The organism is Clostridium tagluense (assembly GCF_003865095.1).
Classification (GTDB): domain Bacteria; phylum Bacillota; class Clostridia; order Clostridiales; family Clostridiaceae; genus Clostridium_AD; species Clostridium_AD tagluense.
In genome coordinates this window covers 173,015-230,685 of the sequence record NZ_BHYK01000005.1, presented here as the reverse complement: position 1 = coordinate 230,685, position 57,671 = coordinate 173,015, and the positions used below count along the sequence as shown (strand labels likewise).

The following is a 57,671-nucleotide window of genomic DNA, read 5'->3' as shown; positions in this document are numbered from 1 at the left end:
AAGAGAAATCATATTGCTGATTTTAGCAGTCATCTGATGGGGTGTTTCTGCTCCAAAATACTCTTTTACAAAACCAACTCTTTTCAAATCAACTGTAGCTAATCTACGGCACAGTGTTTGTACCTCTTCATCACAAGCAAGTAGAATTGTTGAAGTCTCGTCTGTCCATTCAGTATAGAAACTAATCATTTTTTCCCAATAAACCCCTTCACTATAATTGTGAAACATTTCATAAAGTCTTGCAGTATGAAGGATTGGATTAGCTGGTGTAAGTGCAACATGAAGATAATTTGCTAGCGGATTACACTTCACATTAAATAAATCCTCTATTACCTTACATACGTCTGTTGTATTGCAAGATGGAATAGCTCCTATAAAAAGTTCTTTTTTCTTACCCAAATCATACACAGATTTTCCGTACTCTTTTATTCTAGCTATACCGTAAACTCTTTGAAATCCAAACAGTGTGCAACCACTTTCAATAAGTTCCTTGCAATAGCATTCGCTGCCACCATTACCTGGCATCATGCCAATCCACACTCCTGCTTTAAGAAAAGGCTTTATTTTCTGCATGGTTCTATTAAACATATAAGATGGAAGCGTGGATATAATGATGTCCGCATCGCTGATTACCTCCTCTGGATTACTTGATATTATATCCACCCTTCCTGAATATTTAAATATTCCATCATTATCACAAACCTCAATTATATGGTTCCAATCATCTGGTCTTGAAGTCAATAATCGGACAGAAATATCTTTTCTTCGTCCGATATCTCCCATTACAAGTGTACCTAAATTTCCACCACCTAATATACATATATTCATATTTTCTCCCCCTAAATTCTATTTATTATTTTGTATTTTCATCTAATCTATTAGATTGCACCTAATTGATACAAAAAATCTTAAAATATTTTTCATAGTTATTATTGATACTATTCCACTATTATATCATATAAGCTCATATAACCCCAGAATAAATAATTATATTAAATCAGCTTAGTTTTTCTCCATTTTACTTAATATTACAACCCATACGGACATTTTTTAAAAATAATTGTAGCAGTTTTCTATGAAAATACTGTAGAATATGACTCCCGTTGTTGTTTTAATTCCTAAGTAATTGCGCTTTTTTATTTCTAAAATTCTATGTATTATTACAAATGGTATTGATATGAAAAAAACCCTTTGACCGTAGCCAAAGAGTTTATCTCACTAATTTTTTTCCATTGAAACATGAAGAAGTTAAGAACCGTTCGGTTAATTGTCCATATAAAAGACATTGGTATTTTTCTTACTTAATCTTTTTAATATATGATATAATCACTTCACTTTATTACCGCTATAACTTTCCCCTCCAAGTATAATGTCGATTTTAATAACTTTACCATTAGAATCTTTACAGAATATAAGCTTATAAGGAAGAAATTTACATAAATATATTGACTTATCATTAGATTCATATGTTTGGTATATTTCACATTTATCAGTTCCTCCAAAATTAGCGAAAATACTATTATTCTCTTTAACAATACTTATACTTTCACCAATAGATTCTATTTTATATTCTCCAGTATAGTTATCATAAATTTTCGGATCTACTATCATCGCTTTAGGCACATCTAATTTCTGATTAAAAATAATTTTTGATAAATCATTATTTAAATCCATTGGACTTGCAAATTCTAGATTACTTAATATAATAATCTGAACATCATCACTTGTATACATACAATTGTATGCTGCAAACCCATTTACGTTACCCCCATGAGAAATAGTGTTTTTCTTTACATCTCCTATTTGCGTATCTCCAACAAAGAGTCCATATCCATAGCTTGTATTAGTACCCATATCTCCAACGTTCACATAGGAATGAGTCATTTTATCCCATGAACTTTTACTTATGATTTTTGCATTTAAAAGCATCTTATCCCATTTATATAAATCTTCAACTGTAGAATACAATGAACCTGCAGCATATGGAAAAGATGTATCTATAAAATCACAATTAACAATTGCTGATGAAGCAACGCCATATCCCATGGCTCTATTTGGTATAACCTTTTCCGAATGATCATAACCTGAATTACTTAAGCCAGCTTTTTTAAATATGTTTTCATTTATATAATCTTCATAAGATTTTCCGGAAATTTTTTCAATTATATATCCTAATAATATATACCCTGAATTATTATATAAAAATTTTTTACCCGGTTCAAAATTTGAAGACTTATCTTTAAAAGTTGCAACTAATTCCTCAGGAGAATAATGCAATCTGCATTTAATCTTAAAATCAAGCATTTGTGTATAATTAAATATTCCTGATGTATGTGTAAGTAACTGGTGAATAGTTATTTTATCACCTTGTGGATAATCAGGTATGTATTTATTTATAGTATCCTCAACTTTTATTTTTCCTTGTTCTTGAAGCTGAAGTATTGCAAGTGCCGTAAACTGCTTTGTAATCGAACCTATTCGAAATATGGTTTTTGGTGTATTAGGAACATTAAGTTCATAATTTGCAGTACCATATCCTTTACTTATTAAAATTTTTCCCTTCTGAGCTACTAAAACTGAACCACTAAACCTTCCTTGTTTTACTTGCTCATTCATGTATTCATCAATCTTAATACTTATATTTTTCTGTGGATCTTTATTTACAGAATCAAATGCAAAAACCCTATTGCTAAATACAAAAAAACAAATAGTAAAAATCAATGTTATAAATTTAAATCCTTTCAACCTGTAATTTTTCACCTTTAACATATCTAATCCCCCCATTTTTAAAACTTTAAAATTGCTTTTTTCGTATAAAATATCATATAAAGTATTGAATTTACTTGATTTGTTGATTAATGAATGTAAATACACTTACTTATAATTATATGTATATTTTGCAATAATATTGAATATTTTCATTATATAACAATTTAATTTTTGTTTCAACTATTTTTTCTTAATGTATATGAATTTTAAAATTTGATTATTATAAAATGGAATATATGATGTATCTCTTTAAGGTATATTTAATTTGAAAAATCGTAAACTTATCCACAAATCAAGAATTTTATAAATTACTATAGGGTAAAATAAGCCAAGGAGGAGATTATTATGTTTACTAAAAAACCCAATTTTTTAATTTTCATATTATTATTGATGACTTTAATAAATTCTTTAATACTCGCTAATTTCTTCAAATCAAATAATGCTTTAGCTACGGGTAGAACAAATACATATACCACGTCCTATAATAAAGACAACCCAATATTATATCCATTAGGCACATCAGATAAATTTACTGAAAAACAACTTGCAAGTAATATAAAGTGGAAAAATAATATAGTTAAATTTGCAAAGGATAACCCTGATGTAATATTTTTAAATGGACCAACAAAAGAAAAAATTGTATCCTTATCCTTTGATGATGGTCCTGATTCAAATATAACTCCCAAAGTACTTGATATATTAAAAAAGTATAATATAAAAGCTAATTTTTTCTTCATAGGTGAAGGTGCTAAAGCTAATCCTAATGTTGTAAAAAGAGCTTTCAATGAAGGACATTTGATTTTAAATCATTCTTATACCCACGCTGATTTAACTAAGCTTAGTGAACAGGGAGTTACTAAAGAACTTAAGTCTACTGATAATATATTGTATACGCTTATAGGTAAAAATCCATTGATAGTTAGGCCACCTTATGGTGCTATAGATAATAAAGTTATCAATGTTTTTAGGACAAATAATTATAAAATGGCTATATGGTCACTAGATACCTTTGATTGGTCTCAAATGGAAAAAAATCATATTATTGATACTGTAATTAATAATGTTCGTCCTGGTGAAATAATACTTATGCATAGTAATTATAATAAAATTGCAACTACTGAAGCATTGCCGCAAATTATTGAAAAACTTGAAGCTAAAGGATATAAAATCAAAACTATTTCTGATATGCTAAATATTAAAGCTTACAGATAGATTAAAAAAAGACACAGAAACTGAAAATAATATCAGTTCCTGTATCTTTTTTCTTATCCTATCTTTGAGGTAGTAAGTTATTTTTCTGCATAAAACCTAACCCCTTGAGAATTTTAGGCTTACTAGAACCTCATCTTTAGTTGTCATTCATATGATACATATGACAATAATTTATGAACATCCCCCTAAATTATCCTTTGTAATAATTAACTTGCTCTGCGAAACTATTTTCTATATTATGAGGAATTGGCAAATCCATCATTGTTTTAAGTCCTGCCCTGCTAGCAATAACTTGTGGAATCATGTTTACAGCTATAGCTATAGTTCCTATTCCACCAGGTGTTTCAGGTTTTATTGATAAATGAAGATCTGAATCTCCTTTTATATATATATAATCGCCAGTTTCCACTGCTTCACATTCTGGATGTATTTGTAGTAGATGTTCTAGTGTTATAATTTGTTTCCCGTTTTTTGTAGCTACAGCTCTATGCTCACACCCAGCTACCATACCTGGCTTAACTTTAACACAGGGAGTTTCTCTATGAGTATTTGATACTATTGGTTCGAGAGTTTGAGTTATCTCATCATACTCAAGGCCTAAGGCTTTTGAAATCATTGGAATAGATTGTGCAAAGCCTATGTGACCAACTATGGAGCCATTTTCAATGCCAGCTTCAAATTCTTCTATAGTTAAGCCCACACCTTGAGTTCTCATTATAGTTGGCCCATATGGAGATAAATCGTTTATTCTTTCTGCTCTTATAGATGCTACATTTCTACAGCTAGAAGATAATGTAATAATTAATGTATCTAAAACAAATCCTGGATTAACACCTGTCCCTAAAATTGTTACATTATTTTCTTTTGCAATTCTATCCATTTCCTTAGATAATTCTTTTTCCACAGCAAAAGGATAAGTCATTTCTTCTGCAATTGTAATACAATTTTTACCATTTTCCGTTATGGTTTTTATTGCTGGATATACGCTTTTCACAAAAGAATTAGTTGTAAGAATAACTATGTCTGCCTTTGTTTCTTTAATTAGTGTCTCTGCATCATCGCTAACAATTATCCCCATATTGTCAACGTTTAAAATTTGTCCTAAATCTTTCCCTAATTTTGAAGGCGCCTTATCTAAGGCACCTACAATTTCAATACCCACTTTAGTAAGTATCATTTTACCAATACCGGTTCCCATTTCACCAAGTCCCCATATGATAACTTTTATGTTTTCCATTATTATTTTCTTACCTTTATTAAATCCCTAACATCTCCTATAATAGCTCTTGGAACCGGTAAATCCAACATTGTTTTAAGGCCTGGCTCTGAATTCATTACAAGTGGAATCATATTAACACATATAGCTATTGTAGCAATTCCTCCTGGTATTTCTGGTTTTATTTGAAGGTTTAAGTTTGGAACTCCTTTAATTGTTATATAATCTCCAGTATCAATATTCTCCATTTCTGGTTTGATCTGTTGAGGATGTTCCATGGTTATAAACAATTTATCTCCTAAATTTGCATATCCCATTTGTTTACATCCAGCAACATCACCAGCCTCTACGGAAACAATATCTGTGTTTCGTGAAATAGTTGTAAGAATTGGTGATTTTTCTTGTCTAATATTATTTAGCTTAATATTAAATGCTTCTTCAAACATTCCAAAAGATTGTAAAAATCCAACATGTCCATCTATTGTATTGTCTTTAACTCCTTGCATAAATGCCTCTGGTTTGAGCCCAATACCTTGCTCAACCATAACAGCTTTTCCAAAGCAAGCTAGGTCATTAACTCTAGTAGCATTTATGCTATCAACGGTATCCGAAACTCCTGTAAGCATTATTGCAACTAAATCCATAATAAATCCAGGATTTACTCCAGTTCCTAATATGGAAATCTTATTTTCTTTAGCAATTCTATCCATTTCATTTGACAATTCTGGGTCTAGTGCTCTTGGGTAGGACATTTCTTCAGCTGTTGTTACGATATCCATGCCAGCTTCTGCTGCCATTTTTATTAATGGAAATACCACTTTTGTAAAGGAAGCTGTAGCCATAAGGCAAACATCTGCATAACCTTTTTTTATTACATCTTCAGCATTTTTTGTAACTATACAGGAATTATCTTCACTGGCATCTACTCCTAAGACTTCATAAAGCTTTTTAGAAACTTTACTAGGATCCATATCAATAGCACCTACGATAGTAAATCCTGCTTTACTCAGAACCATTTTAGCGATACCGCTACCCATAACGCCTAGTCCCCAAACTACCACTCTTATCTTGTTTTTCATAATATTTTCCTCCTCAAAATTTAATATTCTAGTTATACCTTTTAAATTTAGTTTTAATTATTGTAATATTTTTCAACATAGGGAGAAGTCATTGCTGCCATCAAACAACCATAGTCTACATTAAAGTCCACTACATCACCCACTGATAGTTCTTTTTTACAATCAGTTATATCTATAATTAGATGATCACTACTTGCACCAAAGACAGTTATATCAGAGTCCACTGGAACTAGTCCTTCGAGCCTTATATCTTGTCTTCCTACTGCTATAATAGCTCTTTTTCTTATTCCTAGATCTTCAAAATGAGGAATATTGCCAAAAGCGTCTACTCCTATTTTGCCTGTTGGGATTGTTGGTTTATTCTTTATTTCAACTACCTCACCCTTTAAAATAAAAGCGTCTTCATAGCAATTAGCTACGGGCTTTCCATAAGCAGTTTCTCTGCCTAGAAGTATTGATTCTCCAATTCTAAGCTGAGTAATTTCTTTTGGCATAGTATTATTAATAACCATATGAAGGCTACTAGAATTTCCTCCTGAAATTAAAGGTAAACTTATATTAAAACTTTTTTCTAAATCCCCTTTTAACTTTATTAATATGCCTAAGTTTTCGCTATCAGGAATTACTCCCCCATAGCAAGTAACATTGGTGCCAAGTCCAATTAATTTAATGTTATCTAATTTTAATATTTCACTCGCAGTGGAAGTTGCATCCTGGATTAAGACACCTTCTCTTAAATCCCCTATATCTACCATTAGAATAATATTGTGAATTTTATTTAAATCTTTTGCAGCTACTGATAAGGCCCTAATTGTAGCAAGCTCTGAATTTAAGCTTGTATCACTATACCTAACAATTTCATAAGCTTCGCTAATCATCGGAATTCTAATCATCAATTTTTCACAATTTAAATCTTTTGATTTTTTCAAATTTGAGATTCTAGAGTCCGCAACACCTTTAATTCCAGACTTTAGTATAGCTTCGGTAATGGGACTTTGAGCACAAAACACTTTAGTCACCGCGGCAACCTCTATATTCACTTTGTTACACATGTCTGTGATTGTTTTTGCATTATGTGTTATTTTTCCTAAATCTACGTCCACACAAGGGTAAATTTTTTTCATATGCTTACACTCCTTTTTCTAACTGGATCACTATTTTTAGCAATTTCCATGTCCACTGTTATGCCTAAGCTTTGAATTAGTAGTGCTTTGGCAACTTCTTTATTTTCTCTACTTAAAACTCCAGCGCAGGCCATAATATAGTTTTTGTCCAGTAGCACTTTAGCACCTTTTTTAGGTAGCATTGTAACTTCATCCTTTAAATATCTTATTCCAAGGAGCATGGGTTCTCCCTTTGGTAGTCTTGTAAGTGCGCCTCCGGTGCCTATTATATATTTAACTTCTGATAAATCTTTACCATAAGCCACAAATCCGCTTTCCCCATCATATTTCCTTTTTATAAATCCTACATGCCTACTTATTGCAACATCTAGTGCTTTTTTAGTTAGCAGGCTACTTGCATTTATATCATCCTCTTCTGTGGGAATGGGTTTTATGTGCTGAGTTATGTGCTGCTTAGTAAATTCACCTAAATCACGTGTATCTAGTAAATCTATTAGATTTTTACTGTTAATAAAAACTCCAAGATCCCCTTCTACGGTTCTTTTAGCCTTTGGTTCAGGATTTACTAGCATATCTAAAACTACAGTACTTCCATCAGTAACAGAATGCACATCCGTGGTAGCTCCTCCTACATCAAAGACTACGATGTCTCCTATTATATCATATAAAACTTTTGAGCTTTCCATAACTGCTCCTGGAGTTGGCATTATGCTTCCATTTACCATTTCTTTTATTTTATTCATTCCAGGTGCTTTTACGATATTTTTTTCAAAGGCTTCTTGTATTATTTTTCTTGCCGGTTCCACATTTAAGGTATCTACCATTGGATAAACGTTATCAATTATATAAAGCTCTTGTCCTTCAAATATATCTTTTATTTCTTGCTGATTTTCAATGTTCCCACAATATACAATAGGAATGCTAAATTTTTCAGCACTTATAAGTTCTGCATTATAAAGAGCTGTATCTCTTTCGCCATAATCTGTTCCCCCAGCAATCATTATCATGTTGGGGTTTATATCATGGATTCTCTTTAAATCACTTTTTCTCATCTTACCAGCAGTAACCATTTTTATAATGCCACCAGCACCCAGAGCAGCTTCTCTAGCAGCTTTAACAGTCATCTGTTCCATTAGCCCATGAACAGTTATTCGAAGACCACCTGCTGCACTTGAAGTTGCCAGCATCCTGTCCCAGGTAAGTGATCCTCCAATTTGATTTTCTATATCTTTCACTGCAGTTTTGAGTCCTATAGTTACATCACCGTCTAAAACTGTAGTACAGCTTTTACCTTGAAAAGGTATATCTACAACAACCTGGCCTTTAGCATCATAGATGGCATTAAAGGCTGTAACCAAAGTGGTTGTACTACCTATTTCAGCAACTAGATAATCTACTTTCAAATGAATTTCCTCCCTTTTATGCTTCTTCCTCTTCTTCAATATCCGCAATACCCATTAACCTTTTAATTATGAAGGATGCAACCGCTGTACCATTTGAACCACGGCCAAATCCAACATCCATACCATTTGCTTTAGCTATATCATCTGTTACCTGTGTACCACCAGAAACAAGTATAATTTTATCTCTTACTCCTTTTTCGATGCATAGATCATTAAGCTTTCTCATGTTCTTTATATGCACATCATTATGAGAAATGATTGTACTACATAGTATTGCTTGAGCTTTTGATTCTATAGCGGCATCTACTAATTTTTCTATTGGGCAGGAGGTTCCAAGGTAAACTGCTTGTATACCAAATCTTTCAACTCCACCATGTTTTATATCAATAACTTCTCTGAGTCCTACTGAATGTTCATCTTCACCTACAGTAGCTGCGGCAACTTTTATTGGGTGCTCTTTTACATAATCTTTCATAACTTGATTTGATAGCACTTTTCTTCTCTTAGGGAGTACTAATTCATCACGTTTTACAGGAGTAAAATCGCAAACACCCTTAATTTCTACAAGACAACCTTCAGATTTTTGCAAAACTTGTTTATGAAGAACTTCAACATTTTTAAGGTTCATTCGCTTGCCCATTTCAAGGGCTGCAGCCTCACTAATCTGCTCATTTTCTGGTATAAATAGAGTAATCTTAACATACCCGTCTTTTGCCCATTGAACTTCCGGAATAATAGTACCATCTTCTTTAACTTTTTCCATTCTCTTAAATACATTATCATTTTCATCTAATTCATCAATATATTGAATTTTTGAATGGTTGCATAAGGTACATTCATGGATTGCATCACAAGCTTTTCTGTATTCACTAGGAACATTATTAAAGCCAAAATGACCACAAACTGGTGCAAAATAATCACTGTCTCTTAAAACTATTGTGGAAGCAGCATCTCCGCCATCCATCTTTCTTGCAATACCATCATCATTTCTTTCAGGATACTCGCCTGAATCTATAAAGAATCCAGCATCAACTGATTTAAAATAACCGCCTACTTCTATCATTTCTTCAAGGAACATTATGGCTCTTTCTTCAAGTTCTCTAACTTTTTCAGGTAAATATCCAGTCTTCTTAAGTTCTATCATGTCCATTAGACCATCCATACCTAAAAATGATTGTTTTGTAGTATTTATAGCATGAATATTATTATAATGCCATGGAACATTACGTCCTTCATCAGGAGTTATAGTACTTTGAATGTCCACGGAAGTTAATTCTGATATTAACAAATTCAATGTATGACCAACTGTAGCCTCTCTTTCACAAGATTCTACATATTTTGTATTCATCTGAGCTCTCATTTTGTACTTTTTAAAGAAATGTCTAAGCGCCACTGCATAAGGCAAATCATATCTCATGCAAGGTGCTGGTGCTGAAGTTGGTGGTACAGTAGATAATGCAATATTTTCTGGTTTCATTCCTACCATTTCTGAAAAACAAGAATTTATAGCATGTTGAACCATTAGCTCTGGCATTACCTTATAGCCCTTCATAGCTGTTGCATTGGCATTATGTGCACCATCTATTTGAAGGATATTTGCCCAGCACATTACACCTTTTGCTACTGCTGCATCTACAAAGGATCTATACATATTTATATTTCTATAAAGCACATTGTATTGTGGATCTTGATGAGCTCCATTAACGCCTTCTTCTGCGAACATAACTGCTACATCTGGACCTGCAACACCTGATACATAGGAATGGAAATTAATTCTTCTTCCTACTTCTTCTTCTATTAAATCTATAGCTTTTCTTGTTGCTCTAACTTCTTTTCTAGTTATTGGAACGCCACCTATACCTTCTGGGCTTCCTTCAAGTAATCCATCAAAATGACTTTGCCCCATTGTCCTTATAACCATTAAATGATCTGCACCATGCCATGCAGCCATTCTCATTCTTCTTATATCATCTTCAAACCTTCCTGAAGCTATTTCTGTGGTAATAACAGGTCTTGGTTGTGGGTCTATACCCTCAAAGCTTCTTGCTGCAGGAAGACCATGACTTTTCTTTAGTGGAGCTGATATTTCATGGTATGTAAACTCTCCTACTTTTCCTTCTTTATTTTCTTTTCTCCAGTGCCAGCCTCTCCATTTTGGTTCATATTTATCTAAGTCTTTTAATATCTCTTCCACATTAAGTTTTATATTTTCTTCTAACTTTTCAACCATTACTTGTCACTTCCCTTCATTTTTTCTGATACTATATCCCAGCCTATTCCTCCGCACAATTCCTCTCCTGCTTTAAGGTAATCCATGTTCTTAAGTTTTGCATAAGTTAAAATAACATTTCCAATACCTTTCCCTAGTAAATTATACTTTGTACCATAATCAATTAATGGTTTTGCCTGCAAACTTGAAAATCCCATTCTGAGTACTACAGACCTCTCTATAGATGGTGATGTATGAGTATAAGCTAAATCCACAATAGGTTTTACAATTTCCTCAGTTAAGTTCCAAAATCTATCATATAATTGCTCCTCTGTAAGACCTTTTAAATGTTCCTTTCTTATTTCAAAATCATCTTCTCTTTTCATAAATTAAATTCCTCCTAAAAATTTTAGTACTTAATATATTTCATTTTTTAATCTATTTCAATATTATGTTGTTTTAATATTTCACCTATTTTTTCCATGCTTAGTTTTGTTTCTAAGGATAAAAACTTGATATCAACTTTTTCTACCTTATTATCTATCAATTTGTTAACGCAATTTTTTATGTAGGAATTTTTTAGCCCTTCCATATCCACATCTGTGACTGTTACTACTTCTGGATGAGATGGAATTACTATATTAACGCCTGGTATTTGCTCTTTAGGATCACCTACATAAACCTTAATGCCGTTATCTTTAGCAAAATTAAGCTGAGGTATCAAATGTTTTCCAGCTCCAGTATATTCAGTCTCTTGCACAACTATGATGGCATCATCATCGTATTCCTGAGCAATTGCAAAAGCTGCTACTAAAGATGTGTTTCCTGCTGGTCCTCTTTCTAGTCCTTCAAGCCCCGCGAGTATTTCAGTCATCCAAAATACTTCACCTTGAGAAGTAGTTACATATCTATCCAAATATCTTAGTGGCCGTGCTGCACTTCTAGGTACATCTGACCTATCAGGATTTGTCATAAACGGAATACCAAAGCCTGTATGGCCTGTTGTAAAGGATTTCTTATTAAAGTCTATGTCTGAGGCCATATGAAGTCCGGAAAGATCAACTGATGCTCCTATTATTTTTGTTTTCACAGCACCTGCCTTAATAAGCCCTCTTGCAGTACCAGTAACATTTCCACCACCTGCATGAGTTATAATAACTGCATCAGGATCTTTACCAAATTTTTCTCTACACTGCTCAGCTATTTCATATCCTAGTGTTTCAATTCCAGCTACACCGTAGGAAGAATATAAAGACGCGTTATAATATTTTGTATCTTCAAGTATTTTTAGGTAAGTATAAAACAATTCAGGTCCTACGGAAAGCCTAATAACTTCTGCTCCAAGTCCCTCACACTTTCTTCCCTTTTCCAATATTTCTGGTTGCCCTATTTTTTTTGAATCATAACATTCGTTTGCTATTATACATTTAAGTCCCCTAATGTTGGCTTGTGATGCAACCGCTGCTCCATAATTACCTGAAGTAGCTGCTCCTACGCCAATATATCCTCTCTTCATTGCATCATATACAGATATAGATGCTCGCCTATCTTTAAAACTACCAGAAGGATTGCAACTTTCATCCTTTACAAATATTCTAGCTGCATGTCCAGTTTTTGAAATCTTTCTTGCAAGTTTTGTAATGTTTTTCAGCTCTATTAGCGGAGTATTCCCTACCCCTACCTCATTTTGAATTTCTCTAACTTCCTCTAAGCAATATCCAACATCTTTCATCAATCCTTCATAATCAAAGGAAAGTTTGCCAGTTTCATATTTACCATAATCTATTCCTATAGATTTAAGAATTATTTCATTCTTACGTTCCATAAGCTCTTCATATTTATTCACCCTTTATTACCTCCTCTTAAATTGTCATTAAACCTTACTATTTTGCTATTATTTCTCTAGCTTGTTTTCCTATATTACTTATTTCTTCAACATATTTGCCATAGGTATGGTAGTATCCTGGCTCTATGTCTACAACTTCCCCGCTAGAAATTCTGCCTATATTAGTTTCAATTTGTACCTTATCTCCAAGTTCACAATCGCTAAGGCACTTTCCGCGTGTCCAGCTCTTAAGTGGAGTTTTTTTTGTCTCATCTGGTATATTTGTAGCTCTATCTTCTGGTAGCAAAACGATTTCTTCTACTTCAACCCAGGTGCCTTTTTTTATCATAATTTTTACCTCCCATATTTGAAAGTATTTTATTTATATAGAGCAATTTCTGTGCCAAATAGAAAACACATGTATCTAAGCCAGTGCTTAAATACATGTGTTTATTATTCGCAAAATATTCTGCATATTTTTTATATAACTCAAAATTAAAATTGGTTATTTATGGTTGTCCATCTATTTACTTGGGTTTCTATGTATGCATAATATTTTGCATACATAGCAAGAATTCTTGCTTTTTTTTAATATTCTACTAATATTTTATGTATTTTTATTTTATATTGAAGATTTTGTCTTGAAATGCCAAGTTGCCTAGCCGCTTTACTAACATTAAATTTATTCTTTTTTAATGATTTTTCGATTATGGTCTTTTCGATTTCACTCATATAATTTTCTAAATGGAAGTTCCCATCATCATTTGTGATAATGTCTTGAGCATTGTTACTATTTTCACAGGCTATTCTAAAATCAAAATAGTTTTCTGTTAAAATGGAATTGTAATCTGCCATATTTATTGCAGCTTCAATAACATTTGTAAGCTCACGCACATTTCCTGGCCAATTATATTCTTGAAGTTTTTTCATCATAACTTCATCAATACCTATTATATTTTTACATAGAATTTTGTTATATCTTTCAATTAACTTATTCACAAATATAGGAATATCATCTTTTCTCTCTCTTAGTGGAGGTACATTTATTCTCAGTACACATAACCTATAATAAAAATCTTTTCTTAATTTGCCACTTTCAATAAGTTTCTCTGGTTCCTCATTTAAAGTAGCTATTATTCTTACATCAATATCTATACTTTTAGTACCTCCAATGGGTCTTATATAGCCCTCTTGCAGTACTCTTAAAAGTTTAGATTGGAGATAGGGTTCTAGTGAATTAACTTCATCTAATAAAATGGTCCCATGATTTGCCTCCTCAAATAATCCTTTTTTATTTTCTGCTCCTGTAAAACCACCCTTTTCTGTACCAAAAAGCATCCCCTCTAGAAGTAGTGCAGGAATGGCTGCGCAATTTATAGGTATGAAAGGCTTATTTTTTCTTAACCCATCATAATGAATACTTTGAGAAAACACTTCTTTACCTGATCCAGTTTCTGCATATATTAATACAGATGAACTTGACATACTAGCTTTTTTAGCTTTTTCAATAGCAGTTTTCATAATAGGATTATCACCATATATATCACTAAAAGTATAATGGCTATTAATTTTTTTATCTAGATTTTGTAATTTGCAAATACTTTCAGTTAGCTCTTTTAGCTGAGTCATATCTTTTGCTATTTCAATCACTGCTATAACCTTATTATCTACGGCTACTGGCACTGTAGTATTTATAGTAGTGACTTTTTTCTTATATCCATTGCCATAATGTTGTATTAAGCCCACAATTTTTTCACCAGTCTTTAATACATTCATAAGGGTAGAATCAGCTTCTTTTACATCCTCTAAATACTCACTAACTTTTTTCCCTAAGACTTCACTAGGCTGTATACCTTCTACTTTTCCCATGACAGTATTATAATATATAGTCTTGCCATCCTTATCTACTACTTGAATTCCTTCCTCCAAATTTTCTAATAGACATTCTAGTATTTTTTCTGCGTTTAGAATTTCACTATCCATATTACCCCTCCCTAATGGAGTATTTACACTTTAAATTAATTATACCACATGGAATTTTATTGTAAATTTATTTTTAATGTAAAAACTAGCGAAATATATAGATTTTACTATACATTCCGCTAGTTGGTGGCACAATAATTTAAACCATGGGTTTATTAATATCTCCTACCTTTTCTTTCAACGCTGACAACTGTTCTCCATAGTTCTTTTGAACGATGTCATCCCATATTTCTGCACCCTTAATACCACATCTCTTAGGAACAAAAACAGGGTCTAAGCCCATCTTTTTTTGCTGCTCATAATCTTTAAGAGTTGCAAAAACAGGTTTTGATAATAGTATAATAGCGATAATATTCAGCCATGCCATCATACCAACACCAATGTCTGCAAGATTCCAAGCCACACTTGATGTACGGATTGTTCCGTAAAATGTAGATATTATTAAAATGATTTTCGTAAGAAATGTAATTGTTTTAAATTTCTTATTTTTATTAAATAGATATGCTACATTACTCTCTGTATAATATCCAAATGCTAGCAATGTAGTGAAGGCAAAGAAGAATATTGCTATAGCAATAAATGGACTACCAAGACCGGGAATCATTGTGTTTATAGATTCTTGAGCGAAGGCAGTACCCACTCCAACTCCTGGAAGATGCTCTACTATAAACCCGCCAGCAGGATTTACAACATTATATTTCCCTGTAGAGAGTATCATAAGTGCAGTTGCAGTACAAACGAATAGTGTATCCACATATACTGAGAAAGCTTGAACAAGGCCTTGTTTTGCTGGGTGAGATACTTCAGCAGCTGCGGAAGCCTGTGCCCCACTCCCCATTCCTGCTTCATTAGAGTAAAGTCCCCTTTTTACTCCCCACATAACTGCATTTCCAAATATAGCACCGAATGCTGCATTAAGGTTAAATGCAGAACTGAAGATTAAACCAAGCATTGCTGGTACATTTTTAAAATTTATAACCAAAATAACTAAAGCAATTAGGATATAAGCACCTGCCATAAATGGAACAACTGCTCCAGCAAAATTACCTATTCTTTTAATTCCACCGAAAATTACAAATCCGAATAAAACAGCAACAAATACTCCTGTAATAATTGGAGAAATACCAAAAGCGTTTTTTGATGACTCTGCAATGTTAAATGCTTGGATACCTGGACCGGTAAAACCATTTCCTATAATGGTTACTATAGCAAACAGTATAGCGAAAGGTTTATTTTTCAGACCTTTTTCTATATAGTACGCCGGACCTCCACGGTAATCACCTGAAATATCTTCTTTCCACACCTGAGCTAGTGCAGATTCTGCGTATGCCGAGCCTGCCCCTAAGAAAGCAATAATCCACATCCAAAAGATTGATCCTGGACCACCATAGAATATTGCAGTAGCAACTCCAGCAATATTTCCAACACCTACTCGTCCACCTAATGCCATAGCAAAGCTTTGAAAAGACGAAACACCTTTTGTAGAGCTCTTTCCTCCAAACAATTGCCCCACCATGTCTTTAATTAGGCGTAGTTGTGGGAATTTCATTCGTAATGAAAAATAAATCCCAGATCCCAAACAAAGATAAATCAAACCTGTACTCCAAAGCAGACCCGCGATTTTACCTGTTAAAGTAGCAAAATCCATTTATTAAACCTCCCCTATAATATTTTTTTTGATTTTAGCTATTCTGTGGATACATCCTTAAATTTTTTAATCACTTTCCAAATGAAATAAATAATCGTTTTCTGTTTATTTTGCTTCTATTATAATATGATCATTTCAAAAATACTCAATTTAAATCAAAAAAATATTCATAATTCTGAATATATCTTATTGTTAATAAGACTATTTTTCACCCTATTTCACAATATAGTAGAAGTCCTTCAAAAAATTTATTTATAGAAATTTTGCCTCCAGTATTTTTTTTCCCTTTTATATAATCCATCTCAGCTTTCACGCTGGAAAAATCGAAAAGTACATTTGCATAAGTATTAAAAGTTTCATTCATATAGTCTTCAATTCCTAAGTTTGCCATATTCTCTAGTCCATTCTTAATGGACCTTCGAATCCTTTGTTTTACAATCTCTGGAGTATCTCCAAAGCAAGTGAACAGTTCCTCTAAATTAGATTCGGAAAAGGATTTTTTTGTTTCAATTATGAGTGTACATATTTTGATTATATCTGTTGTTCCTTTTTCACCAAGCATTCCAAGAATACTTAAAATGTGTTTTACTTCCTTTAGGCTATCCTTTATATCCACATTGGGCTGTTCCGAGCTCTTTAACATTTTCTTTATATTAGACAACATCATTTTCATTTCAATCTTTTCTGCAACTTTTGAAATCACTTTTTCTACTTCAATTTTATTAATGGGTTTATTTATAAAAAATTCTATTCCTGATTTATATGAATCTGCGATAAGCTCACTATCTAAAACCTGAGATATCATAATAAAACAAATATCAGGTTTCAATATTTTAAGCTGCTGTACAAGAGTATTTCCATCCATTTTAGGCATGAGAAAATCTACAAGTACAATATCAGGGCTTAATAAAAGTATTTCGTTATAAGCAGTTTCGCCATTATTTGAGCAACCTATAACTTCAAATGAATTGTCTTCTTCTATTATATTAGTCAGTATTCTTACCATGCTTATGTCATCATCGGCAATATAGTATCTCATATAGCTTCTCCTTCCATTATATCTTCCTTTATTTTCATGGTAAATTCCGTTCCTTTACCCACTTTTGAATCAACTTCTATAGTACCTAAAAAAATATCATTAACAATGCTTTTTACATGGGCAAGTCCTATACCACGGCAAATGTCACCAGTCTCTGTATTAAATTTTGTTGAAAATCCAGGATTGAAAATATATTCAATATCTTTATCTTTTATGCCTTTGCCATTATCGGATATAAGAAAAATATAGTACCCTTGGCTCTTTCTAATAGAAATATTTATATTCCCATTTTTCATTTCTTCCATAGCTTCTATGCTATTGTAAATAAGGTTTCTCAATACAGAAACCAAATAAAAATGTTCCTTCACATTAAAATTATCTATTATTTCGAAGTTCAAACTTACATTAGATTTATTTCTTTTTATATGCTCCTTTACATCACTCTCAATAATATTTGCCATATCTCTAATATTCATTTTCACCCTATCCGTTTTTTCTCCAACCATTTCTTCTAATCCTTTTATAACACTGATATAATCCTTTTTTATTTCATGTACATCTTTTGCTATATCAAGAGAAATGTTTTTTAAATCTAAGGGATAGTTTTGCTGCGATATTACTTTATAAAGAGAATAGGCTTTTTTCATAACATCTTCAATATCCGAATTGTTTTTGTTCATGAAATAAATTTCACTTTTTACACTTGAAGTCATTAAAATTAATTTTCTATATCTTTCTTCATGCTCGTCCTTTATCAATAAGAATTTGTAATATTTCAGTAGTAATATTATAGATATTGCTATTGCAGTTCTTATAAAGGCTATAATTGCTAAATCTTGGAACAATATATAGCTATACCCCTTGAAACAAAGCATTATGTTAATTTCTATAATATTTGAAAGAAAATCGCAGAAAAATACCGAAAAAAATAAATCCGTTAAATTGGTTTTTGCTTTCTTCAAATAGAATAAATAAAATAATATTCCATAGCTAAAATAAAACAAAATATCAGCGCCTATAAATCCAAGGGTAGTATGTAAATTATTAGTCCCAATGTATACGAATATTCCTCTATAAAGGGGAGAAATTATACCAGTTGCAAAGATAATTTCCATTGCATTAAATTCCTTATAAAAATAAATGAAAACAGGCAATATTACAACTGACAAGGTTATTATAAATCCTGGCACAAAAAAATTTATATTAACTTGAGATGCTAGCGCGATGCCTATAGAAATAATAAAAATGGATTTTATCTTTTTCATGAGTTTCTCCTTTATATACAAAAATATAATATCATTATATATCAAATTAATTAAATCTAACACTTTAAAGACCTTAAATTATTTTATAATAAATAAACAAAAGCACCTACTCTTAAGCAGATGCCATTGACTATACTATAAAATTTTGTTTTTATTTGCTACTCAATTGCACTAATATAAAGGAAACTTACTACATAGTTGAACTACTTTTTCTCTAATCTCTTCTAAATTACCTTCTCTATTTTCTATAGTTTCATTCATAAGTCTCGCTATTATTTTCATTTCTGCTTCCTTAAATCCTCTTGTAGTTACAGCAGGTGTTCCAATTCTTATACCACTTGTAACAAATGGGCTTAATGTTTCATTTGGTACAGTATTTTTATTTACAGTAATACCCACAAGGTCTAGTAGCTTTTCAGCCTCTTTACCAGTTATATTTTTATTTGTTAATTCTATAAGTAAAAGATGGTTATCTGTACCGCCTGATACTAATTTAAAACCATATTTTAAAAGCTCTTCACCTAGCACTTTTGCATTTTTAACTACTTGATCAATGTAAACTTTGAATTCTGGTCTAAGAGCTTCTCCAAAACAAACAGCTTTAGCAGCTATAGTCTGCATTAATGGTCCACCTTGCATACCTGGGAAAATAGACTTGTCTATTTGTTTCGCATATTTTTCTTTACATAAGATTGCTCCACCTCTAGGCCCTCTTAATGTTTTATGAGTAGTAGTTGTAACAAAATCAGCATAAGGCACTGGAGACTGATGTGCACCTGTTGCTACAAGCCCTGCTATATGAGCCATATCTACAAACATATAAGCTCCAACTTCATCACAGATTTCCCTAAAGGCTGCAAAATCTATAGCTCTTGGGTAAGCAGAAGCTCCAATAACTATCATCTTAGGATTATGCTCTTTAGCAAGTGCTAGCACTTGCGCGTAATCTATAGTCTCTGTTTCTAGATCAACTCCATAAGGAATGAAGTTATATAAAATTCCTGAAAAATTTACTTTACTCCCATGAGTTAAATGTCCGCCATGACTTAAATTCATACCAAGTACTGTATCTCCTGGTTTTAGTACAGAAAAGTATACGGCCATATTAGCTTGTGAACCTGAGTGAGGTTGAACATTAGCATGCTCTGCACCAAAAAGTTCTTTCATTCTATCCCGTGCTAAATCTTCTACTTTATCCACTACCTCGCAACCACCATAATATCTTTTAGCAGGATAGCCTTCTGCATATTTATTAGTTAATATAGACCCATTTGCTTCCATTACAGCTTTGCTAACAAAATTTTCAGAAGCAATTAGTTCTATATGATCCTCTTGTCTTGCATCTTCCTCTTGAATAATTTCGTAAACTTTTAAATCACTGTTTTTTAAATATTCCATCATATAAGTACCCTTCCTCTCATCTTTTAAATTAAATTATTATTTTGGTTTCTAATTTTGAAATTAAATAAATTTTTGAAAATAATATTATACCCCTATTATAAAATTTAATAACCTATTAATCAACCTAAAGATGAAAATTTTCCCGAAATCTTCTGAATCATTTGGGAAATACACTTATTATGAGATTTTAAAACACTTTATAGCATATTACCATAGGTATATATGCTATTTTTCACTACAAACAATAACAAATAATTCAATTTTCCAAAAAATAATATTTTATTAGATTTATGGTATATAATGATAGTGCGAATTTATTATAATATAATAAACATAATTTTATATTTACGATTTATAATAGCTATAAAATCTAAAATTAATTTTATACTGAAAGGAGATACAATGCATATTGATGATATTATTCATGTAGCCACTGATGCTGGTAAAATTATACTCGAAAATGGCGGAGAAACTTATAGAGTTGAGCAAACAATTAGTATGATATGTAAGTCCTATGGCATACCACACACTGAAAGTTTTGTTACTCCCACGGGCATTATGGTTTCTATAACTAACAGTGAAAATAAAACCATTTCATTAGTTAGAAGAATAAATAATAGAACGGTTAATCTTCGTAAGGTTGAGATGATCAACAATCTGTCTAGAAAAATAGTTACAAAGCCCATATCCACTTATAAAATGAAAAAAGAAATTGAATATATTAATAATATACCACCCTATTCTCATAAGACCACCACATTTTTTGCTGCTGTCTCTTCAGGATTTTTCACCTTGCTTTTTGGCGGAAATTACAAAGATTTTTTTGTATCCTTTATAATTGGAGCTCTTATAAATTATTCAGGTGGATATTTAGATAAATTAGAGGTAAATGGCTTTCTGAAAAACATGCTTGGTGGTGCCTTAGCTGCAAGCGTAGCCCTTATAGCAGCAGCTTTAGGAATAGTCGGTAATATGGATACTATAATAATAGGGTCTATAATGATACTTGTACCTGGTATTTCTATAACAAATGCAATACGAGATACTATTGCTGGTGATTTAGTTTCTGGCGTATCACGGTCAATAGAAGCGCTATTCGTAGCTATCGCCATATCTGCAGGCACAAGTATAATTTTCAAAATATGGGTATTGTTATTCGGAGGTGGTTTAATATGATTCTTAATTCATTTTATGCTTTTTTAAGTTCTCTTGGTTTTGGAGTACTATTTAATATCAGAGGTAAAAACCTAATTATAGCTTCAATTGGAGGAGGTCTTAGCTGGTTTACTTATCTTCTTTCCGCAAGACTACAACCCTCATTAGTTTTTTCATTGTTTCTAGCCTCCCTGATAGGTAGTGTTTACTCAGAAATAATGGCAAGGATTTATAAGAGTCCTGTAACCCTATTTATAATTTGTGCAATTATACCTCTTGTTCCAGGTGGTGGAATGTATTATGCCACTCTTGAGGCAGTAAAGGGGAATTTTGATGCTTCTCTATCCAAAGGTGTAGTAACTTTGTTTAGTGCAGGTGCCATTGCAATTGGAATAGTTTTTGTATCCTCCATAAGTACAATTTTCAAAAAAATAAAGAAGTAAAATTTGTTAACAAATTTTACTTCTTTGTTTTTTATTTTAAAAACATAAGAAATGTTGAAACTAACTCTTGAATTTTTTCTTCTTCAATTGGGTCATCATCATGTAAAAGACAGTTTTTTGTATATCTTTCTAAAACTAAACCACCGACCTTACTCATAGCAGCGCGAGCAGCCGCAACTTGAACCAATATATTCTTGCAACAAACTTCACTTGTCACCATCTTTTCTATACCCTTAACCTGTCCTTCAATTTTTCTTAGTCTCACTTGAATATCTCTCACTAGCTCATCATTCATTGTTTTATCTTTTTCCTTTGTCATTTTATCACTCCTATATATACTATAGTAAACCACTGTCCATGGTTAATTATAAATTTCAGTTCTTTCATCATACCCGGTATAGGTACTATTTATAATTATAGCATCAGAATTATTACAAATCAAGAGGTAATCAATGGAATTAATACATAAATTTTAAAATTATAAACATAAAAACAGCATAATATAAGAATATTATGCTGTTTTTACTTAACTATATTCTATTAGTATATTACTTCTTTATCTCTGCTTTTGTGATACCTAATTCCTCAAGTTGCTTGTCATCAACCATATTTGGTGCCTGGGTCATTGGACAGAAAGCATTTTGATTTTTAGGGAAAGCTATTACATCTTTAATATTTTCTGTTCCGGCCAAGAACATTACTATTCTATCTAGTCCAAAAGCAAGTCCGCCATGTGGTGGTGGTCCAAATTTAAAGGCTTCTAGTAAGAATCCAAATCTTTCCCATGCTTTTTCCTGAGTAAATCCTAAAACTTTAAACATAGTTTCTTGTAGGCTAGAATCATGTATTCTTATACTTCCTCCACCTAATTCTTCACCATTTAATACCATATCATAAGCTTTGGCACGAACTCTACCTGGCTCTGACTCTAAATACTGTAAATCTTCATCCATTGGCATTGTAAACGGATGGTGAGCTGCTACATATCTATTTTCTTCTTCGTTATAATCTACCAGTGGAAATTCTGTAACCCATACAAAATTAAATTCCACATTATCTTTTAATATTTCTAGTTCTTTAGCTAACTGTAATCTTAATGCACCTAATGATTGTAATACTATGCTATCTTTATCCGCAACAATAAGTACTAAATCTCCAGTCTTTGCTTCTACCTTATTTAATATAGCTTGCATTTGCGTCTCACTTAAGAACTTAGCTATAGGGGATTTAATCTCATCTTCTTTATACGCAATATATGCAAGACCTTTTGCTTTGTAAGTTTTAACAAACTCACCTAATTTGTCTAGTTTTTTTCTTCCCATATCTGCAGAATTCGTAACTTTTATAGCTCTTACTGATCCACCATTATCTATGGCATTTTTAAATACTACAAATTCACACTCACGTACTTCTTCACTAATATCCACTATTTCCATTCCAAATCTTAAATCAGGTTTATCTGAACCATATTTATCCATAGCCTCTTTGTATGTTATTCTTTTCATAGGAAGCATAACATCTTCATTTACTACTTCTTTAAATACTTTTTTAATTAGTGCTTCATTTACAGCTATAACATCTTCCTCTTCCACAAATGACATCTCTATATCTACTTGTGTAAATTCAGGTTGTCTATTTGATCTTAAATCTTCATCTCTAAAACATCTTGCAATTTGAAAATACTTATCATATCCAGACACCATTAATAATTGTTTGAACAATTGTGGTGATTGTGGAAGTGCATAAAAGTTTCCTGGGTAATTCCTACTTGGAACTAAATAATCACGAGCACCTTCTGGAGTACTTTTTGTAAGCATAGGTGTTTCTATTTCTAAAAAACCATTTTCGTCTAAAAAGTCACGAATTACCTTAGCTGTTTTATGGCGTATCATAAGGATTTTTTGCATATCTGGTCTTCTTAAATCAAGATATCTATATTTTAGACGTATATTTTCTGAGGCATCTAAATCTTCTTTTATATATATAGGTGGAGTTTCTGATTCAGACAATATCTTTATACTTGCTCCTTTAAGCTCTACTTGCCCTGTTGGCATATTATCATTAGGAGATTGTCTTTTAATTATTTCTCCAGTTATAGCAATACAGTACTCTGGTTTCACCAAATCTGCCTTTTGAAAAGCTTCTTTGTTTATTTCTTCTCCAAATACTACCTGTAGTAGTCCTGTTCTATCTCTTAAATCGATAAAAACAAGGCCTCCTAAGTTTCTTTTTGTTCCAACCCATCCCATTACTGTTACTTTATTTGATATATGTGTTTCACGAAGATCGCCACACATATTTGTTCTTTTTAAGCCGTTTAATGCTTCTGCCATTTTTTTCCCTTCCTCTCTTTAATGCCACCCTTAACCTTTTTATTAAGGGTTGTAATTTATGCTTTTACTATATTAATAATTTCTTGTAAATTATCTAATTTAATTTCAAACTGCTGCCTGTCAGACATTCTTTTTATTTTAGCAATTCTTGTTTTTATTTCATCTTCACCTAAAATAATTGTATAATAGGCTTCAATCTTATTTGCATATTTCATTTGAGCTTTTACACTTTTGTCCATATGATCGCATTCACATTTTATTCCCTTTTCGCGAAGGGAATTCACAATTTTAATTGCTTCACATTTAGAAGCTTCATTCATAGAACCAACATAAAGCTCCATGTATTTTTCACTTGGAATCTCTATGTTATTTTCTTCTAGGGCCATTAGTAGTCTTTCAATTCCCATACCAAAACCCATAGCTGGAACATCTGGTCCACCTATTTGTTTAATTAAATTATCATATCTTCCACCACCGCAAAGAGCAAGACCATTTTTGTCAAGCACTTCAAATACAGTTTTGGTGTAATAATCTAGTCCTCTTACTATAAGTGGATCCACATCAAAGTGTATATCCATAACTCCTAGGTAATTTTTTAAACTTTCAAAATGAGTAGAACATTCTTCGCAAATGTAATCAGATATAATTGGGGCCCCGCTAACTATCCCCTTACAACTATTAACTTTACAATCTAAAATTCTTAGTGGATTTTTTTCGAATCTACTTTTGCAAGTTTCACAAAGCTCTTCATATTTATTCCCTAAAAATTCTTTTAATGCTCCATTATATTTTTTTCTACAACTCGGACATCCCATACTGTTTATTCTTAATTGAACACCTTCTATTCCAAGCTCTTTATACACTCTCATAACAAGGCTAATTACCTCAGCGTCAATGGAAGCTTCCACCGATCCGCAAACTTCAACCCCAAATTGATGATGCTCTCTAAATCTTCCCTTTTGCATTTTCTCATATCTAAAACAAGGAGTAAAATAATATAATTTTGTAGGTTGCACCTCATTAAATAGCCCATTTTCTATAAATGCTCTTACTGCAGGTGCTGTTCCCTCTGGTTTTAGTGTAATACTGCGTCCACCCTTATCTTCGAAAGTATACATTTCCTTTTGAACCACATCTGTAGTTTCTCCTACGCCTCTTTTAAACAATTCAGTATGTTCAAACATAGGTGTTCTAATTTCGCGACAACCATATACAGAACATAATTTTCTGAATAAATTCTCTACATACTGCCATTTATAAATATTTTCAGGTAATATATCTTTAGTACCCTTAGGTGCTTGAATATCCATTTTATACCTCCTCTTACTCCGTTGAAAATTGAGAATGAAAAGTTGAAAGTTTTAATTTTCCATTTTCAAGTATAAACGTAACTTTCAATTTTTAATTATACAAAGTTTCCAGTAAATCAATTTTCTTTTCTATCATCTCATCTATCCTTTTTATGTACTCGCGAACATCCTTAATATTTGCAAACCTTTCATGCCTGTTTTCTTCTAAAAAAACAACTTTACAAACAGCATCTGCACCAAGTGCTATAACTGTCTGCTTTTCTTCAATCATTTGAATATTATATATTCCTTCTTTACCCGGTGTTTTATATCCAATGTTTTCCATATTACCCACCATATTTTTCTGCCTATACATATAATAAGGTTTCATATTAAGTTTTTTAGATAATTCCACCGTCTGCTCATACATTTGATTTAATTCTTCTTGACCAGGAATTACAAACCTATAGTTATTAAGCATCTTTTCATGGAGCTTAGAAGCTCTTTTTATAGACAAGCCATGAATTGTAATACTATCAGGTTTAATTTCAAATATTTTATCACAAGTTTTTATTATATGTGAAATTTTCTCCCCAGGGAGTCCTACTATTAAGTCCATATTTATATTATCAAACCCTAATTGCCTTGCCATATCAAACTTTTGAGTAACGCTATCTACGGAATGACTTCTACCAATTAATTTCAAGGTATCATCATTCATAGTTTGAGGATTAATACTTATTCTATGCACTCCATACTTTTTCATAGTAGTTAACTTATTAAAAGTTATACTGTCGGGCCTTCCGCATTCTACAGTAAATTCACGTACATTATTATTCTGAGTAAAAGCTTCATAAATACATTTCATTATATATTCAAATTGCTCATCATTTACAGAAGTGGGGGTCCCACCTCCGAAATAAACACATTCAATATTTAGCTTCTTTTCTTTGATGTAATTACTTATCTCTTTAATCTCATGAGACAGTGCCTCAAGATAAGGCTGTACTATGTCTTTGCAACTTTCTATAGGATTTGAGGCAAAAGAACAGTATAGACACCGGGTTGGACAAAAGGGCATGCCAATATAAACACTTATATTATCCTTGTTTTTATTAACAATATTTCTCTCAAACTTTGCAACATCAATACAAAGCTGTGCTTTATCTTCTCTTGCAACATGTTTTTCTTTGAACTGTGCTATGATAGCTTCCTCCGAATATCCCTCTTGTAATAGTTCAAGAGCTTTTTTAGAAGGCCTAATTCCTATTAAGGTACCCCAAGGTAGCTGATTTTCTGTGCTCTTTGAAAAATATAAAAAAACAGCTTTTTTTACTTCATCCTTTAGTTTATAGGAATTATCAACTTTGTATTCAAAACTTTCAGAGCCTTTTTTTATTGTTACTATATCTTCCTTTACTTCAATATTAAAATCATAATTTTCTTCTACAAATTTAATATCAGCGAATAAAAAAAACAAATTTATCATTTGATATACATCATAATTAAATTCTGCATTATTTAATTTTACCTTAATCATTTTAACTCCTTACGAACCATAGTTTAAAAAATTCTTAGTCCTATAATGCTCTATATTAATCTTGTAAAAAAGGGTTGCTTAATTTTTCATTGTTTATTGTGCTACTTGGTCCATGACCAGGATACACTATGGTGGATTCAGGAAGGCATAAAAGTTTTAATTTTATACTCATAATTATAGTATTAAAATCTCCTCCTGCAAAATCTGTTCTTCCAATGGAACCTGCAAAAAGAGTATCTCCAGTGAAAACACAGTTTTCAACTTTAAAGCACATACCACCAGGTGTATGACCTGGCGTATCTAAGCAAGTGAACTCTAAGTTAGAAATTTTTATTACATCCCACTGCTTTAATAACTTATCTGCACCACCCTCAATAAGAGGACCAAATAAATACTCGCCCTTTGTTATTAAATCATCATCTGCTTTGCTTATACATACTGTTGCATTTGTGATGGCTTTTAACTGCGCCACACCAGTGGTATGATCTAAATGCCCATGAGTCAAAAGTATATACGTAACTTTCGCACCCATAATATCTATAGCGCGAGTAATATCATCCACGTCTCCACCAGGATCTAGTACTACAGCTTCTTTTGTAGTCTCATCCATTACAATATAGCAATTTGATCCATATACTCCTGTAATAAGTCGTTTAATTTCCATTTTATACCTCCTAGAACTCTTTCTTGCTTTCTATAAGTAAGGTTACCGGTCCATCATTTTGTATAAAAACCTGCATATCTTCTCCAAAATCTCCGGTTTTAACATCACCTAATACTTCCTTACACTGTTTAACAAATTCTAAATATAATATTTTCGCTCCATCTCCACCAAGTGCTCTCATGAAATTCGGTCTTCTGCCTTTTCTGCAATCCCCATATAGCGTAAATTGAGAAACTACAAGCATTTCTCCCCCTACGTCTATTAGTGACTTATTCATTTTTTCATCTTCTTCAAAAATCCTAAGATTTAATATCTTATCTACTAAGTATTTTACGTCATCTTCCGTATCTTCCTCGCTAATACCTAGTAGAACATTTAAACCAAACCCTATTTCACTCCGTAATTTACCATCTACTTCAACCTTTGATGACTTTACTCTTTGCACTACTGCTCTCATAAATATTCATCTCCTAAATAGAAAAAATATCCTTTAGTTTTTAATTCTGTATACTTCTATTACCCCAGATAATTTAGTGATTTTCTTTTGCAATTCCTTCAAATGCTCTGTATCAGAAACTCTTAATTTTATATTTATTAAAGCCACATTATTTTTTAGTGTTTTTGCGTTAATTGAATATAACTGAGTTTTTGTTACTGTTATTACTTCCATTATGTCGGACAATAAACCATACCTATCATCTGCTTTAATTTCAATTTCAGTAATATAGCCTTTTCCCTCAGATGCGCCCCAGCTTACTTCAACAACTTTATTAATTTCATTTTTCATTAAGGCTTCAACATTTTTACAGTCACATCTATGAACCGAAACTCCTCGTCCTTTAGTTATATAACCTATTATTTCATCTCCTGGAACTGGATTACAGCACTTAGCAAACCTTACAAGTACATTGCCCTCACCTTTGACTATTAACCCTTGAAAATCCAATTTCTTTTTCTCATCTTTAGCCGAAGTCTTGGTTATTTTTTGTTCAATGTCTTCTATTGTCAAATTTTCCGTTTTATTTTTATTTTCAAAAACCTCTCTCAATCTATTAACTACAGTGGAAGGCATAATATCCCCTACTCCAACATAAGCAAATAAATCATCAATAGCTTTAAAATTATATTTCTTGTATATTTTTTCTATGGCTTCACCCTTAGCAATTTCTCCAAAATTGTGTCCTTGCCTTTTTGATTCTTTTTCTAATACTTCTTTACCCTTTTCAATACTCTCTTCTCTTTTAGCCTTTTTAAACCAAGCTTTAATTTTACTTTTAGCTTGATTACTCTTTGTAATGTTAAGCCAATCAATATTAGGGCCCTTAGGTGCAGGTGAAGTTACAATTTCAACTATTTCTCCGGTTTTTAGATGATATTCTAGTGGTACCATTCTACCATTCACCTTTGCACCCATGCACCTATGACCTATATCTGTATGAATTCTGTATGCAAAATCAATTGGTGTTGCATCAAGTGGTAAATTAATAACCTCTCCCTTTGGCGAAAACACAAAAACTTCGTCAGAAAACAAATCAATTTTAAACCCTTCCATAAACTCTTCTGCGTCAAAGGTTTCCCCTTGCCATTCAAGAATATCTTTTAACCATGAAAGTTTAGAATCGAAATTCTCCTCATTATTTCCTTCTGTATTATCTTCACCCTCTGTGCCCTCTTTATATTTCCAATGAGCAGCAATGCCATATTCTGCAGTTTTATGCATCTCATAGGTTCTAATTTGGATTTCAAAAGGTTTACCCTGTGGTCCAATTACTGTTGAATGAAGAGATTGATACATGTTGGGTTTAGGCATTGCAATATAATCTTTAAATCTTCCCGGAATTGGTTTATAAACTGTATGCACTATTCCTAGAGCTGCATAGCAATTTCCAATATCATTAACTAAAATTCTAACTGCAGTCAAATCAAAAACCTGATCTAAAGTTTTGTTTTTTTCAACCATTTTTCTGTAAATACTATAAAAATGTTTTGGCCTTCCATCAATGTCAGCATCTATTCCTACAATATTTAAGTTGAATTTTAACTCCGTTATTATGTTGCTGATATTTTCTTCTCGCTCAACTCTTTTTTCTGCAATTTTCCGTACTAAATTATAATATTCATTTGGGTTTAAATATCTAAGTGATAAGTCCTCTAGTTCCCATTTGATTTTAGACATTCCAAGTCTGTGAGCTAGTGGAGCATAAATATCCAAAACTTCTTTTGCCTTTAACTTTTGATTTGCAATGGGCATATATCTTAGCGTACGCATATTATGAAGTCTATCTGCAAGTTTAATAAGGATAACTCTAATATCCTTTGCCATAGCGAGTAGCATCTTGCGAATATTATCCGCTTGTTCCTCTTCCTTAGTCTTATATTTTATGAGACCAAGCTTTGTTACACCCTCAACTAGATTTGCTACTTCTATATTAAATTCCCTAGTTATATCTTCATAAGTATATACTGTGTCTTCAATTACATCATGAAGTAAGCCCGCAACAATAGTGCTAGTATCAAGCCCCATTTCTGCCAAAATACAGGCTACTTCCAATGGGTGCACAATATAAGGCTCTCCTGATTCTCTCTTTTGCTCTTTATGCGCAGCATAAGAAAAATTAAAGGCCTTAACAATAAGCTCCTTATCTAGAATATTACAATTATTTTCAATCTTATATAATAGTTTTTCCAACATGCTTATACACTCCTAAAATCAAAGGCTGGTTTAATTAACCAGCCAATACTTTTTACTAATATTATATAATATTATGTAGAATTATGCAATTTTAATTTACTACATAAATTTAAATAAGAATTAAATATCGTACTTTACAAGAGACATTATATCATAACCTTGTAATTTGTCTTTTCCATTAAGGCCCGTTAATTCAATTACAAAGTTTAAAGAAACAACTTCTCCACCCATTTGCTCTATAAGTTTTGTTACTGCTGCAACTGTTCCACCAGTAGCAAGTAAATCGTCCACTATAGCTACCTTTTGTCCAGGTTTTATGGCATCTGCATGAATTTCAAGTTTATCTGAGCCATATTCAAGATCGTACTCAATTTCTATAGTGTCATAAGGTAATTTGCAAGGTTTTCTAACTGGTACAAATCCTGCTCCAAGGGCATAGGCAACTGGTACACCAAATAAAAACCCTCTTGCCTCTGGTCCTACTATAACATCTATTTTTTTATCTTTTAAATATGCTACCATTTCATCTATAGTGTATTTAAGGGCATTGTGATCTTGTAGTAAGGTAGTTATATCTTTAAAGCTGATACCTTTTTTCGGAAAATCCTCTATTATTCTAATACTATTTTTTAAATCCATGATAATTACCCCCCAAAAAAATAAAGTCAACATGTACATCTGTACTAAAATCCGACTATTTTTTTTATCAATAGTGCTCATTATAATATATTATACTGCCTATTATATATTATAATGAGCTATTTATGCAACACAAAGATTATGTAGTATCCCACCTACCTATGAGACTATGTTTTAATTCTTTATCTAAGTACTTTGATATCTGTAGCGCTCTATTGCTATCTGAGGTAATAAATAACTCAACAACAATCTTAGCATTATCCATTCTTCCAACGGCATTAATGGTAGGCATTACTGTTAATGCTAATTTTGATACTGTATCTTCATTAATAACAAGAATATTATGAGTTTTTAGTAGTGCACAAAACCCATAATTATTTGTGCTTTTTAATTGCTTTATGCCTTCTTGCGTAAATATTCTATTCTCACTGTCAAGCTTTGTTTTACTAGAAATAGTACCTATCATTACCAAATCCATATATTTGTTTATGGATTTCATCTTGTAGTAAGATGATATTGCTTGTGCTATTTTAAAGGCTACTCCACAAGCACATAACCCCTTGAAAGGATAATCACAACCCTTCTGTTTTGGATTCACAACAATGGTGTCTGGAGCTATATTAATGGGTTCATGAAAATCTGTGATTATAACATCAATTCCCATGCATTTGCACAATTCTATTTCACTGAAAGAATTTATGCCACAGCCTAAGGTTATTATAAGTTCTGGGCCTAAATATTTTATATGACTAGTAATATCACTTTCAGATAAATCGCGACTTTCACTACATTCACCTGGTATAAAATACTCAACATCAGCATTTAGAAACTTAAGCACGAGCATCAATAAGGAAATTGCCGTAATACTATCTACATCATAAAATCCATAAAGGACTATTTTTTCTCTTTCATTTATAGCTTTGACAATTCTAAATAATGCAGCCTCCATCCCTTTTAATAAAAATGGATTATACATATTATAATCTATAAAGTCATTATTATTCACCTGCATGTCTTTAAGATAATCCATTATAAAAACTCCTCAAAGTTAATAAAAAAATAAAATAAATTTTAAATTTCTTATTTAACAAAATTAAAAAAGACAAAGAAGTAATTAATACATCATACTTCTCTGTCTTTAATTTTTAACTATTTGAGCCAAAGTGTAACTCCAGCAATTGATTCTTATGCTCTTGTTTTCGAAGTTGCCTTACTATTTCTTTTTTTAAACAATACCCAAAAAGGACTTGCTATAAATATTGATGAATAGCATCCAACTGCTATACCGAAAATTAATGGTAAACTGAGATCTCTTATAGATGGTACAAATATATATACCGAAATTACACAAATTAAAACTGTAGCAACTGTATTTACTGATCTTGCCATAGTTTGTGTAATACTTGTATTAGTAATTTCTTCTATAGAAGATTTTCTCATAATCTTTTGATTTTCTCTTATTCTATCAAATATAACAATAGTATCATTAATAGAATAACCAACTACAGTAAGAATAGCAGCTATGAAAGTTGCGTTTACTGGTATTTGGGTCACAGCATATATTGTAACAACAATTAAAATATCGTGTACTAATGAAATTATGGCTGCAACTCCGAAGTTAAATTCAAATCTAAATCCCACATACACTAGCATACAAATCATAGCGACAATTAAAGCAACTACTGCTTTTGACTTTAATTCACTACCAATAGATGCACCAATTGTATTTTGTTCAATTAATTCACTAGATTTAAACTGGGTCTTAATTTCTTTTACCATGGTTCCTATTTCTAAAGGAGAAAGAGCATCGCTTTTTACGGTTATTTCTAGCTCCTTACCCTCGTTTATTGTTTTGGATAAATATTCACCCTTTGCATGTTTATCAATTATTTTATCAACATCCGCTTTAACAAATTGTTGATTCATCTTTATAGTAATTGCTGTACCACCTTTAAAATCTATACCTAAGTTTAGTCCTTTTGTTGCCAGAAATCCCATTCCTATTAAAATTACGAATAGAGACACAGCAAAGAATATTTTAGTTTTTTCAACTATCTTTAACATATGCTTACCCCCTCTTCACGCCAAAATGAGATGTCTTACTTATTAGTCCCATTTCGACTGCTAATTTTAATAAAAATTCAGTGCATGTAAGTGCTGTAAATATACTTATAGTTACACCAATAACTAATGTAAGTGCAAAACCTTTAACTGATCCTGTTCCCATCATGTAAAGAACTACACCAGCAATTATTGTTGTAATGTTTGAATCTAATATTGATGGCAATGCTCTATGAAACCCAGCATTTACAGATGATTTTATTGATTTTCCAGTTTTAAGTTCTTCTCTTGTTCTTTCAAATATTAATACATTAGCATCTACTGCCATACCAATAGTAAGTAAGAATCCTGCTATACCCGAAAGTGTCAAAGTGGCATTAATGGCTGAGAATACACCAAGGACCAAAACCACATATAACATTAAAGATATACTTGCAATGATACCTGGTGCTCTATAATATAAAAGCATAAATAAAAATATACATAATATTCCTACAGCTCCAGCCTTCATACTTAATTCTAACGCATTTGTACCTAAAGTAGCACCAACTGTTTTAACTGAAACAGCTTTTAAAGTTACAGGTAGTGCTCCTGATTTAATGATTTGAGCCTTTCTTGAAGCTCCTGCCAAATCTTTACTTCCGGAAATTTGAGCCTTACCATCCGTAATAACTGATTCCACTGTAGGATCAGTTAACACCTCATTATCCATAAGAATAGTAATTTTTTGTTTTAAAAACTTCTGCGTAGCTTGTGCAAATTTTTGCTTTCCTGCTTCATTAAGTTCAAGATTTATAACAGGTTTATTTCCTTCACCAAAGCCTGTAGTAGCATCCTTTATATCTTTACCAGTAAGAATTGTAACTTTATCAGGTCCAACGAATTTAAGCTCTCCTGACTTTGCAACAGTATCAAGAATTTGTTTAGAATCAAATACACCTGGTATTTCAATTCTAATTCTATTATTACCTTCTTTGGCAACTAGTGTCTCACTAATTCCCATTTTGTTGACTCTCATAGAAATAAGTTCAATTGCTCTATCTAAGGTCTTTGCATCAACTTTTCCTTGAACTTCTTCTAAAACAGAAATTCCGCCTTGTAAGTCTAAACCTTTATTTATTGTTTCAGTAAAGGGTTTAAATCTATAATCTCCTATTGTAATTCCTTTGAAACCTGTAAATGCCAATATACCAATAACTAAAACACTGGTCAAAAACAGTATCGTGCTTTTCTTCTTTTTCATCTTTTTCCCCCTCTGTTGCTTAATCATAAATACAATTATATTATGATTAACAAAATTAGTCAATATTAGGTAAATTTATTTATTTTTCCATAGTTTTCGCTTTTAATGCTACAGCACATTCTATCCTTTTCTTTTGCATCTTGCATCCAATTTCATAAGGAATGTGCATATCTCCATTAAAATTAAAGTTATTTGCTTGGCATCCACCGCTACAATAAAATTTAGCCCAGCAATCAGTACATTTAGGCTTATTGTAAATGTGAGCTTCTTTAAACTCTAGTTCCATTTTTTTATTATGCATTCCATTATATATATCGCCCATTAGAAAATCTTTATTACCAACAAATTGATGACAAGGGTATATATCACCATCTGGAGTAACAGCTATATATTCATGGCCTGCTCCACATCCAGATATTCTCTTATAGACACAGGGGCCGCCTTTAAGATCTATATTGAAATGATAAAATTTAAACTCATTTCCGTCTTTATGTCTTTGAAGCATTTCTTTATATAATTTATCATATTGCTCAAAAATAACCGGTAAATCTTCCTCTCTAAGCGACAGCGCATGTTCATTTGGTAGTACTACTGGTTCTATTGATATTTCTTTAAAACCTAAATCTGCCATATGTTTTATATCTTCAAAAAAATCAGTATTCTCTCTAGTGAAAGTTCCACGAGCGTAATAAGCTTTTGACTTATCTCTCATATCAACCATTTTTTTAATCTTAGGAAGTATTCTATCATATGAACCCGTTCCATCTGCGCGTACTCTAACCTTATCATTAACAGATTTTCTACCATCTATGCTAAGTACTATATTACCCATATTTTCATCCATATATTTCATGATTTCGTCATTGAGCAATGTAGCGTTAGTTGTCATCGTAAATCTTATAGATTTATTATGAAGTTTTTCTTGGACTTTCGCATGTTCCACTATTTCTTTTATTGTATCAAAAGCCATAAGTGGCTCTCCACCAAATAAATCCACCTCAATGTTTCTTCTTGGACCTGATTTCTCTATAACAAAATCTATTGCTTTCATTCCCACTTCTGCGGACATAACGCTTCTAGCACCATGATATTCACCCTCATCAGCAAAACAGTATTTACATCTCAAATTACAATCATGTATTACATTAAGACACAGTGCCTTTATATAAGATTCGGTTTCTCCAATGCCCATAGCGATTTCTCTATACAAATCTTTTGTGTATAGCATTTCTTCCTCAATTAAGCTGAGAATTTCACCATAAGCTTCTTCAATATCTGCTACCGTATATTTATTTTTAAAATTTTCTAATAACTCTTCTTTTTCTCTTAGGGAATTATCATCCAAAAGATCATAAACTATTTCATCAACTACATGTAGTGCTCCGGAATTTACATCAATTACATAATACTCGCTGTCTTGTATATATTTATGAATTAGTGACAAGTTATTTTCCTCCTAACAAATTTAAAGCAGTAACTCTAAGTGTTACTGCCACATTAGTAATATTAGTTCTCACAAGCTAAGTTAGCTACTGTACAAGAAGTTTTACATGCTGATTGGCATGAATTAGCACATTCTTTGCATCCTGGTTTTTTCAAACTTTCTTTAATGCTTGTTTTATTTATAGTTTTTATATGTTTCATTTCAATTCCTCCATTCATAAAGTTTCGGTATGATTATATCATAATATCTTGGCTAAATAAAGTATTTCTATAGATTTATTCCAAGCATTCCAGCAAGTGTACCTATACCCAAGGCTAAAGCCATTCTTACTACTTCTCTCATACCAATAGAAGTACTTCCACCACCAACGACTTTAACTAGGTATAAAACTATCATGTAAATAGCTGCCACCATAATACCCATTAGCCAACCTTTTTCTCCTGCTTTTTTTGCAGCATATACTGATCCATAAAGCACACTAACTAATGTTATTACAATATAAAAGACAGATGTTACCTTCATGCTAGCTGTTAAATAGCTTGTTATTATAGAATAAGCTACTAATACAATTAAGGTTAAAATTGAAGCCCTAAATACACCTTCTGCAGCACAAGAAAATTTTATTTTGTTTTCCATGTAAATCCCCCCCTTTTTGTGGATTCCAATAAAAAAAATTTAGTTGAAATCTATAGTATTAATTATGATTTAAAAGGGGGTTTTATTACTTAATTATTTACTTTTTCTCTAGTACCACATCAGAACTGCTTGAATTTCTAACAGAACCTATCCCAGTTCTTGCCAATTTAATTTTAGCTCTATCTGGACCACTTTCCAATATAACAAATTCTTCTTGTAGATTAACTATTTTCCCAATTATACCACCTTTAGTCATTACTTCATCATTTAATTTTAAATCATTTAGAAGTGCGGCATATTTTTTCTTTCTTTTGTTTTCTGGTATAAATACTACTAAATAAAACACTACTAGCATTAATATTATAGGTAATAAAGATACTATTTGATTCATTTATATTCCCCTCCTTTCAATATTTTTTTAAATTATAATAAAATAATTCCCCTATAAAAATTAATAACTAAGAATTAATAACTTTACTTATTATTACTTTGTATAGGGTGATCATATTATAGCAATTAATTATGCGTTCTCATTCCACTTAGCTAGTTTTTCAGCCTTAAATTCTTCAAAACAATCATTATCAATGGCAGACCTAATGTCTTCCATAAGTTTATTATAAAAATACAGATTATGAAGTACACAAAGTCTCATGGCTAGCATCTCTTTTGCCTTAAATAAGTGTCTTATGTAGGCTCTTGTATAATGCTTGCAAGCAGGGCACTGACACCCTTCATCAATAGGAGCTGCATCTAGCTCAAATTTAGCATTCATTATATTTATTTTACCATCACTTGTAAACACATGTCCATGCCTTCCATTTCTTGCAGGCAAAACACAATCAAAAAAATCTACGCCTCTTGATACAGCTTCTAAAATATTACTTGGATAACCTACTCCCATAAGATAGATTGGTTTATCCTGGGGTAAGTGTGGAACAACAGCATCAATAATTCTATACATATCTTCATGAGATTCACCCACCGCAAGACCACCAATAGCATAGCCATCCAGGTTCATCTTAGTAATGGTTTTAGCATGTTCTATTCGGATATCCGCGTCGGTTCCCCCTTGATTTATTCCAAATAACATTTGTTTGTTATTGACAGTGCCCGGAAGAGAATTCAGTCTATCCATTTCAATTTTACATCGTTCTAGCCACCTTGTAGTTCTTGCTACTGAATCAACTACATATTCTTTGGTAGATGGGTTGGGTATACATTCATCAAAAGCCATAGCGATGGTAGATCCTAAATTGCTTTGTATTTGCATACTTTCTTCTGGCCCCATGAATATTTTCTTTCCATCAATATGCGAATTAAAGTAAACCCCTTCTTCTTTAATCTTTCTCATGGCTGCAAGAGAAAATACTTGAAATCCACCTGAATCTGTAAGAATAGGTCTATCCCAATTCATGAATTTATGAAGTCCTCCCATTTGCCTTACAACCTTGTCTGTCGGTCTTAAGTGCAAATGATAGGTATTAGATAATTCAACTTGGCAATTGATTTCTTTTAAATCCATGCTAGAAACGGCACCCTTAATAACTCCTTGCGTTCCTACGTTCATAAAAACAGGTGTTTGAATGATGCCGTGAGGAGTTGTAAATTCTCCACGTCTTACTTTACCACTTTTCTTAAGTAATTTATACATTTTTACCCTTCTTTCCTTACAATAATTAAGAGTTAGTTCTTAATTATTCACTAATATAAAAACATTGCATCTCCAAAGCTGAAGAATCTATATTTTTCTTTTACCGCCATATCATAAGCACCCATAACTAAATTTTGGCCTGCAAAAGCACTAACTAGCATTATTAGTGTAGATTCTGGTAAATGAAAATTCGTTATTAATGCATCAACAATTTTGAATTTATAGCCTGGATAAATAAATATGTCTGTCCAACCTGATTTTTCTTCTACTCTGCCATTTTCATTTGCTATACTTTCTAAGGTTCTATTAGAAGTAGTTCCTACAGCAATTATTCTGCCACCATTTTCTTTTGTTTCATTAATTACATCAGCTGTCTGTTTATTTAAAACATAGTATTCTGAATGCATTTCATGTTCTTCAACCGTTTCAGCTTTTACAGGTCTAAAAGTGCCTAGCCCTATATGCAGTGTTACAAATGCAATTTTTACACCCTTAGCTTTAATTTTAGACAGCAAATCCTCTGTAAAATGAAGCCCCGCAGTAGGAGCTGCTGCTGACCCTATTTGTTTTGAAAACACAGTCTGATATCGTTCTTTATCTTCTAATTTTTCAGTTATATATGGTGGTAGTGGCATCTCTCCAAGTTTATCTAAAACCTCTTCAAAGATTCCTTCAAATTCAAATTCTACTATTCTACTACCACCCTCAGAAATACTTATAACCTCTGCCTTTAATTCTCCATTACCAAAAATAAATTTAGTTCCAATTTTTGCTTTTTTCCCAGGTTTTACTAAGGTCTCCCAGTGATTAATGTCTATTCTCTTTAGAAGAAGAAATTCCATTTTACCGCCTGTTCCTTCTTTTACACCAAGAAGTCTTGCAGGTAAAACCCTGGTATCATTTAGCACTAAACAATCTTCTGGGTTTAAATAATCTATTATATCTTTGAATTTTTTTTGCTGTATTTCGCTACTTGTTTTATTAATTACCATAAGTCTTGACTCATCTCTTTTTTGGAGTGGATGCTGCGCTATAAGCTCCTGTGGTAAGTCAAAATTAAAATCTTTTACTTTCAAAAAAACTACACCCTTTCTTTATGCAAAATAATTTAAATTTCATTGTCTTTATCATCAAATACTGTAAATTGTCTAAGGTTTTTATGAACCTTGGACTTTTTCAAAGGTTTATTTAAATGTTCATAGGCCTTTTCAGAGGCTATCCTTCCCCTTGGCGTTCTTATTATAAATCCCTTTTGAATTAAATAAGGTTCATAGACATCCTCCAGAGTCCCTATTTCTTCACCTATAAAATAAGATAGTGTCTCTATGCCTACTGGTCCACCATTAAAATTATCTATAATAGCTGCTAGCATTTTGTTATCTATTCTATCAAAGCCTTCACCATCTATTTCAAGAAGTTCTGAAGCTAACCTAGCTATTTTCAAATCAATAATCCCATTGCCCTTAACGTCACAATAGTCGCGAACCCTCTTAAGCAAACGATTAGCAATTCTAGGAGTACCCCTTGAACGCCTTGCAATTTCAACAGCCGCCTCATCAGTGATTTCTACCTTTAAAATATCTGAAGACCTAATTACTATTTCTTTTAACTCATCTTGGGTATAATATTCCATAGCACTTAGTACCCCAAATCTATCACGAAGAGGTGCTGTTAGTAGCCCTATTCTAGTAGTTGCACCAATGAGTGTAAACTTTGGTAAATCCAGTCTTATAGATTTAGCTGAAGCTCCCTTTCCAATTACAATATCTAGTGCATAATCCTCCATAGCAGGATATAATATTTCTTCTATATTTCTACTGAGCCTATGTATCTCGTCAATAAAAAGCACATCATAATCACTAAGTGAAGTTAAAATAGATGCCAAATCTCCTGCTCTTTCAATAGCGGGACCTGAGGTTATTTTTAAGTTTCCCTTCATTTCCTTTGCAATAATATTGGCAAGGGTTGTCTTTCCAAGTCCAGGTGGTCCATATAAAAGCACATGATCAAGAGCTTCTTCTCTGCTAATAGCTGCTTTAATGAATATATTTAGTTTTTCTTTTATCTTTGGTTGACCAATATACTCTCTAAGCCTTTGTGGTCTTAGGGAATATTCCGCCCCAATATCTTCTTCAATGATAGAAGAAGTAATAATTCTTTCCTCTATATCATCCATAGTATACTCCCACCTTAGTTCATTAAATATTTCAAACAATCTTTAATCATATTTTCAAGGGTTAGTTTCTTATCGCTAGCTTTTAATGCCTTTTCAGCTTCTTTTTCAGAATATCCAAGTGACATAAGGGCTCCCAAAACCTCCATAAGTTTTCTATCCTCAACTAAATCACTCCCTAATCCCTGTGATAAATTGTTAACTTCAGACTGCTCAATATGAATTTTTTCCCTAAGCTCTAGAATTACCCTTTGCGCAATTTTCTTCCCTATACCAGGGGCTCTTTGCAGAGTTTTTTCGTCTCCTGATACAATAGCATATCTTAGACTTTGTACATTACAAATAGAAAGTAGTGATAAGCCAGCTTTTGCACCAACTCCATTGACCCCAATTACTAGGGTAAACATCTCAATCTCATCCACTGTTAAAAATCCGTATAATCCAATAAAATCTTCTCTAACAATTTGCTTTATATACAATAACACACTTTCATTAGTTTTAGGCATCTTTGCCATAGTACTGCCGGAGGTATATATTTTGTACCCCATACCATTATTATCTATTACAATATAGTCTTTATTAATACCTACAAAAATTCCTTTTATATATTCGTACACAATATTCCTCCTAGCGTTCTCAAGGGATATAAAAATTGATATTTACTATTTCCACCAGAAAATAGCGACTATATAATACTTTACCACCTAACTGCTATTAATTCAATAATTAACAGTGGAAATGTTTATAAATAAGCGAAAAAGAAAGTATCTTTAAAAAATATGGAGGTATACATATGAATGTTAATAGTCCACGTTTCGGGTAAATGTATACATACAATTACTGATAGTTAAATAATCTAGAAAATCTCATCATCTTTAATTGTATTTTTTGGTAGGTGTATTGAAAATAATACACCTACTCCTATACATGAATAGAAGGTTATTATTCGCCAAAGAACAATTGCTGGAAAAATATTTTCTTTGAAAAACGCCTTAAAAAGCAACGCGAATCCACCCTCGGCACCACCTATCCCTCCTGGAAGAGGAGTTATTGATACTATCGTCATTACTAATGTTTGTGCTGCTAGCATGTTCCACAGGCTAGCAGATTGTAATTTAAAACTTCTATAGATGCAATATGGTATTATATAAAAGACTGTGAGTTGTATTGTATTAATAATTGCAACCTTTATAACCGCCTTATAATTTTTAGCAATCAAAGTAGCATTATTATGAAAGTCATTTAAATTTTTCTCAATTTTATCTTTATATCCATCCACAGCCTTTACAAGTTTTATATTATTTAAAAATTTAAGAATACCCAGCAATAGGCCCCTAGTAAAATTTTTATTTACAGAAAACATAACTGCAACTAAGATAATTGCTAAATTAAATACAAATCCAAAAAGGCACAAATAAGAAAGATAAGATATCATTGATTTAAAATAATTAAACTTTAAAACAATGATGATAAATGAATATACTGTCAAAATTGTCTGATGAATAATAAATTTCATCATTAAAATAGAACTAGCTGAACCTGAATCTATGTTTCTCTCCACTAAAGCGTAAAAAATTGCAGGTTGAGCCCCTGTCTGAAGTGGGGTTATAGCTCCAAAAAGTTGGCCCACCATAGCTGCTTTTATAGATTCCCTGAATTTTCGTTCTGAAAAAAGTAGCCGTGTCAGCTCATGTATTATTAATGTTTCAAAAATCCAATAAATAAGCATTAAAATAATTGCAACTAATAACCAGAATGTATCTATTATCTTAATTACACTTATTAATTGGTTTAAACCATTTTTATATAAGAAAAAGTATAGTAACATTACTGAAGATATTATAACAATTGCTATATTAAATATTTTGTTTTTCATAAAATTCTCCTGACTATTCTATATTGTTCTACAACTTAAAACTTATAATGAAGCTAATGCAGTTATCTTCATACTGACCTTATAGTGATACGGCAACTTTAGTAGTTCTTTTAATTTTGAAAACATAAACACACCTCTATATTAGAATTTATTTTTACAATATTTATCTATTATATATCATTGATTCAAGAACTTCAATTTGTTAATTCATTTAACCTGAAATGCAAGTAAACTCGTAATTTTATTAGCAAAAATGTAGCAATTTACTCTTCGATATTTACTTAAAACTAAAACTTAATTAGCTAAAACCTCTGACAAGGTTCAAAGTGAATTAAGCATCAATAAAGTTATCTACATTGTTTTCCCAAAGCTGTTTCCTATATAATAAAGAAACCTTAAGAAATATATTTTTCTTAAGGCTTTAGTGCTTGTTTTTTTATTTTACAATAATGATATTAAGATTTTAATAAACCCCTAGCATAATCAAAAGCTTTTTCAGGAGTTTTGAATTCTCCACTTTCGTATTCCTGATCAACTTCTATAGATTGGGGACCAACAATATCTTTACTATATTTTCTACCATAAATTAAATCTTCTACCAATCCGTCTTTTTCTTTTAAGTCATTTATTTTTATATATTGTAATTCTCCGCTGTCTTTTGCCCCAAAATCATATTGTTTCTGGTTACCATCTTCTGCATATACATTAGAATTAAATATTTTATGAGCTGTTATATCGCCATTATTATCTGTTTTGTAAATTGTTACAAGGTTATCATATACACCTAAAAAATATCTATTTGCACTATAACTGTACCTATCACTTTTACTAACAAAAACGATTTCACTATTACTCATATTAGAAACTGTGTAACCTTGGTTTTTAAAAATTTCATCAAGCTGTGCCTGTGTTTTACTATTTAATAGAGTTGATCCATTAAAATGTTTTTCTAATACCATATTTCTTACTTCACAGTCTTTATATTTAATTTTAAAAACAAATTTCGTATTTTCTAAGGCCTTAGGCAAATTACTAGTCACTGATGCTTGCATTGAATCCTCACCTTTGGCAGTAAGTTTTAAATATGGAATTTTACTAGAAGATTGTAGCTCTAATTTATGGTTAGTAATATATTGAGCAAGTGAGTAGCTGGCAATAACAAAAGTAACTAACAGGGTAGTTAACATTGCGTATAAAATTTTTCTGTTTTTCATATTACCCCTCCTTATTTGGAATTATGTCCATACAAAGAGGTATTTATTCAAATAATATATTTTATTTATCTAGACCCTTGCCAGAATCAGTAACATTATCTAATTCTAGGGGATAAGGCTCAAAAAAACTTTGATTAATAAGGTTTTTTTCTTCAAAACGTATAGCATTTGATTTTATAACATAAAGTGGCACACTAAAAGGTACTTTACTTTGTCTATATTGTTCTATTGTATCTAAAATGAATTCTTTTTCTCTATGGGTTAGCTTTTCCGAAAAATATCCCATAGACTTTGTTAGTACATTTATATTAGAAGTATATCTTGGTAACTTGTTTAAAGCCAGCATAAGATTTTCTTCGTACTGCGCGTAGACCTGCTGAGCATTTAATTCGCCATGCCTTCCTACAATACTTCCTAATATTTTCAATTGTTTTTGATTGTATGACATAAGAAGAAGTTTGTTAGTGCCGTGAAACTCTACTAAATCTTCTACTCGCATACTTTCTTTAATAACTCTAAAATTCTTCATAATATATAATTTCGTTAAAAAATGTTGCCTTATATTGTAATTTTTAACCCGCCCATCATCCTCAATGGCTAACCCTTCAAATTTTTCCATTACAAGCCCTCCAAATAATCCACTGCCCTTAACAGAGGTAGAACCTTTTTCTATACTTTTGTAAATTTTCACTTCTTTTATTCCACAAGAAGGAGATTTACTCTTTAGTATAAATCCATCCACTTTTGGTAACTCTTTAAGGAACTTCTCTCCAAATTCCATCATTTCAGTACTAAATTCTCTTTCACCGCCATGTTGCATAAGTTTTACAGGTGCATCCTCATTTTCTTTAACCACTCTTATAGCTGCTCTTGGTATTTCGAGTCCTATTTGCACCTCTGGGCATACAGTTATAAAATCAACAAAATTCTTTAGCTTTTCCACTAAATTACAACCATCCAGCTGGCCATTATATCTGCAAGCTTCAAATCCTAAGCATCTACTCACTACAACTACTGGTTTCACATTATTTATTTTCTCTTTATAAGATAGTTTCATATGTAAACATCCTTTCAAAATTAAAATTTATAATAAAAAATCTATTTAATGATTCTATTTTAACTTATTCAGTATTGGTTTTAATTCTCCTCTTTTTATTATGCACCATGCTGTATTATTTAACGACATTTCAGAAGGAAAGTCCCCCACTTCTATAAAAAATTAACCACAAAAGAAAACTGCCCTTGCAATATTTCTTCGAAAAATATAAGATCACCTTCCTTTAATGCAATTTATGCTGTAAAATTTAATATTATTATGATTGTTAATTGATTTTCAAATGCAATGAAAGGAGCATATAATGCCAATTTACAGATTATCAAATGATTTAGCATTCCCAGACCCATCTTTTGCAGAGGAAGATGGACTTTTAGCTCTAGAAGGAGATCTATCCCCAGAAAGATTACTCCTTGCCTATTCTAATGGAATATTTCCATGGTTTTCAGATGAGGAGCCCATACTTTGGTGGTCACCAGATCCAAGATTTATTCTTTATCCAAAAGATATTAGAATTTCTCATTCTATGAAAAAAACACTTAAAAATAACACCTATAGAGTTTCCTTTGATACTTGTTTTAGAGATGTTATATCCAATTGTTCTAATATGAGAAAAGAAACAGGTACATGGATTACAAATGAAATGATAGAGGCTTACTGCAAGCTACATGAACTTGGCTTCGCACATTCTGTAGAAGCCTTTTATGAGGATAAATTAGTTGGCGGATTATATGGTGTTTGTATTGGAAAATGTTTTTTTGGTGAATCTATGTTTTCAACTATGGATAACGCCTCTAAGGCTGCATTTATTACGCTTAGCAAGGTATTAGAGGCAAAGGGGTTTATTGTGATTGACTGCCAAGTTCATACAAATCATTTGGAAAGCTTAGGCGCAGTTTATATTTCTAGAGAGGATTTTTTACAAGTGGTACAAAGAGGAATTTCAATAGAACCTTTGAAATTGCGCTTTTAGTTACATATATTCTTCAATTATTAGTAAAATAATAGATATATCTATAATAGAAAAAATAAATTAGCATAAAGATATATATCTTTATGCTATTATATTTTTTCTATTATACTTTTTCAAACTCTGATTTACTAACTCCACATAGTGGACAAACCCAATCTTCAGGAATATCTTCAAACTTAGTCCCTGGTTTAATTCCACCTTCATCATCACCTACTGCTGGGTCATAAATGTAACCGCATACTGTACAAACATATTTATCCATAAATATTCCTCCTTCTTATTTCTATGGAGTAAATAACAATTATTAGTTATTATTCCCCTAGAAATTTTTTATTACCATATTATTTTTCAATTCCAATTGTAGAAATACCTTTAATAATTTTCTAATAATTTAGCTTATTCACATATTATCATATTTGCTAGGGATTAACAATATTTATTTTTTCTTGATAGTGAGTATTAAGTAAAATATTCAATTATTGCCCTGTTAAAATTACTATTTATCAGTTTTGATATATAATTATTCATATCCTCACTATCTAGTTTCTTATATACATACTTAAATTTTCCATAAGGCCCCCATTTTAATTGCCTATTTTCTTCATTTAGATTAAGCGCAGTATTCTTAAATCTTTGAACTATCAGTTCCTTTGCTGCTTTAGTAAATCTATGTTGAATAAGTTCAAAACTTATTTCGCCCTTATAACCCTGCAATGCTATTTTCAATGTGTCAAATAATTCCTTATACTCTTCTTTCCAATTATCATATATCATAATTGGGGCTATTATGAATCCTATAGGATATCCGGCACAAGCAATTTTTTTAACTGCTTCTATTCTCTCATAAAAACTGGAAGTATTATGTTCGAAGTTATTTATTACATAACGGGAATTTAATGTGAATCTAAACTTTGTGTGCTTATTATGTTTTAGCTTTAAAAATGGATCAACATCATCAAATTTAGTAACTAATCTCAATCTTCCATTGGAACTCTCTCCAAAATATTCTATGCATCTTTTTAAGTTTCCACTTAAGTGTTCAAGGGCAATGGGATCTGTTATACTTGCACATTCAAAGGAAGTAATATTGGGCATGTTCTTATCTATATAGCTTTGAATAACTTCCAAAATTTCATCCATATTTAAGAAAATTTTCATAAAAGGTTTTTCACCTTGAGTTGTCTGAAGATAACAATATTCACAATTGGCAGGGCAGGAACTTGATAATGAAAATTGATAGTCTGCTGATGGTCTGCAACTTACCAATTTCTTTTGGCCGTTTGTTGTAAAAAGAACAGTCTTTTTAGCCATAGCATAATTTTCCTCAGGAGTTTCACAATCAATTACTACTTTTTTAGAGTTAACTATGGGAATATTCAAGCTTTCTAAATATTCTATAACTTTTTCTCCAGCGGGGTATTTTAGAATTTTAGGGTCTATATATGCAATATCTGGTATAAACAACTTCATTATTTTCACCTCCTAGGTATTATTTTATTAAAGAAAGTTATTTATACATTTTATATATTATCATTTAGATATTATAGCTGATGACTTTCTATTTAGCATTACAACCAAAATATAGGAAGAATGATACAATAAAAATATATCATCCTTCCTATATTAAATTGTTATTATTAAATAAATAATTCTTATCTAATATTGTATTTGTTGATTACCTTATTTCTTAATTTTATGCCAAGTGTTTCATTTACAAATCTATCAATTATGTCTTCCTTAGTAGCTTTACCTTCTACAAATATGTTATATCTCTTGCAAAGCTTACTTAAGTCGCCCTTACTTATCTCACAAGTTTTAACAAAGCTTTTTGCAGCTTTAACACTAGCCATAATCATTATACGTTTATATATCTCATCATTAGTCATATCTGCACCTCTAATCTCTTATTTATCAAATACATTATAACATCTTAAAGAGCATGAATAAATCATTTCTACTTAAATTAATAAAATTTTATTAGAAAATCCAGTATTTTAGTAGTAATTATCCATTATTATTTTTTTTGTTATCATGTAATACTTGATCTACTACAATTACCATTGCTAATATAAATGCATAATTTTCCTGTTCATTGATATCAATCTCATAAGTATCTCCCCAAGATAACCATTTTTTGTTTACTTGCGCAACCGTGCTACTATTCTTTGTAATGGAAAAATCATGAGCAAGAAAATCCCCTTCAATTTCATAGTTCCCCATATTGCTATCTATATCAAACCTATTGCTAAAGAAAGTAAATTCTTTTTTCACTCTTGCAGCATAGTTTCCATTTAAGTATATATTGTATTCAGGAAGTAATTTAAATAACTTTTGCTCAATATATACAATCTCGTTATTATCCACATCGTAAATTTTCAGCTTATTTCCTATGGAAAAAACCTTTCCTTCTACATTGAACACATCATTACCTGAAGCATCCTGAATGCTAAATTTGTCACCTATTGAAAATATTTTTTCTCGAATGTAAAACTTCATACAAAAACCCCCTTTAATAATTTATAATATTGTTCAATTATTAGTATGCATATTTTAACACAAAATTTGTTTTAATAAAATTAATATTTTTTAATATATAGACTACAGCACTGCAAAATTCCATATTTTAGGCACACACAAAAAAAACCACCTTGAATATTACTTCAACGTGGCAAAATACTATATCTTCTTTATTACTTTTAGATTCTCACTCCTGGCATTCCATCAGTATAATCTGAGTATTGTGCATGTTTAATAAGCCATCTTCCATCTTCTTTTACTAAAACCCCAGAAAATCTCATTGGTGTAATAAACTTTTCACCTTTCTGATTTTCATATAGTAAATCCAACATATCCCAAAGAGCTTCCATTAGCTTATGTTTTGGTATTCCCTCAGATTCAAATGAATCTTTAGCTGAACTACTAATCCATTCGAGTATTTCTTTATTAGATATAATTCTAGTTAAAATTGCCTTTGTTGTAAAATAAGCAACCTCTCCATTAACACATATTATAGCATCCTCAACGTTCATCTTAAAATCGCCCCAGTATTTCCAATCTGATGCAATTATTCCTCGAGTTGAATCAATTCCTAAACAAAGCTCCTCTGCATCTGTTCCTATTACTACTAAATCCTCCTGGAGTAGAAAAACTTTCTTCATATATTCATCAACATAATTTAAATCTCTTTTTGTATATCCATCTTGGAATACCTGAAGTACTTTTCTAACTTCTTCAATTTCTACATTTGAATTGGCTTTAGGCATTTCAAATACACTCTTATCATAGTTATCATCAGTAAATCTATAAGAAAATGATTCTGAATCAAGAGAAAACTGCATTTGATGGAATTTCCAAGTATCATTTTCCTTTATAAGTACACAAGTAAATCTAAAGGGCCATACATAATTTTCACCCCTATCTATTTCCCTGAGTGATCTAGCAATCTTCCGTGCTGCATCCAGTACGTTTTCTTTTGACCTTTCTTCTCCTTTTAAAATATCTTTTACTTTATTAATTGTCTCTTCTATTTGTCCATCTTCAGATAATATATTTCTAATATTTCCAATAGAAACAACCCAAGCTACATTTTCATTTGCAAAAATCTTAGCTTGTCCAAATTTAAAATCTATTTCTCTCCAATAGTTATTTTCATTACTAAAATGAAATTTAATAAGTTCCTTTATATCATTACTATTAGAGCACCACTGATTTATACCGCTTCCAAGTGTAGCAAACCCATCCTGCAAAGAAAATCCTTTCTTTACAAAATCATCAATCTTACTCTCATCTTTCTTTGTATACAATTCTTGAAGATTCTTAAGAACTTTATTTACTTCATTAATTGAATTTATATTTTTATATCTTTCCATAATTAATTCCCCCAATGTATTTAATTGCTTATTTTTATTTTCAGCTTCCTTTGCATAGCTCTTATGGATAATTGTAGCAACAATAGCATGCTGATGATATGTAAAAGATAATTATTAAACATTCTTTGCACAAAAAGCTGGTTGGAATGAATTCCAACCAGCTTTTGTGCAAACTATTTATTACAATAAACAATTTTTTTAATGCTATCAATAGAAAGACAGAAGGTGCTGGAAAGCTTATCAATGGATAATCCCTCCACAAATTTTTTACGAATCTCAGTATTACGACCAGTGAGATAAGCCCTATTACCTGAACTTTCTCCCCATTCTTTTCGGATTCCATTTGAATTTGGAATATAAACCATTTCCCCTTGTACATATTTCTGTATTTCTTTTAATAATTCTTCTGGAAAAACAACATTAGCTTTTATATAACTCATTTAAGCTCCGCTCCTTAAAATAGTTTTTAATTTTAAGGTAGCAAAGTCTACATTATAAACAGTTTTCGCTATAAAAAGTTATAATGAATACTGGCGATTATTTTTTTAGCTCCATGCAATAAAACGCCCTTGTTTATATCACAGACTTTGCATGAAGCTTTTTTAGAAAGGTATATTTAACCCAGATCATAGTATCCCCCCTACTTTTAAATATCAACACAATAATATAATAACAATTATTACAAATTCAGTCAACAACAAAAGAAAAGTGTAGGATAACCCCACACCCAACTATTTATTTTAATTTCACAAGAACATAAAATTCAAAATTCTTTGATTCTATTTTACCACTTGAAGTATTCTTATTTCCTGATAGATTAGAGAATTGAATCTTAATTTTCACTTTGCTATTTTCATCTTCAAAGAGCATTTCCTCTTGAGCTGTAGCTTGATTTTTCGGGTTAATTCCATATTTATCTATAAGCTTAGTGGCAAAATCCATTAAATCTTTTTCATAAATATCTTTTCCATCTTGAGCTATCTTTAAAATGCTTGATTCATAATCAAAATATATGCTAAAGTCTGAGCTACTTGCGCTCTGTTGCCTAGAATTTCTTGAATCAAACAAATAGTCATATCCTTTTATATCAATTGGTTTTAGTGCACCTGTAGAATTAAAATAAAAATATCCATTATTACCTGTATTATATTCATCAGTGTATTTTACGCCCATTATCCTTTCCATATTAGATATTTTAAAGTCTAGTGGCAATCCCTTAATATCTTTTAGACTGTGATTTCTATCAAAGTAATTAAGAATACTAGATATTTGTCTTGAATCCTCAGAAGAAACCACAGCACTTGCTTTAATTACATTGCTATCTTTAATCATATTGTTTGCAATGAATATCTTAGCTAACCTCTTATTTTGACTGTATTTTGAAACTGAATAGCTACTAAAAGGCCCAAATACAGATATAAATGTTATTACTGCAAGTGATAGTGGAAGCATTATATTTCTTGGTTTTTTTGTAGTTGCAAAGTAAATCATAACTAAAAATGCCCATATACCAAGCGCTACAACAAAGTATCTATTTTCAGTTACCCCATATGCATTAATTCTTATTCCTATAGAGATGAACATCATGACTATTAACGGAAAGATTGCCTTTGGAAAATACTTCATATATCTTTTTGGCCAGGTCTTTTCATGAAGTAAGGGTGTTATAAAAAATAGCACCGCTGAACTTATCACAGAATACCAAAGCACCAAATGAGATACAAGCCCCTCTGGCCATTGCCTTGTAATAATTATTTTCCCGAAATAGATATATAGTATTATTGTATATATTGAAATAAGTGGCATTATGATGTATAGCACAAGTACATTTAAAAGCCGCGAATAATCCTTTAAAGATAATATTTCATTTTTTGTAGGAAGACCTGCAAGAAAAAATGCTGGCGCGAATATACCAGTGACAATAAGAAAAGCGTAATAGTAAAGCTCACCTTTAATATTAATTCCTAAAAGTCTATCAATTGTAAAAAGAATGGCCGCAAGTCCAAGATATAAAACTAGGGAGTATAAAACTGTAGTGAAAAATCTAGTAAAAACTCTTACAGCAAAAATCTCAAAGTTCTCTCGATTTGGTAAATATGATATGAAAAGAAAAATTAAATATAGAATAAGGCTAAAGGCAATATATCTTGACATTGAAACCATGTCAAGCATCCCTATATCCTTTAGGAAGAAGTAATAATAAAAGATTAGTAAAACAGTACCTCCTAAATAAGAAGCGTACAGCGATACCTTCTTGTAGGTTTCTAAACCTTCAAAAAAAAGGTTAATACATAATGAAAGCGGAATCCCAAGAGCAACAATCATAGTTATCCTACGGAGGGTTTCTATAAAATCACCACTTGTTCCTGCTATTACTTCTGATATATAAATAAGAAGTATAACACACGCCGTTGATATACCAATAGTTTGTGGGAATCTATTAATACTGCTCACAATGCCTTTCAATATTGCATTAAATATTTTTTTCATTACATTCCTCCTTCATTATTTTATTTTTCTCCTTTGAGTTCATTTATTTCTTTATCCTTTAGCGCTATTATCTTTTCGTATTTTGCTTCCATTTCAGTCCAATTTTTATTTAGTAGATTTATTAGAGAAGCCATTTCATCGGAACTACCTGCTATACGATTAAATAATAGTAGATTAAGTGCTAGCACTTCTGGAATTTCCTTATGTGAATATCTTAACTGATGGTCGATTTCGCCATAGCCTTCTTCAAATATTGTTCTCACCTGAATCTCTGCTATAACCTTTTGGCTGGTTGGAAAAAATTCTATCAAATAGTGAACAGAACGGTAGCCTGATTTTCTAGAATGAATTTGAATATTTAATTCATCAAACCTTTTAGTATCATCACCTTCACGAACATTGGCAGTTATTTCAATTACTTTCCAAGTACTATAAATAAAATTGTGTATATCTTCCCAATCTTCTTTAAAAATATGTATTGCCCTAACCCCTATTAAATCATTTATTTCTTCTTTATAGTTTTCCATGGAAAATTGAAATTCTGCGCCATATTTTTCTTTTCGCCCTGGCGTCTTTCTAATTATCTTCTCTATTAACCTATCCGATTCTTTAACTCTAGACTTTACTGAATGTATTTTTTTATGTGTTCTTAAAGTATCTGCAATAAATCCAGCCTGACTCTCATAACTACTCCTATAGCTATCAAAGTCAGTGTATATTTCATTTAATACCGCCCAATCTATTTCATTTTTAATAATATCATTTTCTGTAATATGAGTTTTCTTTAAGAAGTCTTCTTTTTTAAAATTCATGATTTCCCCCTAATTAATATAATATGCTTTATGATTTTAGTATATTATTAACACTTTTCATATACATTAATATTAAAATGGAGCAAGGTCGAAAGTTTAGAAGTGCCACTGGCTTTTTCTCTCATACAATTGTCAAAAGTCCAATAATAAGGAGTCATTGCAATAAGGTTCTTTACATGCTCCCCATCGTCTATATGAATATCGTACTTAACTTCTGCTGTGTGGATTAACTTAAATCCCTCAAAGGATATTTCTTTTTCTTCATGTTCTCTAGGATTTACATATAATATTTCTTTTAACCCATATAAATGTTGAATCCCAGGTGTTACAACAATTAACTTGCCGTTATACACTAGAACCCTCTTAAGCTCACTCTCATCAGAAGGTGCAAAGTTTCTGATAATAATATCTATGGTGTTTGTCATTATAGGTAAGTTAAAATTACTTCCAACTATAAAGTTTATTTTTTTATCTCTTTTAGTTGCATAAGTAACTGCTGCTTTCGAAATATCTACACCAAAAAAATTAATCATACTATTTTGGGTAATCTTAGGTTCACTGCTATATATAGCTTCCTTTAATCTCCATAAAAAATACCCTTCTCCACAACCAGCATCAAGTATATTTACAGTGTTTCCACTTATATTTGATATTATTACCTCGCTTAATTTTTCAGAAAAAGTGTGATAATAACCTTTATTTAAAAAGTCTCTCCGACCTTCCATCATTTCTTTACTGTCCCCAGGCTCTTTTGTGTTTTTTTGATTAGCAAGTAAAAGATTAATATATCCTTTGCTTGCTATATCATAACTATGATTATTTGTACATATGTATTGTTTTTCATGTTTTTTTAGACATAAATTGCAAACAGGACATTTTAATATAGATTCCATATTTTCTGTTGTCACAAAATCACTGCCTTCCTTAAATCTGCTAAAGTCATTTATTATTATTTAATTTTTATTCAATTTTAGCGTGATTTTTTCTCGCTTAAATCTACGCCAATTATATCTAATAAAAATATGAATATTGGTATTCCAAGAAGTAGACCCCAAATGCCCATAAAATGTTCTGACACTATTAATGTAACAAAAGTAAAAAATATTGGGAGATGTGTGGTGTCAGACATAAGCTTTGGGTTTAAAACATAACTTTCAATAGCATGAATTATAAAAATCATAACAAGCACAAAAACTACTTTAATTAGCCCACCTATCTTAAAAGCAATTAAACATAGCGGGATTAATGAAATAAATACCCCAGCTACTGGTACAAGACTTAAAATAAATATCATAAAGGCAAGAGCTAATAATTGAGGAAATCCCATTATAGTAAGTCCAATAATTGATAATACTGTGTTTGTAATAGCTATCATTATTTGAGCCTGTATTACTTTACCAAAAGAATTTAAAAAATTATTACCAAAATAGCTAAGGTAGTTATATTCCACTGATATTTTACTTTCTTTAAACTTATGTACAAATTTTAGGATACTGCCTTTCTCTAATATAAATATGAAGCTTATTAAAAGTGCCATAAAAAAATTCAAGCTCCATTTTCCAAAATCAGTTACAAAAAACATAATACTTTGGATACCAGATTTTGCATAACTAGCTATGTCAATTTGCTCTAATATTGGCGTTAAATAAACCATTACCCCACTAGTAGTCTTAGGAAATTTAATATACTCCAACTTATCCAAAATAAGTATACTTTCGGAAATAGCAATTGGTATATATTTAACTAGTAGCAGAACTATAGTTGCGGCCATAAGCATATAAATAATTATGGTAATAAGAGCTGGATTCACTTTTATAACTTTATTGATTTGCTTAACCAATAAACACTGTAAACTATTAGCTAAATAAGTAATCATAAAAGTTAATAAAACCAAATTAAAAATAGATCTTATTAAATATGCAAATAATACTAATGATAGCAATAATATTATTTTTATTACTGTTTCTCTCTGAAATAACTGTTTAACTGTTTGCATTCAAGGTTCTCCTTCATTTCTTTTATTTATTTTTAACTATTTCATTATAGCAAATCATTTAACTGATTTCTATAAATAATTATTATAATAGGTGAAGAATGCAAAAAATAGTGTATAATATTTATATATAAAATAATATATATATTATTTAAAAAGTTTGGTGGTGATATTAAATGAAACCTGTAATTATGTTTGTAACCGAATGGTGTCCATATTGCAAAAAAGCACTTGCTTGGATGGATGATATAAAGAAACAAAACCCAGAATATGCTGACATTGAAATTAAAATAATTGATGAAGAACTTCAACCGGATATAGCAAAACAATACACCTATTATTATGTACCTACCTACTATGTAGACGGAGTTAAAATTCACGAGGGAGCTACCTCTAAAAATATTGTTAATAAAGTGTTCCAAATGGCATTAAAATAGAAAAGTTTATATTGGCATCTAAAAAAATAGACTAGAATTTAAACTAGTTATTTTTTTAAAGATGTCTTAATTTTTTTGTAATGATTAGCTTCCAGTATAAATTTTTTTTCAATTTCTTTATACTCCCCTAAACTCTGAATCCTTATAAGAAAAAAATCAATGCCTTTTTCCATATTTATAATACACTTTCTCATTCTTGCTAAGGACACTTTATCTGCAATTATTTTTCTCTTATATTTACTTATACTATTATTATCATATTGTTTTTCTTGTCTGATTTTTTCCTTTATTTTATTACATTGCAGGATTTTAGTTTTTATACTCAGTTCATTAGAATATCTCAAAAATACCCTTCTATAGCTACTAAAGAGTATTTTCTTAATAGATTTAAATTTTTCTCTTTTAAGAAAAATCCTAAGAGCTTCATTATATTTTTTACTTTGTTTTCGCTCTTGTATTATTTTATTTTCTAACTTATTCATATTGACCTTAATTACCTTAATCTCCTGTTTGTGCTGTATAATCTTATCTTTCAGCTCTATTTGTCTTTTCTCAAAGCCTTTTATCTTTGATTTATTTATATCTATATTTCTAATAAGCTCTTTTTCATATACACTTAAATCTTCATCTGAAAACACTCTTATCTTTAAAAGATTGCATAGGTCCATTTTAGCTTTAGTTAAATCTTCAACTTGGCTTTCCATTTTTTCTAAAATATCACTACTTAATTTAAATTCCATTACAATAGAGTTATAAATTTCATTATCTTCTACCATCATTGTAACTACCTCTTTTCACTCTTTAATTCAATAATTGCACAAATGTATTTTACCATATTTGTACAATTTCTGCAAAGTCCAATAATCGTCTAATACTACTTATATAAATGGCAGTGTGCTATTTATATGGTAGCTCATTAAGCTAAACAATTCTTTATTATAACTGGTCAAATAAAAAATGTAGAACTTACTACTTAAAAGATTTTTATTTCTGCGTATATCTTTTTAAGTCTGGGTTATACTATTAATGTAATCAACTAGCCAACATTAAACTTATAAAGGGAGATGTTAGTTATGTTAATCAATAGATTTATGGTTTTAAGCGTAGGCAGTATTGCTAAGGCTAAGAACGGAGATTACTAAGTAAGTCCATATGAAATTTAAAATATGGATTAGTAAAGCCAATGATTATTTAATATAATCATTGGCTTTATGCATTTTATCTTATTTTATCTCGCTGCTCTAGCATTTCTAGGTTGCTGTCTTCCGGATTGATTTCTTTCATTCCGCCTTGCATAACCATTTGCTCCTGACTTTCCTGTAGAAACTTTCTTTGTGTTATCCTTAGTAACTACTATTGGTAAATTACTTGCAGGATAAGGATGATCCTCTATTACTGGTATTGATTTTGCAATAACCTTCTGAATATCCTTTAGGAAATCTTTTTCTTCTGCGTCACAAAATGAAATTGCTACTCCACCAAGTCCCGCCCTGCCAGTTCTTCCTATTCTATGTACATAGGTTTCTGGTATATTGGGTAAATCAAAATTGATCACATGAGATAATTCATCAACATCTATACCTCTAGCTGCTATATCTGTTGCTACTAATACCCTTGTAATACCAGCCTTAAAATTATTTAAGGCAAGTTGCCTAGCACTTTGTGATTTATTCCCGTGAATAGCTTGAGCCTCTATTCCAGAATTATTGAGATCTTTAGTTATTTTGTTTGCTCCGTGCTTTGTTCTTGAGAATACCAAAGCAGAAACTATGGACTTATCTTGCAGCAAATGAATTAGTAGAGGTTTTTTATCTTTTTTATCCACAAAATATACTGATTGTTCAATAATTTCAATAGTAGAAGAAACAGGTGTCACTGCCACCTTTACTGGATTCACAAGAATAGAATCCACTAGCTTTGAAATTTCTGGTGGCATAGTTGCTGAAAATAGCATGGTTTGTCTGATTTTAGGTAGTTGCGCTATAACTTTTTTTACATCGCGCAAGAATCCCATATCAAGCATACGATCTGCCTCATCAAGTACAAACATTTCCACATGATGTATGCTAATAAATTTCTGTTGCATTAAGTCAAGTAGTCTACCAGTAGTTGCAATTAAAATATCTACTCCGCCTTTTAATGCATCAGTTTGTTTTTTTTGTGATACACCTCCAAAAATAACTGCACTAGTAAGATTCATATGTTTGCCGTAGGCATCAAAGCTTTCTCCAATTTGAATTGCCAGTTCTCTAGTTGGTGCTAGGATTAGGGCCTTTATATTTTTAGGTCCCTTTATAACTTTTTGCTTTCCACAAAGAATTTGAAGTATAGGGATAGCAAAGGCTGCTGTCTTTCCAGTGCCTGTTTGAGCACAGCCTAAAAAGTCTTTTCCACTCAATATACTAGGAATTGCAGCTTCTTGTATAGGTGTAGCTTCTACGTAACCTTCAGTTTCTAGTGCTTTTTTAATTGGCGTAATGAGATTTAAGTTTTCGAATAACATTATTTTCTCCTTTGGAAGTGGTCGTCTTGAACTTTAAATGTCGCAAATCACTGATATCCTGTTATGAATCTTCTTGAAAATTGGAAACAACAACTTTCGTGCATGATTATATTGCATCTAAGAAACCACCCTTTATTAGTGATATGAGTATATTTAGGCTGATTAATCTTCATTTTAACTCTGACTTTATAGGTCTTTATGTATAAATAAATTTGTTTCATTTATATCAACTTAATTTTATTATTTTTTTAATTTAAATTTTGGTTGTACTCATATTTTTTAATTATAACATATTTCAACACTTCTTGCTATTC

54 protein-coding genes (1 of these 54 cut by a window edge) are annotated in these 57,671 nt (G+C 31.3%); 5 read left to right on the top strand and 49 right to left on the bottom strand.

Annotated features, from left to right (window positions below):
* On the bottom strand, positions 1–828 hold the 5' portion of the coding sequence (locus Ctaglu_RS06595; RefSeq protein WP_124999296.1) for an NAD/NADP-dependent octopine/nopaline dehydrogenase family protein. Its footprint begins 291 nt before the window's first position; the window shows 828 of its 1,119 coding nt (coding positions 1–828); it begins with the start codon at positions 826–828; its stop codon lies off the left edge, out of view.
* Between the two features lie 498 nt (positions 829–1,326).
* Complete coding sequence (locus Ctaglu_RS06590; RefSeq protein WP_185732603.1) at positions 1,327–2,769, bottom strand: serine hydrolase domain-containing protein; 1,443 nt, start codon at positions 2,767–2,769, stop codon at positions 1,327–1,329.
* Positions 2,770–3,114: 345 nt separating this feature from the next.
* On the opposite strand from Ctaglu_RS06590, the gene Ctaglu_RS06585 reads away from it, so the two are divergent.
* On the top strand, positions 3,115–3,981 hold the full coding sequence (locus tag Ctaglu_RS06585; protein ID WP_124999292.1) for a polysaccharide deacetylase family protein: 867 nt from the start codon (positions 3,115–3,117) through the stop codon (positions 3,979–3,981).
* A 190-nt stretch (positions 3,982–4,171) separates the two neighbouring features.
* On the opposite strand, the gene ord (Ctaglu_RS06580) is transcribed toward Ctaglu_RS06585, so the two are convergent.
* The 13 genes from ord (Ctaglu_RS06580) to glyA all read right to left on the bottom strand — a co-directional run bounded on the left by ord (Ctaglu_RS06580) (position 4,172) and on the right by glyA (position 20,170).
* A complete protein-coding gene (gene ord / locus Ctaglu_RS06580) occupies positions 4,172–5,218 on the bottom strand; it encodes a 2,4-diaminopentanoate dehydrogenase (protein ID WP_124999290.1) in 1,047 nt (348 codons plus the stop codon).
* Positions 5,219–5,220: 2 nt separating this feature from the next.
* The gene (ord, locus tag Ctaglu_RS06575) at positions 5,221–6,276 is read right to left on the bottom strand and encodes a 2,4-diaminopentanoate dehydrogenase (RefSeq protein ID WP_124999288.1); all 1,056 of its coding nucleotides are present in this window, start codon (positions 6,274–6,276) and stop codon (positions 5,221–5,223) included.
* A gap of 53 nt (positions 6,277–6,329) precedes the next feature.
* Positions 6,330–7,400, bottom strand: coding sequence for an ornithine racemase Orr (gene orr / locus Ctaglu_RS06570; RefSeq protein ID WP_124999286.1), 1,071 nt, complete (start codon positions 7,398–7,400; stop codon positions 6,330–6,332).
* Positions 7,397–8,803 (bottom strand): GlmL-related ornithine degradation protein, encoded by a 1,407-nt coding sequence (locus Ctaglu_RS06565; protein WP_124999284.1) that lies wholly within the window; start codon positions 8,801–8,803, stop codon positions 7,397–7,399. Before Ctaglu_RS06565 ends, orr begins: the two co-directional genes overlap by 4 nt.
* Positions 8,804–8,819: 16 nt before the next feature.
* The gene (oraE, locus tag Ctaglu_RS06560; protein ID WP_124999282.1) at positions 8,820–11,033 is read right to left on the bottom strand and encodes a D-ornithine 4,5-aminomutase subunit OraE; all 2,214 of its coding nucleotides are present in this window, start codon (positions 11,031–11,033) and stop codon (positions 8,820–8,822) included.
* The gene (locus Ctaglu_RS06555; protein ID WP_124999280.1) at positions 11,033–11,398 is read right to left on the bottom strand and encodes an ornithine aminomutase subunit alpha; all 366 of its coding nucleotides are present in this window, start codon (positions 11,396–11,398) and stop codon (positions 11,033–11,035) included. The genes oraE and Ctaglu_RS06555 overlap by 1 nt, the downstream gene beginning before the upstream one ends.
* Before the next feature lie 47 nt (positions 11,399–11,445).
* On the bottom strand, positions 11,446–12,858 hold the full coding sequence (ortB, locus tag Ctaglu_RS06550; protein WP_124999278.1) for a 2-amino-4-oxopentanoate thiolase subunit OrtB: 1,413 nt from the start codon (positions 12,856–12,858) through the stop codon (positions 11,446–11,448).
* Positions 12,859–12,895: 37 nt separating this feature from the next.
* Positions 12,896–13,186: a 2-amino-4-oxopentanoate thiolase subunit OrtA gene (gene ortA, locus Ctaglu_RS06545; RefSeq protein WP_124999275.1), complete on the bottom strand. Its 291-nt coding sequence runs from the start codon at positions 13,184–13,186 to the stop codon at positions 12,896–12,898.
* A gap of 239 nt (positions 13,187–13,425) precedes the next feature.
* Positions 13,426–14,820: a sigma-54 interaction domain-containing protein gene (locus tag Ctaglu_RS06540; protein WP_124999273.1), complete on the bottom strand. Its 1,395-nt coding sequence runs from the start codon at positions 14,818–14,820 to the stop codon at positions 13,426–13,428.
* Between the two features lie 139 nt (positions 14,821–14,959).
* Positions 14,960–16,468, bottom strand: a complete 1,509-nt coding sequence (locus Ctaglu_RS06535; RefSeq protein ID WP_124999271.1) for an alanine/glycine:cation symporter family protein — start codon at positions 16,466–16,468, stop codon at positions 14,960–14,962.
* A 208-nt stretch (positions 16,469–16,676) separates the two neighbouring features.
* Positions 16,677–17,507, bottom strand: a complete 831-nt coding sequence (locus tag Ctaglu_RS06530) for a DNA-binding domain-containing protein (RefSeq protein ID WP_124999269.1) — start codon at positions 17,505–17,507, stop codon at positions 16,677–16,679.
* The gene (locus tag Ctaglu_RS06525; protein WP_124999267.1) at positions 17,504–18,772 is read right to left on the bottom strand and encodes an ATP-binding protein; all 1,269 of its coding nucleotides are present in this window, start codon (positions 18,770–18,772) and stop codon (positions 17,504–17,506) included. The genes Ctaglu_RS06530 and Ctaglu_RS06525 overlap by 4 nt, the downstream gene beginning before the upstream one ends.
* 171 nt (positions 18,773–18,943) lie before the next feature.
* Entirely contained in the window at positions 18,944–20,170 is a 1,227-nt protein-coding gene (gene glyA / locus Ctaglu_RS06520; protein ID WP_124999352.1) for a serine hydroxymethyltransferase, read from the bottom strand.
* A 405-nt stretch (positions 20,171–20,575) separates the two neighbouring features.
* Between glyA and Ctaglu_RS06515 the strand changes: the two genes are divergently transcribed.
* Together Ctaglu_RS06515 and Ctaglu_RS06510 are read left to right on the top strand one after the other, a co-directional pair.
* Positions 20,576–21,349 carry a threonine/serine exporter family protein gene (locus Ctaglu_RS06515; RefSeq protein WP_124999265.1) on the top strand — a complete coding sequence of 258 codons (774 nt, stop codon included), beginning with the start codon at positions 20,576–20,578 and terminating at the stop codon, positions 21,347–21,349.
* A complete protein-coding gene (locus Ctaglu_RS06510) occupies positions 21,346–21,771 on the top strand; it encodes a threonine/serine exporter family protein (protein WP_124999263.1) in 426 nt (141 codons plus the stop codon). Before Ctaglu_RS06515 ends, Ctaglu_RS06510 begins: the two co-directional genes overlap by 4 nt.
* 31 nt (positions 21,772–21,802) lie before the next feature.
* Here the strand turns inward: Ctaglu_RS06510 and Ctaglu_RS06505 are convergent, their stop codons facing one another.
* The 22 genes from Ctaglu_RS06505 to Ctaglu_RS06400 all read right to left on the bottom strand — a co-directional run bounded on the left by Ctaglu_RS06505 (position 21,803) and on the right by Ctaglu_RS06400 (position 44,283).
* The gene (locus Ctaglu_RS06505; protein WP_233439699.1) at positions 21,803–22,090 is read right to left on the bottom strand and encodes a metal-sensitive transcriptional regulator; all 288 of its coding nucleotides are present in this window, start codon (positions 22,088–22,090) and stop codon (positions 21,803–21,805) included.
* Between the two features lie 229 nt (positions 22,091–22,319).
* Complete coding sequence (gene aspS, locus Ctaglu_RS06500) at positions 22,320–24,104, bottom strand: aspartate--tRNA ligase (protein WP_124999261.1); 1,785 nt, start codon at positions 24,102–24,104, stop codon at positions 22,320–22,322.
* A 56-nt stretch (positions 24,105–24,160) separates the two neighbouring features.
* A complete protein-coding gene (gene hisS / locus Ctaglu_RS06495; RefSeq protein WP_124999259.1) occupies positions 24,161–25,414 on the bottom strand; it encodes a histidine--tRNA ligase in 1,254 nt (417 codons plus the stop codon).
* Between the two features lie 91 nt (positions 25,415–25,505).
* Positions 25,506–26,933 carry a coproporphyrinogen III oxidase gene (locus tag Ctaglu_RS06490; protein ID WP_124999257.1) on the bottom strand — a complete coding sequence of 476 codons (1,428 nt, stop codon included), beginning with the start codon at positions 26,931–26,933 and terminating at the stop codon, positions 25,506–25,508.
* Positions 26,934–26,988: 55 nt separating this feature from the next.
* Positions 26,989–27,597, bottom strand: a complete 609-nt coding sequence (locus tag Ctaglu_RS06485; RefSeq protein ID WP_124999255.1) for an MBL fold metallo-hydrolase — start codon at positions 27,595–27,597, stop codon at positions 26,989–26,991.
* A gap of 10 nt (positions 27,598–27,607) precedes the next feature.
* Complete coding sequence (gene dtd, locus Ctaglu_RS06480; RefSeq protein ID WP_124999253.1) at positions 27,608–28,054, bottom strand: D-aminoacyl-tRNA deacylase; 447 nt, start codon at positions 28,052–28,054, stop codon at positions 27,608–27,610.
* A 33-nt stretch (positions 28,055–28,087) separates the two neighbouring features.
* Complete coding sequence (locus Ctaglu_RS06475) at positions 28,088–30,289, bottom strand: RelA/SpoT family protein (RefSeq protein ID WP_124999251.1); 2,202 nt, start codon at positions 30,287–30,289, stop codon at positions 28,088–28,090.
* Positions 30,290–30,409: 120 nt separating this feature from the next.
* Positions 30,410–30,928 (bottom strand): adenine phosphoribosyltransferase, encoded by a 519-nt coding sequence (locus Ctaglu_RS06470; protein WP_124999249.1) that lies wholly within the window; start codon positions 30,926–30,928, stop codon positions 30,410–30,412.
* Positions 30,929–31,067: 139 nt separating this feature from the next.
* Positions 31,068–31,958: a DHH family phosphoesterase gene (locus Ctaglu_RS06465; RefSeq protein ID WP_124999247.1), complete on the bottom strand. Its 891-nt coding sequence runs from the start codon at positions 31,956–31,958 to the stop codon at positions 31,068–31,070.
* A 155-nt stretch (positions 31,959–32,113) separates the two neighbouring features.
* Complete coding sequence (gene secF / locus Ctaglu_RS06460) at positions 32,114–32,992, bottom strand: protein translocase subunit SecF (protein ID WP_124999245.1); 879 nt, start codon at positions 32,990–32,992, stop codon at positions 32,114–32,116.
* 4 nt (positions 32,993–32,996) lie between these two features.
* On the bottom strand, positions 32,997–34,232 hold the full coding sequence (gene secD, locus Ctaglu_RS06455) for a protein translocase subunit SecD (RefSeq protein ID WP_124999243.1): 1,236 nt from the start codon (positions 34,230–34,232) through the stop codon (positions 32,997–32,999).
* Between the two features lie 79 nt (positions 34,233–34,311).
* Positions 34,312–35,676: a thioether cross-link-forming SCIFF peptide maturase gene (scfB, locus tag Ctaglu_RS06450; protein ID WP_124999241.1), complete on the bottom strand. Its 1,365-nt coding sequence runs from the start codon at positions 35,674–35,676 to the stop codon at positions 34,312–34,314.
* A 62-nt stretch (positions 35,677–35,738) separates the two neighbouring features.
* Complete coding sequence (scfA, locus tag Ctaglu_RS06445) at positions 35,739–35,876, bottom strand: six-cysteine ranthipeptide SCIFF (protein WP_124999239.1); 138 nt, start codon at positions 35,874–35,876, stop codon at positions 35,739–35,741.
* A 67-nt stretch (positions 35,877–35,943) separates the two neighbouring features.
* Positions 35,944–36,312, bottom strand: coding sequence for a TIGR04086 family membrane protein (locus Ctaglu_RS06440; RefSeq protein ID WP_124999237.1), 369 nt, complete (start codon positions 36,310–36,312; stop codon positions 35,944–35,946).
* Positions 36,313–36,409: 97 nt separating this feature from the next.
* Positions 36,410–36,703, bottom strand: a complete 294-nt coding sequence (yajC, locus tag Ctaglu_RS06435; protein WP_124999235.1) for a preprotein translocase subunit YajC — start codon at positions 36,701–36,703, stop codon at positions 36,410–36,412.
* A gap of 129 nt (positions 36,704–36,832) precedes the next feature.
* On the bottom strand, positions 36,833–37,963 hold the full coding sequence (tgt, locus tag Ctaglu_RS06430) for a tRNA guanosine(34) transglycosylase Tgt (protein WP_124999233.1): 1,131 nt from the start codon (positions 37,961–37,963) through the stop codon (positions 36,833–36,835).
* A 50-nt stretch (positions 37,964–38,013) separates the two neighbouring features.
* A complete protein-coding gene (gene queA / locus Ctaglu_RS06425) occupies positions 38,014–39,039 on the bottom strand; it encodes a tRNA preQ1(34) S-adenosylmethionine ribosyltransferase-isomerase QueA (protein ID WP_124999231.1) in 1,026 nt (341 codons plus the stop codon).
* A 32-nt stretch (positions 39,040–39,071) separates the two neighbouring features.
* Positions 39,072–40,130 (bottom strand): Holliday junction branch migration DNA helicase RuvB, encoded by a 1,059-nt coding sequence (gene ruvB, locus Ctaglu_RS06420; RefSeq protein ID WP_185732607.1) that lies wholly within the window; start codon positions 40,128–40,130, stop codon positions 39,072–39,074.
* A gap of 23 nt (positions 40,131–40,153) precedes the next feature.
* Positions 40,154–40,753 carry a Holliday junction branch migration protein RuvA gene (gene ruvA, locus Ctaglu_RS06415; protein ID WP_124999227.1) on the bottom strand — a complete coding sequence of 200 codons (600 nt, stop codon included), beginning with the start codon at positions 40,751–40,753 and terminating at the stop codon, positions 40,154–40,156.
* 239 nt (positions 40,754–40,992) lie between these two features.
* Positions 40,993–42,012 carry a lysylphosphatidylglycerol synthase transmembrane domain-containing protein gene (locus Ctaglu_RS06410; RefSeq protein WP_124999225.1) on the bottom strand — a complete coding sequence of 340 codons (1,020 nt, stop codon included), beginning with the start codon at positions 42,010–42,012 and terminating at the stop codon, positions 40,993–40,995.
* A 455-nt stretch (positions 42,013–42,467) separates the two neighbouring features.
* Positions 42,468–43,226: a hypothetical protein gene (locus Ctaglu_RS06405; RefSeq protein ID WP_124999223.1), complete on the bottom strand. Its 759-nt coding sequence runs from the start codon at positions 43,224–43,226 to the stop codon at positions 42,468–42,470.
* A gap of 61 nt (positions 43,227–43,287) precedes the next feature.
* Entirely contained in the window at positions 43,288–44,283 is a 996-nt protein-coding gene (locus Ctaglu_RS06400) for a YbgA family protein (protein ID WP_124999221.1), read from the bottom strand.
* 301 nt (positions 44,284–44,584) lie between these two features.
* Here Ctaglu_RS06400 and aat point away from each other — a divergent pair, with 301 nt between their 5' ends.
* A complete protein-coding gene (gene aat, locus Ctaglu_RS06395) occupies positions 44,585–45,253 on the top strand; it encodes a leucyl/phenylalanyl-tRNA--protein transferase (RefSeq protein ID WP_124999220.1) in 669 nt (222 codons plus the stop codon).
* 103 nt (positions 45,254–45,356) lie between these two features.
* On the opposite strand, the gene rd is transcribed toward aat, so the two are convergent.
* From rd to Ctaglu_RS06345, 10 genes are all read right to left on the bottom strand, one after another.
* Positions 45,357–45,515, bottom strand: a complete 159-nt coding sequence (gene rd, locus Ctaglu_RS06390) for a rubredoxin (RefSeq protein ID WP_124999217.1) — start codon at positions 45,513–45,515, stop codon at positions 45,357–45,359.
* Positions 45,516–45,712: 197 nt separating this feature from the next.
* Positions 45,713–46,723, bottom strand: coding sequence for a spore photoproduct lyase (gene splB / locus Ctaglu_RS06385; RefSeq protein ID WP_124999214.1), 1,011 nt, complete (start codon positions 46,721–46,723; stop codon positions 45,713–45,715).
* A 182-nt stretch (positions 46,724–46,905) separates the two neighbouring features.
* Complete coding sequence (locus Ctaglu_RS06380) at positions 46,906–47,139, bottom strand: hypothetical protein (protein ID WP_124999212.1); 234 nt, start codon at positions 47,137–47,139, stop codon at positions 46,906–46,908.
* 118 nt (positions 47,140–47,257) lie between these two features.
* Positions 47,258–47,749 (bottom strand): LURP-one-related/scramblase family protein, encoded by a 492-nt coding sequence (locus Ctaglu_RS06375; RefSeq protein ID WP_124999210.1) that lies wholly within the window; start codon positions 47,747–47,749, stop codon positions 47,258–47,260.
* Between the two features lie 200 nt (positions 47,750–47,949).
* Positions 47,950–49,122 carry a nuclear transport factor 2 family protein gene (locus Ctaglu_RS06370; protein WP_124999208.1) on the bottom strand — a complete coding sequence of 391 codons (1,173 nt, stop codon included), beginning with the start codon at positions 49,120–49,122 and terminating at the stop codon, positions 47,950–47,952.
* 173 nt (positions 49,123–49,295) lie between these two features.
* On the bottom strand, positions 49,296–49,562 hold the full coding sequence (locus Ctaglu_RS06365) for a CD3324 family protein (protein ID WP_124999206.1): 267 nt from the start codon (positions 49,560–49,562) through the stop codon (positions 49,296–49,298).
* A gap of 295 nt (positions 49,563–49,857) precedes the next feature.
* A complete protein-coding gene (locus tag Ctaglu_RS06360) occupies positions 49,858–51,612 on the bottom strand; it encodes a DUF4153 domain-containing protein (RefSeq protein WP_124999204.1) in 1,755 nt (584 codons plus the stop codon).
* 20 nt (positions 51,613–51,632) lie between these two features.
* Positions 51,633–52,424, bottom strand: a complete 792-nt coding sequence (locus tag Ctaglu_RS06355; RefSeq protein WP_124999202.1) for a RelA/SpoT domain-containing protein — start codon at positions 52,422–52,424, stop codon at positions 51,633–51,635.
* 47 nt (positions 52,425–52,471) lie between these two features.
* The gene (locus tag Ctaglu_RS06350; protein WP_148097582.1) at positions 52,472–53,332 is read right to left on the bottom strand and encodes a putative RNA methyltransferase; all 861 of its coding nucleotides are present in this window, start codon (positions 53,330–53,332) and stop codon (positions 52,472–52,474) included.
* Between the two features lie 62 nt (positions 53,333–53,394).
* Positions 53,395–54,420 carry an AI-2E family transporter gene (locus Ctaglu_RS06345; protein ID WP_124999197.1) on the bottom strand — a complete coding sequence of 342 codons (1,026 nt, stop codon included), beginning with the start codon at positions 54,418–54,420 and terminating at the stop codon, positions 53,395–53,397.
* A gap of 173 nt (positions 54,421–54,593) precedes the next feature.
* Between Ctaglu_RS06345 and Ctaglu_RS06340 the strand changes: the two genes are divergently transcribed.
* Positions 54,594–54,854, top strand: a complete 261-nt coding sequence (locus Ctaglu_RS06340; RefSeq protein ID WP_124999195.1) for a glutaredoxin family protein — start codon at positions 54,594–54,596, stop codon at positions 54,852–54,854.
* 47 nt (positions 54,855–54,901) lie between these two features.
* Here the strand turns inward: Ctaglu_RS06340 and Ctaglu_RS06335 are convergent, their stop codons facing one another.
* Entirely contained in the window at positions 54,902–55,633 is a 732-nt protein-coding gene (locus tag Ctaglu_RS06335) for a hypothetical protein (RefSeq protein ID WP_124999193.1), read from the bottom strand.
* 449 nt (positions 55,634–56,082) lie between these two features.
* Positions 56,083–57,357, bottom strand: a complete 1,275-nt coding sequence (locus tag Ctaglu_RS06330) for a DEAD/DEAH box helicase (RefSeq protein WP_124999191.1) — start codon at positions 57,355–57,357, stop codon at positions 56,083–56,085.
* Between the last annotated feature and the right edge of the window lie 314 nt (positions 57,358–57,671).

Coding starts and splice junctions, on each gene's coding strand:
- secF (WP_124999245.1), bottom strand. CDS start 32,992: ATGTTAAAGATAGTTGAAAAAACTAAAATATTCTTTGCTGTGTCTCTA.
- secD (WP_124999243.1), bottom strand. CDS start 34,232: ATGAAAAAGAAGAAAAGCACGATACTGTTTTTGACCAGTGTTTTAGTT.
- Ctaglu_RS06380 (WP_124999212.1), bottom strand. CDS start 47,139: ATGACTAATGATGAGATATATAAACGTATAATGATTATGGCTAGTGTT.
- Ctaglu_RS06440 (WP_124999237.1), bottom strand. CDS start 36,312: ATGGAAAACAAAATAAAATTTTCTTGTGCTGCAGAAGGTGTATTTAGG.
- Ctaglu_RS06360 (WP_124999204.1), bottom strand. CDS start 51,612: ATGAAAAAAATATTTAATGCAATATTGAAAGGCATTGTGAGCAGTATT.
- Ctaglu_RS06370 (WP_124999208.1), bottom strand. CDS start 49,122: ATGGAAAGATATAAAAATATAAATTCAATTAATGAAGTAAATAAAGTT.
- Ctaglu_RS06355 (WP_124999202.1), bottom strand. CDS start 52,424: ATGAATTTTAAAAAAGAAGACTTCTTAAAGAAAACTCATATTACAGAA.
- Ctaglu_RS06335 (WP_124999193.1), bottom strand. CDS start 55,633: ATGATGGTAGAAGATAATGAAATTTATAACTCTATTGTAATGGAATTT.
- dtd (WP_124999253.1), bottom strand. CDS start 28,054: ATGAGAGCAGTAGTGCAAAGAGTAAAGTCATCAAAGGTTGAAGTAGAT.
- tgt (WP_124999233.1), bottom strand. CDS start 37,963: ATGTATAAATTACTTAAGAAAAGTGGTAAAGTAAGACGTGGAGAATTT.
- Ctaglu_RS06405 (WP_124999223.1), bottom strand. CDS start 43,226: ATGAAAAACAGAAAAATTTTATACGCAATGTTAACTACCCTGTTAGTT.
- Ctaglu_RS06470 (WP_124999249.1), bottom strand. CDS start 30,928: ATGGATTTAAAAAATAGTATTAGAATAATAGAGGATTTTCCGAAAAAA.
- splB (WP_124999214.1), bottom strand. CDS start 46,723: ATGAAGTTGTTTATACCAGATATTGCATATATAGACCCTAAAATTCTA.
- aat (WP_124999220.1), top strand. CDS start 44,585: ATGCCAATTTACAGATTATCAAATGATTTAGCATTCCCAGACCCATCT.
- Ctaglu_RS06505 (WP_233439699.1), bottom strand. CDS start 22,090: ATGACAAAGGAAAAAGATAAAACAATGAATGATGAGCTAGTGAGAGAT.
- Ctaglu_RS06410 (WP_124999225.1), bottom strand. CDS start 42,012: ATGAAAAACAAAATATTTAATATAGCAATTGTTATAATATCTTCAGTA.
- Ctaglu_RS06465 (WP_124999247.1), bottom strand. CDS start 31,958: ATGGATTATCTTAAAGACATGCAGGTGAATAATAATGACTTTATAGAT.
- oraE (WP_124999282.1), bottom strand. CDS start 11,033: ATGGTTGAAAAGTTAGAAGAAAATATAAAACTTAATGTGGAAGAGATA.
- scfA (WP_124999239.1), bottom strand. CDS start 35,876: ATGAAACATATAAAAACTATAAATAAAACAAGCATTAAAGAAAGTTTG.
- Ctaglu_RS06585 (WP_124999292.1), top strand. CDS start 3,115: ATGTTTACTAAAAAACCCAATTTTTTAATTTTCATATTATTATTGATG.
- Ctaglu_RS06540 (WP_124999273.1), bottom strand. CDS start 14,820: ATGGATAGTGAAATTCTAAACGCAGAAAAAATACTAGAATGTCTATTA.
- hisS (WP_124999259.1), bottom strand. CDS start 25,414: ATGGATATTCAAGCACCTAAGGGTACTAAAGATATATTACCTGAAAAT.
- yajC (WP_124999235.1), bottom strand. CDS start 36,703: ATGAATCAAATAGTATCTTTATTACCTATAATATTAATGCTAGTAGTG.
- Ctaglu_RS06530 (WP_124999269.1), bottom strand. CDS start 17,507: ATGAGATACTATATTGCCGATGATGACATAAGCATGGTAAGAATACTG.
- ord (WP_124999290.1), bottom strand. CDS start 5,218: ATGGAAAACATAAAAGTTATCATATGGGGACTTGGTGAAATGGGAACC.
- orr (WP_124999286.1), bottom strand. CDS start 7,400: ATGAAAAAAATTTACCCTTGTGTGGACGTAGATTTAGGAAAAATAACA.
- Ctaglu_RS06375 (WP_124999210.1), bottom strand. CDS start 47,749: ATGAAGTTTTACATTCGAGAAAAAATATTTTCAATAGGTGACAAATTT.
- Ctaglu_RS06510 (WP_124999263.1), top strand. CDS start 21,346: ATGATTCTTAATTCATTTTATGCTTTTTTAAGTTCTCTTGGTTTTGGA.
- rd (WP_124999217.1), bottom strand. CDS start 45,515: ATGGATAAATATGTTTGTACAGTATGCGGTTACATTTATGACCCAGCA.
- ortA (WP_124999275.1), bottom strand. CDS start 13,186: ATGATAAAAAAAGGCACCTGGGTTGAAGTAGAAGAAATCGTTTTGCTA.
- Ctaglu_RS06490 (WP_124999257.1), bottom strand. CDS start 26,933: ATGATTAAGGTAAAATTAAATAATGCAGAATTTAATTATGATGTATAT.
- Ctaglu_RS06485 (WP_124999255.1), bottom strand. CDS start 27,597: ATGGAAATTAAACGACTTATTACAGGAGTATATGGATCAAATTGCTAT.
- Ctaglu_RS06400 (WP_124999221.1), bottom strand. CDS start 44,283: ATGAAACTATCTTATAAAGAGAAAATAAATAATGTGAAACCAGTAGTT.
- Ctaglu_RS06555 (WP_124999280.1), bottom strand. CDS start 11,398: ATGAAAAGAGAAGATGATTTTGAAATAAGAAAGGAACATTTAAAAGGT.
- ord (WP_124999288.1), bottom strand. CDS start 6,276: ATGAAAAACAAGATAAGAGTGGTAGTTTGGGGACTAGGCGTTATGGGT.
- Ctaglu_RS06590 (WP_185732603.1), bottom strand. CDS start 2,769: ATGTTAAAGGTGAAAAATTACAGGTTGAAAGGATTTAAATTTATAACA.
- Ctaglu_RS06365 (WP_124999206.1), bottom strand. CDS start 49,562: ATGAGTTATATAAAAGCTAATGTTGTTTTTCCAGAAGAATTATTAAAA.
- Ctaglu_RS06345 (WP_124999197.1), bottom strand. CDS start 54,420: ATGCAAACAGTTAAACAGTTATTTCAGAGAGAAACAGTAATAAAAATA.
- Ctaglu_RS06475 (WP_124999251.1), bottom strand. CDS start 30,289: ATGTTGGAAAAACTATTATATAAGATTGAAAATAATTGTAATATTCTA.
- glyA (WP_124999352.1), bottom strand. CDS start 20,170: ATGGAATATTTAAAAAACAGTGATTTAAAAGTTTACGAAATTATTCAA.
- Ctaglu_RS06535 (WP_124999271.1), bottom strand. CDS start 16,468: ATGGATTTTGCTACTTTAACAGGTAAAATCGCGGGTCTGCTTTGGAGT.
- aspS (WP_124999261.1), bottom strand. CDS start 24,104: ATGGCAGAAGCATTAAACGGCTTAAAAAGAACAAATATGTGTGGCGAT.
- Ctaglu_RS06340 (WP_124999195.1), top strand. CDS start 54,594: ATGAAACCTGTAATTATGTTTGTAACCGAATGGTGTCCATATTGCAAA.
- Ctaglu_RS06330 (WP_124999191.1), bottom strand. CDS start 57,357: ATGTTATTCGAAAACTTAAATCTCATTACGCCAATTAAAAAAGCACTA.
- Ctaglu_RS06525 (WP_124999267.1), bottom strand. CDS start 18,772: ATGAAAAAGATAAAATCCATTTTTATTATTTCTATAGGCATCGCGCTA.
- Ctaglu_RS06515 (WP_124999265.1), top strand. CDS start 20,576: ATGCATATTGATGATATTATTCATGTAGCCACTGATGCTGGTAAAATT.